Consider the following 47,220-nt stretch of genomic DNA (forward strand, 5'->3'; position numbering starts at 1 on the left):
AGTGGTGCTCCGGGGATACCCGTAGCCGGGTGCACCACAGCGGGACACCAAGCGGTAGATCATCTCGGACATTAAGAGGCCCTACGTGCGCTGTCTCAGTCTTTGTCGAGGTTCAACGAGAACACGACTGCACTGATCAACGGAAATACCGCTATTGCGTTGGCGTATTGAAAAAAGCTATGGCTCCGGGCGGCGACGGGATTTAACCTGACACCGGGCAGGACGATGCGGCGGACAAGGGCCCACTCACCCAGCTACCGCTGCGGCGTCCACACGCGTTCGCAACAGTTCTCGAGCCGATCGAGCCAGCCCGTGCAGTACGGCGGCCCTTTTGTCGCCACCGCCGTCGAGATCCCAAACCATTGCGCTGCAGACAAAGCCGGGCGTGCACACGGGAACATAGCTGTGGGGCAACGATTCTCATCAAGTCGAGCGACCCGCGAACCACCAGCCGGAATCACGACAATCAGCGTTCGCCGACAACGACATGCCCTCTAGGAGTAGGGATTTAGCTCATGACCGAACATGACCGAACAGAGCGTGCAACCAGGTCGGCACCACGAAGGGTACCGCCGGCGACACGGCTGACGATGACGCGCTCGACAACCGAGGCAATGGCGTCAGCTGGCCTCGATAATGGGTGCTCGTCCGACGACACGATCGACCCGGTCAGGTAAAGTGGCGGTTCCAAAGCGACCGGCGTGGCCAGGCCCTGAGTCGTAACGTCCAGTTCGCCCCTGGGTAGCAACGTGATTCGCGATCCGGTACGAACCGCGGAAATAATGTCTGAATAGGTCAATGCCTCGGTGTGCGGTCTGAAAGTCAAGCCTCTTGCGACCAGAGCACGCTCCAGCCCTTGGCGAAGAACATTTGATGCAGGTGGGCAGACGATCTCGTGTTCCCTCAAGATCACGTCGGCCGGCTTTTGGATCATCTCGCTACGAGCAGCGAATAGGTACAGCCGCTGCCGGTACAACCGCCGCCTGGCTAGACGAGGCAACGGATCAACTTCAAACACGACACCCAGGTCCATATTGCGATCCGCGATCATCGCGGCAATCGCTTCACTGTCGACGCTCTTGAGGACTATCCGCACGTCCGGTAGTTCCTCGGCGCACTCCTTGAGGATCTCCGTGGCGAAAATCGCCGCCATAGCGGTCGACATGCCCAAAACCACAGAGCCGGCAGGTTGGTCGGCGGAGTCACCGAGCAACATCGGAAGCATCTCGACCCGCCTCAGGATGTCCTGGGCCTCGCGGTAAAGAATCTCACCCTGAACAGTCGGGCGCACACCGCGGGGGCTTCGCAGCAGCAGGTTCACGCCGAGTCCGGCTTCCAGCGAAGCGATCTGCTGACTAAGCGACGGCTGTGCTACACAGATTTTCTGGGCAGCGCGTGAAAAACTGCCCGCCTCAACGACGGTCACGAAGTAGGACAAATGGCGCAGATTTAGCATCGATCAGCTGAGCATCCCGTTGAGCGCACGCCAGTCAGGGCGCATAAACGCCGCCGCCTGTAGGTGGCCGAATGACGACGGACGTGCGCGGGCGGCGAAGTCGCACCCCGTAAGATAATTGCATATTGCAATAGTAGCAGACATATATATATTTATGACGACCTTGCATGTCGCGCAAGGGAACCCTTGTCCGACCAGAGCTTTGACTGCTGGAAGCGATTCCTCGATGCGCGCCGGCGTAGTCCAGCCACTGCCACCAGGGTGCGCAACGGGACTGCCGTGGGGCGATAGCAGCGCAGGTAGGCGCACTCACCCGGGCGTCGTTGCGGCGTATGCGAAACCAGGCCCAGGAGTACCGGCGCGGCCCGTGCGCCCGGCGCCGGCGGAGTGTTTCTGCCAGGCATTTCAGACACTTGTCGGGGCACCGCGCGGCGCTATTGTGGCGCTATGCCGCAGCGCGAAGACGTCTGGTTCACCTCTGGAACCGACCGGGTCAGTGCCTGGTTATACCGCCCCGACGTCAACGGCGCGGCACCGCTGCTGGTGATGGCGCACGGCCTGGGCGCGGTACGCACAATGCGGCTCGATGCCTACGCCGAGCGATTTAGCGCGGCCGGTTACGCCTGCCTGGTCTTCGACTACCGCAACTTCGGCGACAGTGAGGGGCAGCCGCGTCAGCTGCTCGACATCGACATGCAGCTTGCCGACTGGGCGGCCGCCGTCGACTTCGCACGCACCCTGCCCGGGATAGACCCGCATCGAATCGCGTTGTGGGGCACGTCTTTCGGCGGCGGTCACGTGATCGAATCGGCGGCGCGGCTGCCCGGCATCGCCGCCGCGGTGGCACAGTGCCCGTTCACCGATGGCCTGGCGTCGATCAGAGCGATCAACCCGGTGACGGCCGCCCGGGTCACCGCGCTGGCGGCACGGGATCTGCTCGGAGCCCGGCGGGGAAGGCCGCCGGTGATGATCCCCACGGCGGGCATGCCCGGCGAGGTCGCGCTGATGACCGCACCCGATGCGTACTCGGGCTTCCTGGAACTGGTGCCCGACGGTGTGGAGTTGCGCAACGAGGTGGCCGCCCGCATCGGCCTGCAGGTTCTGCTCTACCGGCCCGGTCGCCGCACGGCCGAGATCTCCTGTCCGATCCTGTTCTGCGTATGCGAAACCGACTCGGTGGCCCCGGCCAAAGCGACGCTGCGTCATGCTGCCAAGGCGCCCCGCGGTGAAATCAAGACATATCCGGAAGGTCATTTCGCCATCTACGTCGGCGATGCTTTCGAGCGCGTCGTCGCCGACCAGATCGCTTTTCTCGACAAGCATCTGAAGACCGCCGGCAGTTAACTGCCGAAACGCCGGAATTCCCGGCCCTACGGCTTTACTCTCTGGTTCATACCTAATACCCGCGGTTGCGGGTAGTTCGCGCCGGACCGGTCGACGGGAAGGACGGGGAGATGTCAAACCTGCTCACTGCGCCCGAGACGCTGGCGGCGGCGGCGACCGATGTGGACGGGATCGCTGCGGCGATCCATGCCGCCAACGCGGCCGCGGCCAGCCGGACATCCGGGTTGCTGGCCGCGGCCGGTGACGAGGTCTCGGCCGCCGTCGCCGCCCTCTTCAGCACCTACGGTGACGAGTACCAGGCTCTCGTCAAGCAGGCGTCGGTGTTCCACAGCGACTTCGCCCGGGCCCTGGCGAATGCCGCGAACGCCTACACGCAGGCGGAAGCACTGAACGGGACGCTGCTCAACGACTTTCAGTCACTGCTGGCCCAGCCGCCGACGGCCGCCGCGGTCGCCCCCGCAGCGGCGACCCTGACCGACCCCATCACCGCGCTGATCATGGGCGGCACCAACGACCCGATTCCCAACGCCAAGTACGTCACCAACGTCTTCAACCGATACATCAAGCCGCTTTACCCCACGGCCAGTCCCGTTGCGCTGCCGACACCTGAGCAGTTCTGGCCGGTCACCCCGGACCTGGGCAACATGACCTACAACCAGTCGGTCGCCAAGGGCGTGACCGTCCTCAACAACGCGATCAATGCTCAGCTCGCCGGCGGCAAGGACGTCATCAGCTTCGGCTATTCGCAGAGCGCGTCGATCGTCAACAACGAGATCGTCAACCTGATGGCGGCCGGCTCGCCGAACACCGACCGCCTGGCATTCATACTGGCTGCCGCCGGTAACAATCCCAACGGCGGGCTGCTGTCCCGCTTCCCCGGCTTCTATATTCCGGGCCTGGACGTGTCGTTCAACGGCGCACTCCCGGCCACCAACCCCTACGAGACCTACGTCTACACCGCGCAGTACGACGGCATCGCGCACATGCCGCAATACCCGCTCAACGTGCTGGCCGATGTCAACGCGCTGATGGGCTACTTCTATGTGCACGGGAACTATCCGCTGGTCTCGGCCACCGATATGGGCAACGCGGTTCAGCTGCCGACCTCGCCCGGCTACGCGGGCCACACGCAGTACTACATGTTCCTGACCCAGAACCTGCCATTGCTGCAGCCGATCCGCGACATCCCCTACGCCGGTCCGGTGTTCGCCGATCTGTTGCAGCCGCCGCTACGGGTCATGGTCGACCTCGGATACAACTACGGCTATGCAGATCTGCCGACCCCGGCCGGGTTGATCAATATCCCCAACCCGTTCAACGTCGCCTACTACCTCGGTCAGGGGCTCCTGCAGGCACCGTATGGCGCCGCGGTGGAGATCGGTGTGCAGGCCGGGCTCTGGGGACCGGAGTACTTCCCGGACGCCTATCCGTGGGTTCCGTCCACCAACCCCGGGCTGAACTTTTACTTCGGCCCGCAACTCAGCCAACCGCCAGTAACCGCGATATCGCTGCTCAGCGGCCCCTTGGGGAGTGTGCTGCACATCATCCCGCCGATCTTCAACTGACCGGTCAGGGCCCCAGTGGAGCGGTGGTGCGGATCGCCTCATCGCGAATCAACCCACGCAACAGCGCCGTGCTGAACTCGGCGGCGATCTCTTTGGCCGAGCGCCGCCCGCTCGGTCGCAGCCAGCGGTAGCTGCCCAGGGTCATGCCGATGTAGCCCAGCGCCAGTACGTGTGAGTCGCACTCGTAGAACTCGCCGCTGGCGATCCCACGGTCGATCAGGCCGTGCACGTGCTCATAGACCTGAGCTTCCTTCTCACGGACCTCGGCCACCTGCTCGGCCGTGAACCACTCGGTGATATACGGCTGTTCCTGGAAGTAGACGGCCGCGCGCTCGGGATTGCCGGCAATACCCGTCAACAGCCGGACGGTGTACTGGTACAGCGCCTCGCGGGCCGTCCAGGACGGGTCGTCGTGCACCGCCGCCAGGGTCCCCTCGGCGGCCTGCCGGTAGATGTCGAACAGAATGAGCGCCTTGCTGGCGTAGTAGTGGTACACCGTGGCTTTGTTGAGCCCGATCACATCGGCGACGTCGTCCATCCGGGTGCCGTGATAACCGCGAGCGGCGAACAACTTGGTGGCGACGGCCAGCAACTCCTCACGGCGGGTCAGGCCATTTCCGGATGCCATCTGCACTCACCCTCGTCGCTGCCGGTCGGGGTCCGGACGACCCCCTGCCCGACTGTTTATCAATCAACTAGTTGGACAGTTTAGGCAGGACCGTGCCTGTCGTCGTGACGCGGATAGCGCTACAGTGGCGAACGAGGCCGAGTCGCGAGTCGAACAGCAGTCGAGAGGTGGAGTGATGGACCCGAGTCCTGACTACGACGCAAGCGACGAGATCGAGTTCTTCTTCGACTATCTCACCTGGGGTATTCGCGGTGTCGAGTCCGGCAACGGGTATCCCCCTCCGGGTTACCCGCCGGTCTAACCGCGGACTACAAGAGCGGAAGTTCCGCGCCGTACTGGGCTACCGGGCGCGACCCGAAAATCCATCGGTCGGATTCGCCGATCGGCACGTCATTGATGCTGGCTTCGCGACGCGCCATCAACCCGTCGGCGGTGAACTCCCAGAGTTCGTTGCCGTAGCTGCGGAACCACTGGCCGCTTCGGTCGTGGCTTTCGTATTGGAAGCGCACCGCGATGCGGTTGTCGTGAAAGCACCACAGGCCTTTGCGTAACGAGTAGTCGAGTTCGCGTTGCCACTTGCGGGTCAGGAAGGCGATGATCTGTGCCCGGCCGACGAGGTGCTCATCGCGGTTTCGCCATTGCGAGTCGGCCGTGTAGGCGAGGCTGACCCGCTCGGGATCGCAGGTGTTCCACGCGTCTTCGGCGGCCTGGACTTTCTGCAGCGCTGTTTCTCGGGTGAACGGCGGAAACGGAGGACGCACCACACCATTCAACCGCGAGGAGACACAAAATCGCACAAATCGGCGTTGCCGCATGCGATTTTGCGTCTGCTCGCGGGGGCTGAGCGGCATTGTCCTATCGTGGCGGTCATGGACTTCGCAATGTCGGCAAAAGCCAGCGATTACCACAAACGGCTGTCGGACTTCATGACCGAACACGTCTTTCCGGCCGAGGCGGACTACGACAAGTACCGGCAGGAGGCCGGGCCGAACGATTTCACCGTGCCGCCGGTCATCGAGGATTTGAAAGCCAAAGCCAAAGAACGCGGTCTGTGGAATCTGTTCCTGCCGGCAGAGTCAGGACTGACCAACCTGGAGTACGCACCGCTGGCCGAGCTCACCGGCTGGAGCCTGGAGATAGCGCCCGAAGCCCTCAACTGTGCGGCCCCGGACACCGGCAACATGGAGACGCTGCACCTGTTCGCCACCGAACCGCAGCGCAAGCAGTGGCTGGAGCCCCTGCTCAACGGGGAGATCCGCAGTGCCTTCTCGATGACCGAGCCCGCGGTAGCCAGCAGCGACGCGCGCAACATCCAGACCTCGATCGTGCGGGACGGCACCGACTACGTGATCAACGGCCGGAAATGGTGGACATCGGGCGCCGCGGATCCGCGCTGCAAGATTCTCATCGTGATGGGACGCACCAACCCCGACGCTGCCAGCCACCAGCAGCAGTCCATGGTTCTGGTGCCGATGGACACCCCGGGTGTGACGGTCGTCCGGTCCACCCCGGTTTTCGGCTGGCAGGATCAGCACGGCCACTGCGAGATCGTTTACGACAACGTGCGCGTGCCGGCCACCAACCTGCTCGGCGAGGAGGGCGCCGGCTTCGCGATCGCCCAGGCGCGACTGGGGCCCGGCCGCATCCACCACTGCATGCGCGCCCTCGGCGGAGCCGAACGGGCGCTGGCCCTGATGGTCAGCCGGGCCAACAACCGCATCGCGTTCGGTCGACCACTGGCCGAGCAGGGCCTGGTGCAACACGCTGTCGCCAAGTCCCGCAACGAAATTGACCAAGCCAGGCTGCTCTGCGAAAAGGCGGCGTGGACCATCGATCAGCACGGCAACAAGGCCGCTCACCTACTGGTGTCGCAGATCAAGGCGGTGGCCCCGCAGGTGGCGTGTGACGTCATCGACCGTGCCATTCAGGTGCACGGCGCTGCCGGAGTCAGCGACGACACGGTTTTGGCCCGTCTCTACGGGTGGCACCGCGCCATGCGCATCTTCGACGGTCCCGACGAGGTGCACATGCGCACCATCGCGCGCACCGAGCTGGGACGCGAGCAGTCCGCGCTCGCCGCGGCGGTGACCAGTCATGGCTGATACGACTCGGGAACTGCCGGGCGCCTGGAACTTTCGTGACGTCGCCGACCGGACGGCAGCGCTGCGGCCGGGTCGGCTGTTCCGGTCCAGCGAGCTGAGCAGCCTCGACGACGAAGGCCGCGCGGTGCTGCGCCGGCTCGGCGTCACCGACGTCGCGGACCTGCGCTCGGTCCGCGAGGTCAACCGGCGCGGTCCGGGCCGCGTTCCCGACGGTGTCGACATTCACCTGCTGCCCTTCCCGGACCTTGCCGACGACCAATCCGGGGTCAACGCCCCCGAAAACAACGAGGCTCCGCACGAAATTGCCTTCAAGCGGTTGATGACCGAGGGCGCCGCCGACGAATCTGACGAAGCCATCGAAGCGAACGCCGTCCGCTACATGACGGAGGAGTACCGCGAATTCCCTACGCGCAACGGCGCCCAGAGCGCGGTGCGCCGGGTGTTCACGTTGTTGGGCGCCGGACGCCCGGTACTCACCCACTGCTTCGCCGGTAAAGACCGCACCGGTTTCGTGGTGGCGACGGTCTTGGAAGCGGCGGGATTGGACCGCGACGCCATCATCGCCGACTATCTGCGCAGCAATGAGGCCGTGCCGCAACTCCGCCAACAGATCACCGAGATGATCGCACAGCGCTCCGATGTCGAATTGACCCCCGAGGTGGTCACCTTCACCAAGGCCCGGCTTTCCGACGGTGTCCTCGGGGTGCGTGCCGAATACCTCTGGGCGGCATGGCAAACGATCGACGTGTCCTTCGGATCGCTGGACGGCTACCTGCGCGCCGCCGGCATCACCGAGACCGATGTGGCACGGTTGCGAGAGGCCCTGCTCGGCTGAATCAGCCGAGTTCTATGAGTCGGGCCAAAGGCCGGACACCGCGGCGGAATCGCTCTACCCTCAACGGATGCCGGCGGCCTAAAAGAAGGCCGGATTGGCGTGGCCGGTTCTCCAGGAGGAACGAAGGTGTCATTCGTAGTCGCCCAGCCGCAGGTGATGGCAGCGGCCGCGACGGAATTGTCCGGCATCGGCGCAGCGATCGGTGAGGCCGCCGCGACCGCGGCGGCGCCCACCACGGGGCTGTTGACCGCGGCGGCCGACGAGGTCTCGCAGGCGATCGCCAATCTCTTCGGTGCGTACGGGCAGGAGTTCCAGTCGATCAGCGCGCAAGTCGGCGGCCTCTACCAGGGGCTGGTCCAGAACCTGAGCGCCGCAACCAACTACTACGCTAACGCCGACGCGATCAACCGTGCCGCACTACTGGACAGCGTGACCGCGGGCCTCTACCGGCCGACAACACCGCAGGTCGTGCCGCCATCGTTCGTCGAAAACGTCGCAATCGCCATGGGCGGCACCGGGATGCCCATTCCTACCCCGGCGTACCTCGCGGCCGTCAACGAGCTGTTCATCGCACGCAATATCCCCCCACCCCCGCCGCCCGGCTACATCCTGTCAGGGCTCGTCACGCCCGAGCAGCTGTACCCGATCACCGGCGTCCGTTCGCTGATCTTCGCGTCCTCGGTCCAGCAGGGCCTGCAGATCCTGGACACCGCGGTTCGCACCCAGGTCGACGCAGGCAACCACGTCACCGTCTTCGGCTACTCGCAGAGCGCGGTCCTGTCGTCGCTGCTGATGGAGCACTACATCGCGCTGGGCCCGAACGCCCCGCAACCCGCTCAGCTCAATTTCGTGCTGACCGGCAACGAGATGAATCCCAACGGCGGCATCCTGGCCCGCATACCCGGACTGAACATAACGACCATCGGGCTGCCGTTCTACGGCGCAATGCCGGACGGCCCCTACCAGACCAACACCTACACGATTCAGTACGACGGCTTCGCCGATTTTCCGCGCTACCCGCTGAACATCGTGTCCGACATCAACGCCGTCTTCGGCATTCTCACGGTGCACACCACCTACGCGGAGCTGACGCCGCACCAGGTCGACACGGCCACGCTGCTGCCGGTTCAAGGAACGACGAACAACAACTGGTACATGATCGATCATCCGGATCTGCCGCTGCTCGACCCGGTGCGGGCCATCCCGGTCATCGGCAAACCGATTGCGGCACTGATACAGCCGGACCTGAAGGTAATCGTCAACCTCGGCTACGGCGACCCGAACTTCGGGTATTCCACCAGCCCCGCCAATGTGCCCACACCATTCGGTCTCTTCCCGGACATCCCGCCCGGGGTGATCGTCGACGCCCTGGCGGCCGGCACCCAGCAGGGCGTGAACGACTTCCTGGCCGAGACGCAGCACGCGCTCACCACGGCTCCCGTGATCAACCCGCCCGCGTTGCCGCCACTGATTCAGGCGTACCTGCCGCCACCGCCGCCGCCCATCCCCGCGACGCCGGTCAACATCGCCAACACGCTGGCCTCGGTGGTCTCCACCGGTTACTCGGTGCTGCTGCCCACGGCCGATCTGGTCACTGCCTTCGGCACCACCCTGCCCGCCTACAACCTGACGCTGTTCCTGAACCAGCTCGCCCAGGGCAATATCAGAGCCGCGATAGAGCTTCCGCTCGCCGCGACCGCCGGTTTGGCGGCACTGGGCGGCATGATCGAGTTCATCGCGGTCGTCGAAGCGACCGGAGAGATTATCCAGGACCTGCAAGCCCTTCGTTTCTAGCGCAACCGGGATAGTGCCAGTGACATATGTGAGCGCCGAGCCGCAGATCATCGCAACGGCAGCGGCTGACCTCGAGGAAATCGAGGTGGCACTCAGCGCGGCAGCGGCGGCTCCGACCTCCAACCTGGTGGCGGCCGCCGCTGACGAGGTCTCCGCGGCCGTCGCGCAGCTGTTCGGCGCATATGGCGCGCAGTGCCAGGTCGCGGTCGCCCACCTTGCGGCCTTACAGGACGAGTTCCGGCGGGTGCTGGCCGCGGCCGGGTTCGCCTACGCGGAAACCGAAGTCGCGAACACGGCCACTATCGCTGCGACGCCCCTGAACGGCCCGACCGTCAGTCTGGTCATGGGAGGCAGCGGAAACGCGCTGCCGGATGGCGAATACATGACCAACGTGCTCAATTTCGCCACCCCGCAGTTCGGCAGCACCGTGGGGCGGGCCCTGTTCACGCCCGAGCAGCTGTACCCGCTGACCGGTGAGAAGAGTCTGGTGCTCAACACCTCGGTCAGCCAGGGCGTCACCATGTTGCACCGGGCGATCCTGGATCAGATCGCACAGGGCAACAGCGTTGTGGTCAACGGCTATTCGCAGAGCGCGATTATTTCGTCGCTGGAGATGCGGCAGCTGGCCGGCATGCCCGGTGCACCGATGGCCGATCGGCTCGGCTTCGTACTGCTGGCCGACCCGATGAACCCCAACGGCGGGCTGCTGTCGCGCTTTGCCGGCCTGGCCGCGCCGAGCCTGGGTCTGGACTTCTTCGGGGCCACCCCCTCCGACACCATCTACCCCACCTCGATCTACACCCACGAGTACGACGGCTTCGCCGACTTCCCGCGCTACCCGCTGAATTTCGTGTCCGACCTGAACGCCGTCGCCGGCATCGCTCTGGTGCACACCGACACACCCCTGATCAACCCGCAGACGCTGCCACCCGGGGATCTGGTGCAACTGCCCACTTCGCCCGGCTACAGCGGGAATACGTCTTATTACATGATCATCAGCCACCATCTACCGCTGCTGGCTCCGGTGCGTGCCATTCCGGTGGTAGGTCCAGCGCTGGCGGATCTGGTCGAGCCGAATCTGACGACGATCGTCAACCTGGGCTACGGCGACTCGCACTACGGCTACTCCACCTCGCCGGCAGACGTGCCGACGCCGTTCGGCTTGTTCCCGGCGGTCGACCCGGTTCAGCTCACCGGCGACCTGGTCCTGGGGACGCAGCAGGGATTCAACACCGCCACAACGACTTTCATGAGTCAACCGCCGGCAACCCCGCTGGACCTGTCCGGGCTGGGCACCTTCCGAACGCGCGCACCGTTGCCGGCGCCGCCCCCCGAACTGCTCACGACGTCGCCCACCGAGTTCATCAGCGACCTGCAGGCGGCGAACAGCTACCTCGCCAACAGCTTCACCGAGGTGACCTCTCGCACCTACGCGACCCTATTGCCGACCGTCGACATCGCCAATGCCGCACTCACCACTCTTCCGTCCTACAACCTGAACTTGTTCGTGGACGGAATCGAGCAAGCCGTCAATGGTGACCCGATGGGCTTGGTCAACGCGATCGGCTATCCGATCGCCGCGGACGTGGGATTGCTGGGTGTCGGCGCCGGGCTTGAGGGACTGGTCTTGTTGGGAACCGTGGTCACCGATTTCTAAGTCGCCAGCGCCTGCGGGCCGCAGCGCTCGCTGTGCCGCTTATCCTCCAAAGCGCTTGCCGCTGGCCTTATTAGGCGATTGTCAAAGAGCTGAAAGACCGTGACAAGCGCATCTGCATCATCATAGGCTGACTTCGGCATCTGACCGCGTCGTCGGCCGAAGGGGTAGGGGGTGGGCAATGACGTCTTTGCTGCCGTCTGCTTGATTCCCCTGACCGCGATGCCGGCCGGGCGGGCGGGCAACACGTCGTACTACCCCGGGCCGTCGGCAACGCACTTACCGCCGGAACAGACGCCGGCCGCGCACCCGCCCACCGCGCCACCGTTCGCGGCGCCGACGGCGCCGGACTTCACGACGGCACCGGCCAGGATTCCCGCGCCGGATCGACGCGATCGGCCACCCGCTTGCCGCCGATGCGGGACTGGCCACGATCGCGGCGGTGTCGAATTCCTGACCATTCAGTCGGCGACTTTCAACAACGTCCGCGACATTCAGCGTCTCTTCGCCCGAGCATCACCCAAAATACATCGTGCGGAAATTTTGGTAGGGCCACGTTCACCATTCCGCCCACCCGGAGACCAGAGCGATCTACTCTCACAAGTGCCGGGCTTCCCGATGACCGATAGCGGACTTGGAATGCCGAGCCACTGGAGTCGCCGCAGTGACGGTATGCAACGAAATATCTGGCCGTGAAGGGGTTACCTGATGTCGTACTTGACGACGCAACCGCAGCTGATGAGCGCAGCCGCCGAGAACCTGGCCGGCATCCGGGCCTCCCTCGCGGAGGCCAGCGCGGCCGCTGCCGGTCCGACCACCGGCCTGGCCGCCGCAGCGGCCGACGAGATCTCCGCGGCCGCAGCCCAGTTGTTCGGTGCGTTCGGTCAGGAATACCAGCAGGTCATCGGCCAGGCGACAGTGTTCCACGAGGAGTTCAACCGGGCGCTGGGGGCGGCCAGTCTCGCCTACGTCGAAGCTGAGGTCGCCAACGCGGCTCAGGTCCTCGGCGGCGCCGGCGGCGGATTCGGTGCGGCGGCCTCGCCGATCGAGGCGCTGCTTGCCCCGGTGCTTGCGCCGCTACAGCCGCTGCTGAGCCCCGTGCAGTCGCTGCTCGCGCCGCTGCAGTCGCTGTTCGGTGCGCCCGCGACTCCGACCGGCGGCGGCACCCCCGTCAGTGGGCTGCCCACTCCCACACGTACTTACGAACTAGGGCTGTTCATGACGGGCAGCGGGACGCCGATACCCTCCCTTGCCTACATGGACAGTGTTCGGCCGTGGGTCACCGCCGGATTCAACCTGAACAACCCATTGTCTTTCCCGCTGAACACGCCCGAAGGCCTGTACCCACTCACCCAAATCAAGGATCTACCGCTCAACCAGTCGATAACCACGGGTGTCCAAGCTCTACACAACGCACTGTTCTCACCCACCGGATACATCACCAACGATCAGAGCGTCTCTGTACTGGGCTATTCACAAAGCGCCATTCTCTCCTCGATCGAGCTGCGCAACCTGATCGCCTCGGGCATCACCCCTCAGCCTGATCTCCTGAGCTTCACGCTGCTCGGCAACCCGATGGCGCCCAACGGCGGCCTGCTGGCCCGCTTCCCGGGGCTGTCGCTGCCGGCCCTTGGCTTGGACTTCTACGGAGCTACGCCGGCAAATTCGGGTTACCCGGTCAACATGTTCTCGCTGCAGTACGACGGATACACCGACTTCCCGAAGTACCCGATCAACCTTCTGTCAGACCTCAACGCGTTCCTGGGCATCCAGACCGTGCACGGCGACTACCCGCAGATCGACCCGAACAACCTGCCGCCCGGCTACCACATGGTCGAGCTTCCCGTATCCCCCACGACGGCCGCGAACAACCTCGACCACTACTACATGATCACCAGTCCGGATGTGCCGTTGGTGTCGACGATCAAGTCGATCCCGTTCATCGGGACGCCGCTGGCAGACCTGTTGGGGCCGAACCTGACCTATCTGATCAACTGGGGCTACGGCGATCCGAACTTCGGATACAACACCGGCTACGCGGACGTGCCGACCCCGTTCGAAGTGCTGCCGCCCATCCCTGCCAACTTCGTCGGCGATCAGGTCGCGCTGGCCGGAGTGGGACTCAACGCATTCGCGCACGACCTCGGCGCACCGGCGCTGCCGTCGCCGGCCAGCCTGGCCAGCCTGGTGCCTGCCGGCGGCAGCGGCGGCCTGTCGCTGCCGTTCACGTTACCCGGCGCGACCAGCTCCCCGGTCAACAGCTTCTTCGACGCCATCAAGGCGGCCAACACCAACATCACCACCGCCATCACCAGTGCGACCGCCGACGCCTACGCGCTCGCACTGCCGACTACCGACATCCTGAACACCCTGGTGACCACGGTTCCGTCGTACAACCTGAACCTGTTCCTGGACGGAATCCAGCAAACCTTCAACGGTGACCCGATGGGGCTGTTCAACGCGATCGGCAAGCCGATCGCCGCCGATGTCGCCATCGGGACACTCGCCGCCGGGTTCGAGTACGTGGTCTTCAGTGACACGGTCAGCTCGGTGATCGGGGACCTCACCGGTACCGGATAGAGCCGACATCCACCGCTCGACTGGATATGGCCGAGCTCGGCGACGTCCCGCGCTACCAGATCCGCCGCTTGTGCGCGCTCGCCGACGTCGGCATGAGATGCCGCCGCCTGATAGCCCTCGGCGGTCAGCCCGTGCACTAGCGCATCAGCAGAAGCCGCATCAGCGACGTAATTCACCGCCACTGCCGTTCCTTCCGCGGCCAGCCGGCGCGCGACCGCAGCTCCGATGCCGCGACCGCTACCGGTGACCAGTGCCCGCTTGCCGGCCAGCCGTGCTGCTTCAGCGATGACGACTCCCTTATCCCGGTCAATCCGACCAAACAAACCGCCTAGCGTTAGCGGCTGGTCACCAGAGCGACAATTCGGACGAAATATTCCGCTTAGTGCTACGGTGAGTGATGACCGGCCTGTCGCAGGTCCGGGCCGGGCCGTCGGGAAGGTGCAGCCGACGCGATGACGGGCGAACGCACACGGGCAAGGCGAGCACGCCGCGCGGTGCGACGTGACGCGCTGATGAACAGAGAAAGGATCTTGACGGTGGCCGCCCAACTGTTAGCCAGAAGGGGGCCAAGTGTTCCACTCGCGGAGATCGCTGAGGCGGCAGGTGTCGGCGTCGGCACGCTGTATCGCGGATATCCCGACCGAGATGCGCTGCTGCGCGCCTTACAGCTGCGCGGGTACGAAATGCTCGTTGCGGTGCTCGACCACATCGCGGAGTCCGGACTGACCGGAGCCGACGCGGTGGAAACCTTCCTGGGCGAATGTCTGAATCTGGGCGACCAGCTGGTGCTCCCGCTGCGCGGAGCCGCTCCACTCCTCGACGACGCCGCGATCGAAGCCCGCGGTCGCATCAACGCAGCCCTGGAGCGACTGCTGGCCGAAGGCCGGGCACAGGGCAGCGTGCGTGCCGGCGTTAATGGCACCGACATCATCATGTGCGGCGCGATGATCAGCCAACCGTTGCCGCACGGCCCCGGCTGGTCGGCCATCGCACGCCGGCATATCCGTATTTTCGTCGACGGCATCCGGGCGCCCGGTGGCCAACCGCTGCCCGCCCCGGCGGTTACCCAAGACGACATCGAGGCGATGTTTCGTGCCGACGCCACAGCGCGAGCGCCAGGGACTCGCGGGAACAGCGGTCAGTCGTCCCAAACCGGTTAAGGAGTCAGATATGGCAAAGAAGATCATCGCGGTCACCGGAGCAACCGGTTCGCAGGGTGGTGGACTGGCCCGTGCGATCCTCGATGCGCAGCAAAGCGGTGCAGAGTCCGGGGCGCAGGCGGCTGGAAAATTTGAGGTGCGCGCCATCACCCGCAATCCCGACGGCGCAAAGGCGCGAGCATTGGGCGCGGCCGGTGCGGAAGTGGTGGCAGCGGACATGAATGATGTCGCTTCGTTGACTTCTGCCTTCACCGGAGCCTACGGCGCCTACTGCGTGACCGACTACTGGCAACATATGGATCCGGCCATTGAGGACGCTCAAATCCGCGCCGTGGCCCATGCGGCCAAAGAAGCCAGGTTGTCGCACGTAATTTGGTCGACGTTGGAGGACACCCGTCTGCAGATTCCGCTCGACGACGACCGGATGCCGACGTTGATGGGCAAGTACAAAGTCCCGCACTTCGATGTCAAGGCGGAGGCCAACAAGTACTTCCGCGACCTTGGTGTTCCCACGACATTCCAGCACCCACCGGCTTATTGGGACAACTTCCTCACGATGCTGGCGCCCACGAGAGGATCGGACGGCAGGTTGGCGCTTACTCTGCCGATGGGCGACAAGAAGCTCGCCGGAATCGCCGCCGAAGACATCGGCAAGTGTGCCTACGCCGTATTCCAACGCGGCGAAGAGTTCATCGGCAAGTCGATCGGCATCGCCGGGGAGCAACTGACCGGTGCGCAGATGGCAGCCGCGATGAGCCGCGCGCTGCGCGAAGACGTCGTCTATAACGCCGTCACCCCCGACGTTTTCCGGTCCTTCGATTTTCCGGGCGCCGACGACATCGGCAACATGTTCCAGTACTACGCCGACTGCGAAGAGGAGTACTGCGCTTTCCACGATCCGGAGTTCACCCGGTCACTTAGTCCCGAGGTCCAGACCTTTGAGCAGTGGCTGCAAGAAAATGCCGCTCACATCGGGCGCGTCTGACGACATCGGATCGTCTGAATCTGCAAATGCTCCCAATCAGAAATTTCGGGCCAGCACTCACGCGAAGCGACCAAGCCAAGTGGTCAGCGCGTACAAGCCGGCGTAGGTACCGACGGCGATGGCAAGCACGCCCAACAACCGCCAGCGCGCCCGCCGCACTCCGGCGATGCTGCACTGGTCGCGGCGGCGAAGCGTCCACCACACCAGCAGCACCAGCACGGCCAGACCACCAAGCCGGAACCACCACGCGTAATTGTCATACAGATTGTTCGCCCACACGAACGCCGTTGCGGCGCTAATGACTCCGATCATCGCGAGGGCAGCCGGGCCGACACAGCACAGGATGCCGACCGTCCCGCCGACGACGCCGATCCGCCACATCGGCACGTCGGTGGACCGGCGTACCTCGGAAAGCTTTATTCCCGCTCGCCTTCTATCTGCACCCCGCGCCAGAACGCGACATGATCCTTGATCTTGCGCGCCAGCAGGCTTGGTTTCGGGTAGTACCAGCCGGCGTCGGCATTGACATGCCCGTCCACTGTCACGTCGTAATAGTGCGCCATGCCCTTCCACGGGCACAGCGACTCGGTCTTGCTCTCGGTGAGGTACTCGCGTCGCAACGACTCCGGCGGGAAGTAATGGTTGCCCTCCACCCGAACGGTGCGCGGCGCTTCGGCGAGCACCGCGCCATTCCATACGGCTCGAATCATGTTGACAGCAACCGGATCACACGTTGCGCGCTTGCAGCTTCGGAGTCGCGGGATCCAGCCCCCACGCCAGGACTCGCCGCGGATGGATACGGATCATGGCACCATTGTCGGTGGACAGCGCCTCACCTTCCCCACGGATCTCCAGCCCGCGCGGATGCCAGGGATCGATGCTGGCGAGGTCATCGAGCACCAACGACACTTTGTGATTGTCTTCCACGTTTCGCAGTTTGCGACTTCCCGCCATCGCTTTCCCGCCGATGTCGATGGTGTCCAGTTCGGCGTTGTACGTGAATCGGACCGGCCGGACTTGCGGGGATCCCTTGGGGGTCACCGTCCCGAGCCGACCGAGCCGTTGGGTGGACATGTACTCGAGTTCGGTGTCGGTGAATACCGCCATCGGCGTTGCTCCTTAGCTCGGGTGGGCGGGGGGTCCGGGACAGAAAACGAAGCGGAGTGGCGCCAGTGTAGGAGCGAACAGCCTTGCCGGTCAATGATGCTCAGCCAAGGTATTCCTCGTCGCTGACCTGTTCCAGCCAATCGACGAAACGACCGTCGACCTCGTCCTGAATGGCGATGTGGGTCATCGCTGAGCTGGAGGTGGCTCCGTGCCAGTGTTTGATCCCGGCGGGGGTCCAGATCACGTCTCCCGGCTTGATCCGGTGCCTGGCGCCACCCCACTGCTGCACCCACCCGGTCCCCTCGGTGACGATCAGCCGTTGTCCCGCTGGGTGCGTGTGCCAGACGCTGCGAGCACCTGCGGCGAAAGTGAGTTGTCCGCCATGGGCTTTCGAGGAACCAGCCGGCCCGAAGAGTTGCTTCAAGGTGACGTCGCCGGTGAAGAACTGCACCGGCCCGTGCATGGTCGGGCGATCGCCCTCATGAGTGATCTGCATTTCCGGCTCGTGTTCGTGCATGACCTGCCCTCCTCCGGTGAAAGTTACCGGTATAGAGGATAGGGACGCGCGGCCTAGGGTTCTAGCACAACTTTCCCGAGCACGCCGCCGTCGTCCAGGCACTGCAGCGCGGCGCGGGCTTCCGACAGCGGATAACGCTGCGGCGGAGGCGGTTTCAGCCCGAGTGACACCAGCTGGTTGAGGCCCGAGGAGAACAGCACCGCGGACCCGGGGACCTTGTTCAGGTATTCGCCCCATGCCACGCCCAGCACGCCGATGTTACGCAGCATCAACCGGTTGACCGTCAGTGTCGGGACGCTGCCCGTAGCGAATCCGATCACCAGCAATTTACCGTCGATCGCCAGCGCCTGAATGGCGTCGTCGAAGGTGCGTCCGCCGATCGGATCCACCACGATGTCGACACCTTGCCCGTTGGTGAACCCGCGAACCCGCTCCACCCAGCCGTCCGCCAGATGCAGCACCTGATCGGCGCCCAGCGCGGTGACGTAATCGAGAGCCGTTTCACGGTGCACCACACCTATCACCTGGCTGGCGCCCATCGCCTTGGCGATCTGCACAGCGGCGGTGCCCACCCCGCCGGCCGCACCCAGAACCAGCACGGTTTGGCCCGGGCGCATGACAGCCCGGCGCGACAGCGCGAAATACATGGTGTTGTAGTTCACCAGCAGCGACACCGCTTCGGCGTCGTCGAGTTCATCGGGACTGCGAATCACGTTGGACACCGGGACGGCTACTTGCTCGGCATAGCAGCCCAGCACACCGAACCCCGAAACGCGTTCCCCGACACGGAAACCCGAGTCGGACGGCGCCGACCGCACCACACCGGCGCATTCCATGCCCGGCACGAAGGGCGGCGGCAACTTCAGCTGATACTTGCCTTTGGTCAGAAGCAGATCCGGAAAACACACGCCGGCCGCGCGTACCTCGATGACGATGTTGCCACTGTTATCGGGTACGTCGTCGATATCGCCGTAGATAATGCCGGACGGGCCTGAAAGCTCCTGTACGACCGCGGCTTTCATGAAAGTTAGAGCTTGAATCCAGCTTTTTGCGTCGCTGACAGGTCGGTGATCTCGCCCCAGTGATCGGCCACATCCTGAACGGTCGGCGGCTTGTCGAAATTGACCCCCTCATTCTGGAACAGCGCCACGCGTTGTACCTTGCCGCCGCCGACCACGAACACCGAGGCGTTGTCCGGGCACTCCTCGGTGCACAGGTAAGCCACCACCGGCGCGACGAACTCCGGCGTCAGCTTCTCCAGCACCTCCTTTGGCATGATGTCCTCGGTCATCCGGGTAGCCGCGATCGGAGCGACGGCGTTGGAGTGGATGTTGTATTTTGCGCCTTCGAGTGCCAGCGTGTTGATCAGCCCGACCAGTCCGAGTTTCGCCGCGCCGTAGTTGGTTTGGCCGAAGTTGCCGAACAACCCACTGGTGGAGGTCGCGACCACGACACGGCCGTAGCTCTGCTCCCGGAAGTGCGGCCACGCGGCGCGGATCACGTTGTATCCACCGTAGAGGTGCACCTTGAGGACGGCGTCCCAGTTCTCCGACGTCATCTTGTGGAAGGTGCCGTCGCGCAGGATCCCGGCGTTGCTCACCACGCCGTGCACGGTCCCGAATTCGTCGAGCGCGGTCTTGATGATGTTGGCGGCACCGTCGGCCTCGGCGACGCTGTCGTAGTTCGCGACCGCACGTCCCCCGCCGTCCCGGATCTCCGCGACCACCTGGTCGGCCATCGCCGATCCGCCGCCCGTACCGTCGCGGGCACCACCGAGGTCGTTGACGACGACGCTGGCGCCCTCGCGGGCCAGGGTGAGGGCGTATTCGCGGCCAAGTCCTCCACCGGCACCGGTGACGACGACGACGCGATCCTGCACTCCGGGCATCAGGTTCCTCTCTACTGGTCTGCTGGCTATCAGGGTGAAGCGCCAGCACCAGGGACCCGGTGCCGGCGCAGACGAAATTCGGGCTAGAAGAGCTTGCGCGCCAGCTTGAAAGCCCGCTCGGTGTAGGGCGGATAGATCATGCTGGAGAAGTCGGGGCGGGTCGGCTTGGTCAACACCGACTTGCGGTGACTGAACTCGTCGAAGCCCCACTTTCCGTGATAGGCACCCATACCCGAGGAGCCGACACCGCCGAACGGCAGTTTGGCCGTCGACACCTGGAAGGCGAGGTGATTGATCAGCATGCCGCCGGCCGGCACCTCTTTGATGAAGCGTTCGCGGGTCGCCTTCGACTTGGTGAACAGGTACGCCGACAGCGGCTTGGGCCGGGCGTTGATGAAGGCGATCGCCTCGTCCAGGTTCTTGACGGTGAGCACCGGCAGGATCGGCCCGAAGATCTCGTTCTGCATCAACGGCCCGTCCTGAGCCGGGTCGACGACCACGGTGGGCTGGATGCGCAGACTGGACGGGTCGCACTTGCCGCCGACGGCGACCTTCGAGGTGCCGTCGGATTCCGCCTCCGAGAGGTAGCCACTGAGCCGGTTGAACTGCCGCTCGTTGACGATGCGCATCCCGGTCGGGTTGTCCTTGGAGCGAAACTTGGTGATCGCGGCGCCGATCTTCTCCACCAATTCGTCGCGGATCGACGCGTCTGCCAGCACGTAGTCGGGTGCGACGCAGGTCTGGCCCGCGTTGAGGATCTTTAGCCAGGCGATCCGCTTGGCTGCGACCTCTACGTCACCATCGGCGGCCACCACCACCGGACTCTTGCCACCCAGTTCCAGCGTGACCGGGGTCAGATGGGGTGCGGCGCCCTGGTAGACCTTGCGGCCGATCTCGGTGCCGCCGGTGAACATCACCCGGTCAAGTCCCTGCGCGATCAGCTCCTGACTCACCATGCCGTCGCCCTCGACCACCGCAACCGCGTCGTTGTCCAGGTACTTGGGCACCAGCTCTGCCATCAGATGCGACGAGGCGGGTGCCAGTTCGGAGGGCTTGAGGATGACCGCGTTACCGGCGGCCAGCGCTCCGACGGCGGGGCCCAGTGTCAGATAGAACGGGTAGTTCCATGCGCCGATGATCAGCACGGTGCCGTACGGCTCGTACTCCACCCAGCCCCGGCCCGGCAGCTGGGGCGCCTCCAGCAGCAGGTACTTGCGGCGCATCCACTTCTTGAGCTTCTTGGCCGCGTACTTGGCCTCACCCGCGGTGGTGGCGATGTCGGCGATGAATGCCTCGACCTGATTGCGGTCCAGGTCCTCAGCCAGGGCAGCGGCGATAGCGGGTTCGTTCTCCTCGGTCAGCTTCTGCAACTGCTGCAGCTGCTGTTTGCGCCACTCATAACTGCGGGTGCGGCCGGTGGCGAAGGTCTTACGGAGTCGGGCCACGGTATCGGCGACGCTCGGTTGAGTGGCCGCATGCCCATTGGCGGGCGTGGTTGCGGACTTCGGCAGGGAATCGGTGGTCATCGTTGTCCTTCCTTCCCCGAGGTGCCCGCAGCCGGACGCGCGCGGTCGCTCATCGGTGATAACCGCGATCCTAGTCATCCGGCCCTGACTGCAATAGGACGGCAACCGGAAAGATCCGGTCAGGACTTGTTTGCGACCACGAAGCCGTTCTGGAACGGCCCCTCGTCAGCCTGAGGCGGCCGGCCCAACCGGATCGCCTCCGCGCGGGCGCTGACCGATTCGGTGGCCCAACCGTGTGCGGCGAACCAGTCGGCCGGATCCGGTCGGCCCTGGTCGTCGAACCACAGATCGAACGGATCGAAAGAGACGTCTTCACCGCGCGCTGCACGCCTGGCCCGCAACTGCGCCCACCGCTCCTGGGCCTCCTGACGCCGCCGCGCGTCGACGCCGAAGATCTCCACGGCGACCCGGCTGCCCGGCCCGCTCAGCGCGTCGACCGAGGCGAACATGGACTCCTGCGCCTCGGCAGGCAGGAACGGCAATAGCCCCTCGGCCAGCCAAGCCGTCGGGCCGTCGGCGTCGAACCCGGCATCGCGCAGCGCTTGCGGCCAGTCGTGGCGCAGGTCGACGGCCACCGCCCGACGCTCGGCGCGGGGGGTTGCGCCGTGGCCGGCCAGCGTCTGCGCCTTGTAGTCCAGCACCTTCGGCAGGTCGATCTCGTAGACCGCGGCACCTGCCGGCCAATCCAGCCGGTAGGCCCGGGAATCCAGCCCGGCCGCCAGAATCACCACCTGGCGGATACCGGATGCGGCGGCATCGGCGAAGTACGCGTCAAAGAAATGCGTGCGGACGGCCTGGTAATCGATCATCTGCTGGGAGTCCACGGTGTAGGCGCCGTCCCCCTCCGGTCCGTTGTCCGGCTCCGGTGTCCACCATGCGGCGACCTGCTCGCGAACGCCTGCCAGCTCCGGCGTCGAGACCAGAAGCTCTGCGAACTCGTCCCTGATCAGCGGGGCGTCGCTCGCGGTCTCGGCGGCTCGGGCCAGCGCAACCATCACCGCGGTGGCACCGACGCTTGTCGCAATGTCCCAGGAATCGTCCGCGGTGCGCGGCACTACAGTCGCTCCGCCGTCACGAACTCGGAGAAGGCGTCTTTGTCATCGGCCATCGGGACCTCGGCGACCCAGCGCCCCCGTCGCTGCATCTCGGCTGCCGAACCGACGGCGGTTGCCCGCCAGCCGTGGTCGTTGAGCCAGTCGGCGACCGGCGCGCGATGTTCGTCGCGGTACATCAGCTCGCCGACGTCAATCGTCTCCTCGAGACCGATCTCCTCGGCGATCTTCTTGAACCGCGCCCGCATCTGCTCGCGCCGCTCATCCGCGTGCGAGGCCGCGGTTTCGGCGGCGACCCGGCTACCCGCGGGACTCAGTTCACCGATCAAGGCGAACAACCTGTCCTGAGCCTCGGCGGGCAGATACATCAGCAGGCCCTCGGCCAGCCACGCCGTCCGGGCACCGGTGTCGAACCCGGCCTCGCGCAACGCGGCCGGCCAGTCCTGCCGAAGATCGACGGCCACCGCGCGGCGGTCGGCCGACGGCGTCACACCGTTGTCGGCCAGGGTCGTGGACTTGTACTCCAGCACCTGCGGCTGGTCGATTTCGAAAACAGTGGTGCCGGCCGGCCAGTCCAGCCGGTAGGCACGCGAGTCCAGACCCGACGCCAGTATGACCACCTGCCGGATGCCCGCTGCGACGGCATCGGCGAAGAAGTTGTCGAAGAAGTTCGTGCGGACGGCCTGGTAACCGCGCATGTGCCGGACCATCGCGGCGGCTTCGGCGTCCAGCGTCTCGACCTTCGCCGCGACGGCCGGGTCGAGCATCGCCTCCCACAACACGCCCGCATTGGCGTTGGTCACGAGCAACTTGGCGTACGGGTCGCGAATCATCGCGTCAGGCTGTTCGGTTTCCACGGCCCGGGCCGCGGCGACCATCACCGCCGTGGCACCGACGCTGGTTCTGATGTCCCAACTGTCGTCGTGGCTTCGCAGTGTGCTCATTCGCGTACTCCTCGGATAAGTCTGCTGGTAACAGCTTTCTCAATCAGGTCGTGCGGTACCGGTCGGCCCGTGATAGGGCCCGGCGGTCTCCACGGCACACACATATGCCAGCCGGCGCCGGCCGTCCGTAGCGAGGGCGAATCGAGATCAGCCATGTCCCGGCCATGCTACCTAATAAGTTAGGCAACCTATACGCTTTGTGCATCAGGTCACCGCCGCTCAGACCTGTGTCCTCCACAGGCTGCCCGCGATCAACTGCCGCAGGGTTCCGAGGATGTTTTCCACTTCCGGGTAACTTCCCACAAAACCGGAATAGAACCCCACGCCGCAAAGAATCATCAGCAACGCCTCAGCCAGGGCGCCCGCGTTGGTATCCGGAGCCAGTTCGCCGCTTGCGATGGCTTCGTTGACCGACGACACCAGGAATTCCCGGGTGGTCGGCACCGCGTCGTTGTCTTCCCGCTGCAATTCGGGATGACGCTGGGACTCCAGCACGGCGGTGGCCAAGAAGGCCGCTGTACCCGGATTGTGGGCGTCCGCTTCCATTGCCACTGCGATGAAGGCGGCGAGCCGTCCGGCGAGGGTCGCCTCGCAGCGAGCGCGTTCGATCCCGGCAGTGACGACGAGATCGTTGGTCCGGTCTGCCACTTCGGTGTAGAGCACCCGCTTGCTGGCGAAGTAATGATTGATCGCCGGCCGGGTCAGATCGGCACGGACCGCGATCGCCTGGAACGTCGCCCCGTCATATCCACGCTCGCTGAAGACCTGACGCGCGGCGCGCACAATCCGCTTTCGTGTGTCATCGGCTTTAGCCGCAGGAGGGCGCCCGGGCCCCCGACTAGCCAGTTGAGGCATCCCTAGAGTGTGCCACCGCCATGGTGCGGCATCAGAGCGTTCGGCGGGATGCTACGGAACTTGCCAGCTTGGTAGTCCTCCAACGCCTCGATGACCTCGGCACGGGTGTTCATCACGAACGGTCCGTAGTGGAACACCGGCTCCCGGATCGGTCGCCCACCCAAGAGCAACACGTCCAGCGCCGGCGTCCTATCCGGGTCTGCAGCCACCGTGATCCGGTCTCCCGGTCCCAGGACCGCGAGCTGGCCCTGCCTGACGGGGTGGCCGACCGGGCCGACCGTGCCCTGCCCGGACAGTGCGTATACCAGGGCATTGAAGTCGGGGCTCCACGGGATGTTGAGGCGCGCACCAGGTTCGATAGTCGCGTGGGCCATTGTGATCGGCGTGTGAGTGGCTCCGGGTCCGCGGTGCCCGCCGATGTCGCCCGCGATCAGGCGGATCAGCGCTCCGCCGTCGCCGGATGACAGCAGCGTCACGTCGGTGCCGTCGATGGCCTGGTACCGAGGTGCGGCGAACTTGTCACGTTTTGGCAGGTTCACCCACAACTGGACACCGTGGAAGAGGCCGCCGCTGGTGACCATCTCAGCGGGTGGGGTCTCGATGTGCAGGATTCCCGATCCGGCCGTCATCCACTGTGTCGCCCCGTCGCCGATCAGGCCTCCGCCACCGTGCGAGTCCTGATGAGCGAATTTTCCGTCGATCATGTACGTGACGGTTTCGAAGCCGCGGTGCGGATGCCAGTCGGTACCGCGCGGCTCACCCGGTGCGTATTCGACCTCGCCCATCTGATCCATGTGAATGAACGGGTCCAGAGCGGCGGTGCTGACCCCCGCGAAGGCACGGACCACCGGGAAACCCAGCCCTTCGTAGCCCCGGGGGCCGGTGGTGACCGATCGGACGGGTCGTTCGGTGTCTGCGGGCAAAGCGGAACCGACTCTCGGCAACCTAAGGGTGTCTGCGGTGATAGCGGGCATCTGCGCCTCCTCAAATCGAGTTAACGGTATAACCGGACTACAGTCCGCTTATTCCCGCGCGAGAAGCTGTTACCCTCCCGAACATGCCGGAGGAGGAGCCGCAGGAGGCGCCGCCCGAGTCCGCCGGTGGCCGGTTCGGTGCCTCCATCAGGAACGCTGGCTACCTGCGCAAGTGGTTCCTGCTGGGTACGACCATCGGTGTCATCTCCGGGTTCGGCGCCGTCGTTTTCTACCTGGCCCTGAAGTACACCGGCGAGTTTCTGCTCGGTTACCTGGCGGGTTATCACGTCCCCACTCCGCAGGGCGAGGGAGGCAGCCGCGGCTCTGCGGGATTCGTCCGGGCGTGGGCCATTCCGCTGGTGACAACGGGCGGGGCGTTGCTCTCGGCGTTCGTCGTGGCCAGGTTCGCGCCGGAGGCGACCGGCCACGGCACCGACGAGGCCATCGAGGCGGTGCACACCGATCCCCGCGCCATCCGGGCGCGGGCTGTCTTCGTGAAGCTGGTGGCCAGTGCGTTGACCATCGGTTCCGGCGGCTCGGCGGGGCGAGAAGGTCCGACGGCTCAGATCTCGGCCGGCTTCTCCTCATTGCTGACCCGGCGACTGGGCCTGTCCGATGAAGACGGCCGGATCGCGGTAGCGCTCGGAATCGGGGCGGGCATCGGGGCCATCTTCGCCGCTCCGTTGGGCGGGGCGGTGCTGGCGGCCTCCATCCCCTACCGCGACGACTTCGACTACCGCTGCCTGCTGCCCGGCTTCATCACGTCGGGTACCGCATACGCGGTGCTCGGATCCTTTCTCGGTTTCGACCCGCTGTTCGGGTTCATCGACGCCGAGTACCGGTTCGAGCGCGCCTGGCCGCTGCTGTGGTTCGTGGTGATCGGACTGGCCGCGGCCGGCACCGGGTACCTGTATGCGCGCGCCTTTCACAGCACGGTGGTGCTCGTGCACCGGTTGCCCGGCGGGCCCATTCTCAAGCCCGCGGCGGGCGGGTTGCTGGTCGGATTGCTCGGGCTAGTGATCCCGCAAATTCTGAGCAGCGGCTATGGGTGGGCACAACTGGCCGCAGCTCGCGACTCGCTGCTGGCCATCCCGCTGTGGATCATCGTTGTGCTCCCCGTCGCGAAGATCATCGCCACCTGCTTGTCCATCGGCTCCGGCGGATCGGGCGGCCTGTTCGGACCGGGGATCGTGATCGGCGCCTTCGTCGGCGCGGCCGTGTGGCGGCTCGGCGACTTGGCCGGGCTGCCCGGGGTGCCCGAGCAACCGGGGATCTTCGTGGTGGTCGGGATGATGGCGTGCTTCGGCAGCGTCGCCCGTGCCCCACTGGCGATCATGATCATGGTCGCCGAGATGACAGGCTCGTTCTCCGTAGTACCAGGAGCGATTCTGGCCGTCGGCATCGCGTCACTGCTGATGTCGCGCACCAACGTGACCATCTACGAGGCGCAGCGCCTGGACCGAGCGTCGGCCGAAGCCGAGCGCGCCGATCGGGCGCCTGGCGGGTTGGCCGAAAACTGACTTTTGCCGAACGTCAGGGCGAAGATTTCGCGATTTTTCGCCGTCAGATCAGGTTCGGCGCGTCTGCACCTGCTGCCGCTATCGCGCGGCGTCCGCGGCACCCTTCTCGGACGTAGCACCCTCGTGGTCCAGCTTCCCGCCGGCGCTCTCCAAATGCGCCCGGACGAACCACTGGAATTTCTCCAGTTGTCCGGCCTGACCGATCAACATGTCCTGAGTGACCTGGTCGAGTTCGTCGGTCTCGTCAATCGCCTTGCGAATGTCCTCGATCACACCGGTGTAGACGAGGTCCAGCGCGGCCAGGTGAGCCTGGACCGTGTCGCGGCCAACCGAGTAATCATCCCAATCCCGGTCATTGATGATCGCGTTGGGCGTGCCCTTGGGCGAGGCACCCAGCGCCGCGATGCGCTCGGCCACATCATCGGCAAAGCCCCGGACGGCCTCGACCTGGGGGTCGATCATCTCGTGCACGCCGATGAAGTTGGGGCCCACGACATTCCAGTGAATGTGCTTGAGCGTCAAGTGCAAATCGTTGTAAGTGCTGAGCTGCCGTTGCAGTATTTCAGCGAGCCGCGCCCCGTGCTTGTCGGTGAGCCCCGGAATTGTGAACTGCGTCATCGGTTTCCCCTTGGAGTTCGTTTGGTGTCCATTCTGCGGGTACCCGTACGGGCATTCGCTAATCCTCAGAGCGAATGGATCTGCTGCACCGGCAGGCGGGGACCTCGGCGCGGTTCATAGGCCAGGCCGCTGGCTTCCAGGACCCGGACTACCCGGTGCCGGTGCGGCCGCATCGGCTCGAGCAACTCGAGCATCCCGGCGTCGTCGACCGGCCGGCCGATCAACGTCCAGCCGATCATTTTGGGGACGTGGTAGTCGCCAACCGAAAGGGCATCGGCATCACCGAGTGCGCGTTGCGCGGTCTCAGCCGCGGTCCACACACCGACACCGGGCAGTGACATCAACGCCTCTCGCGCCTGAGCCGGCGGCAGCGACGCCAGTCGCTCCAGCGACGAAGCACGTCGCGCGCAAACCACCACCGTCTGCGCCCGCCCGGGATCGACGTTGGCGCGGTGGAACTCCCACGAGGGGATGTGCCGCCACGCCTGTGCCGACGGCAGCACCCGCATGCCGTCGGGCGCCGGCCCCGGCGCCGGCGTGCCGTACTTGGTGACCAGCACCCGCCAGGACCGGAACGCGTCGGCGCCCGGCACCCGCTGCTCGATCACCGCCGGGATCAACGCTTCCAGCAGCTGGCCGGTGCGGCCCAGACGCAGGTTGGGCACCTTGCGGTGGGCGGCCGCCACCGTCGGCTCCTGCGGCTGGAAACCCGACGCGTCGTCATCGGCGCCCAGCATCGCCGGAAACAGCTCGACGAACTCCGCCGCACCGGCTCCCCAAGCCTGGCAGCGGGCGGTGTCGCGACCCACGCGGCTGATCCGTGCCGTGACCGGACCGCTGGGCAGCAGGCTGGTCCGCCAGATGGTGCCGTCGCCGGGTGCCCGGAAACACGGGTCACCGCGGCCCCTCCGCAACGGCGCCAACGTATGTCCGAAGCCGCCGGCTCCGGGAAATGTGACGTCTCGTGCGATCTCCACCTCGATGATTCTTCCTACCGCAGCCCACCGACCGACGGCCGCGTCAATTGACCGTCAACTGTCCCGCGGGACAGGATGGGCCTGTGATGACGCCATGATGACGCCTTTTGATGACCCGCAGGCCGAATTGGCGTGGATGTTCCTGCAGAGCATGTGCGAGGGCGGAGACCTTGACGAGGGCTTTCAACTGCTCAGCGATGACTTCACCTACTGGACCATCATCACGCGCGAAGAGTGGAACAAGGAGACCATGCGACGCGTCATCGAGCGGCGCAAACAGGTCTTCGAGATCAACATCGATCTGCGCCGCTGCGTCAACGAGGGCGAAACGGTGGTGGTCGAGGGGCAGGTTTACGGCGCCACCGCCGACGGCACCGAGTACGACAGCCCCTTCGTCTGCATATTCGACACCCGCGACGGGATGATCGTGTCGCTTCGCGAGTACACCGACACCCAAGCGCTGGCGCGGGTATTTCCCTAACTGACCGTGATCTCTGCTTTGTTCGGGTAGAACGCGACGTGCCCGGCGATCGCCGCGACCGCGGGGTAGGGCTGTTCGTAGGTCCAGATCGCGTCCTTGACCGTGTCACCGGACGAGGTCGTCACGCTGTAGTAGCTGGCTTCGCCCTTGAACGGGCAATAGCTGCTGGTGTTGGTCCGCGTGAGCCGTTCTTGCGCCACGTCGGCCAACGGAATGTATTGCACCAGAGGCAAAGTGGCCTCCTGCAGCCCCAAGGCGGCGGTGGTGTCCGCGACCAGTTCTCCGTTGACGCGGACCTGGACCCGGCCGGCCGTCGGCTCGATTGTGATTGGGTGACCCGCGTTGGGTTCCTTGATTTCGGGATGGCTCATGTCAAGTGCAACGCCACCGGCGCGGCGGCATTCCCGTCAGTAGGCATAACGGTGATACTGCGCCATCGTCCGCAACACCGGCACCCGCGCCATCAACCGGCCAATCCACCGGACGATTGGCGGGACTAAATCAAAGGTGTCGCTGCCGAACACCGATTCCCATGCCACCAGCCGCACGCCCGGAACCGCGTCCAGGATGTCGGCCGGTCCGTCAATTCCCCAGTACAGCGTCGAACCGGAGCGGCGGACCACCGAGTTGATCACCTGGGTGCGGATCCCGAAGGTGTTGAAGGCGTCGAATTGCAGTTCACCGCAAGGGAATCGGTCGACCACCCGGCGCAGCAGGGCCAGCCCGTCGTCCTTGGTGAGGTACATCGTCAAACCCTCACCCAGAAACAGCGTGGGACGGTCGGCCGGTATCTCGGCCAGCCACTGCGGGTCGGTCACCGACGCCGCGACCGTCCGGCAGTGCTCGCGTGGGGGGTAGAGCCGCTCGTACAGCTCGATCACCGCCGGATAGTCGATGTCGTACCATCGCACGCCCGGGCCGGGATCGAGTCGATGGACCCTGGCATCCAGGCCACACCCGACGTGCAGCACCGTCGCTTCGGGGTTGGCCGCCAGGAACTGACGCGCCCAGTTGTCGAAATGAGCGCTGCGCACCGCTATCGACGGGGCCCGCCGTGCCGTGATAGTCGTTGCGGCCCAGTCGTAGTCGATGCGCGCCACGGCCGCCTTCGCGTACTCGTCGCGCAGGATCGACTTCGGCGAGTCGGCGTCGAGCGCCTTCGCGTACAGCGTCGCCAGCATCGTCTGGGGCGGCCCGTTGAGGTCAACGCGGATACGTTCCATTGCCGCGAGCTTATTCCGGTGCGGCGGTCTCGCTACTCTTCTTGCCGGCCTTGCGCATGCCGGCCCAGAATCGGGCCGCCTCGCGGATAGATTCCTCCACCGGTCGGGGTTTCCAGCCCAACTCGCGAACCGCCTTGGTGTGGTCGACCGGGGCTTCGGCCCGCATCATCCGCACCGAGTCGAGGCTGAGTTCGGCGTCCTTGCCGGTGAGCCGGGCCCGGAAGCTGCCCAGCGCGCCCAGGGCATAGAGCACCGGCACCGGGATCGACCGCTGCGGTGGCCGGACCCCGGCCTCGTCGGCCGCGATGCGCACGACGTCGGTCAGGGCGATCATGCGCTCGGAGATCAGATACTTCGCGCCGTTGCGGCCCCGCTCGGCGGCCAGAATCATGGCCCGGGCGGCGTCGTCAACCCCCACCACCTCCAGCTGGATGCCGCTCATCAGGAACGGCAGCTTGCCGAAGACAACACCCGCGATGAACGCGCCGTGCGGCGTGCGCCCCCAATCCCCGCTGCCGTATGTGGTGGACACGCACATCGCTACAGCCGGTAGTCCGTAGTCGGCGACGTAGCGCATCACCAGGTCCTCGGCCTGAACGCGCGACCGGACGTAGGGAGTGACCTTGCGGGAGCCGATCCGGTCGGCTTCGGTGGCGACGTGCCCGTGCCTGCGATTCACCGATGCGTAGGTGCTGGTGAAGACGAAGCGGTGCAGCTCAAGGTCTTTGGCCACCTCGAGCACATTGCGCAGGCCCTCGACGTTGGTGCGGAACAGCGGCGCCGGGTCGCGCAGCCAGGCGCGGGTGTCCACTACGCAGTAGTAGACGTCGTCGCAACCGTCCATGGCTTCGCGCACCGTGGCGGCGTCGAAGATGTCGCCGTGAAACCTCGTGACCTCGAGATCGTCGATCGCGCGGGTGTTGGCGGTTGGCCGCACCATCACGCGGACGTCATGGCCGTCCTCGACCAGCAACCGGGTCACGTGCGAACCCAGAAAACCGTTGGCGCCCATGACCAGCTTGGGCTTACCGCTCACTGCGCGACCCCGTACTGCTTCATGAAGGCGGCGGCGTCGTCATCCAGGGTGCCGAGTTCCTGCGCCCTACGACACCATTTCAGCGCAGCCTGCACGAAGCGCAGCGGGTTGTAGATGTCTTCCTGGCGGCGCCACAGGCCGTCGCCGGCGTAGGTGATGATCGAGATGTTCGTCGCGCTGATCACGCTGCCGTCGCCCGGGTCGCGCATCGGGTTGTCGAGTTCCATGATGATCCGCCCGGTGGGCTCGTCGATGACCGACCACAACGACGGAAACTCCACCATGTGGCTGCCCGGGAAGGTGGTCATCGTCCGTTCGATCCAGGTGCGAACCTCGTCGCGCCCGTGCATGGCGCCCGCCGCGTGCTCGACGTACTCGACGTCGGGTGTGTAGTGCTGCACCCAGGCGTCCCAGTCGTGCGTTTCGGCTGCCCAGGCGACGGTCCGTTCGAACTGCGCGAAGGCCGCCGCCAGTTCACTTTTGGGGAATTCCGGGCCGCTCACGAGCCGTTAGACCTCACCGGCGGAGTGTAGCCTGGGGGCGTCACCGGCCCCGGGCCGGTTAGGAGGACAGCAATGACGAACACACAGAAGGCGATCCTCGCCGGCGGTTGCTTCTGGGGCATGCAGGACCTGATCCGCAAGCAACCCGGCGTGATCTCCACGCGGGTCGGCTACAGCGGTGGCGACGTACCCAACGCCACGTACCGCAATCACGGCACGCATGCCGAGGCGGTGGAGATCGTGTTCGACCCCTCGGTTACCGACTACCGCACCCTGCTGGAGTTCTTCTTCCAGATCCACGACCCGACCACCAAGAACCGGCAGGGCAACGACCGCGGCATGAGTTACCGCTCAGCCATCTTCTACCTCGACGACGAGCAGAAGCGGGTCGCGCTGGACACCATCGCCGACGTCGAGGCGTCCGGCCTGTGGCCGGGCAGGGTGGTTACGGAGGTCAGCCCGGCGGGGGACTTCTGGGAGGCCGAACCCGAGCACCAGGACTACCTGCTGCGCTACCCCAACGGATACACCTGCCACTACGTGCGGCCGGGTTGGAGGCTGCCCCGACGGGCCGGCGCTACCCAGTGAGCCTGAGTGTATGGCAGCACGACGTGCATCTTCAGGTTAACGAAGGCGGCTCCTACGCAATACCCTGACATGCGCAGCGCCTTGAATCAGGCCGAAACGTAAGCAGCGTTGCGCCCAGACCCTCAGGTCAGCGAACCCAAGGGCTCACACGAATATCGCGTTGGCGCCACCGGTGGTCCGGACGTTGCGGCGGTATACAGCTACGCGCCCGCCGCTCCATGGTGCGCTAGTCACGCCGCGCGAACGGGTCAACTCCCCCGCAGCATTGGTGGTGGTGAACTCGAAGTGGCGCAACAACGTTCGCAGTACTGTAACCATCTGCATGTTGGCGAACGCCGCGCCCACGCAACGGTGTATGCCCGAGCCGAACGGCACCCATAGCGAGGTGTCGGGCGGATCGCCCACGAACCGGTCCGGGTCGAAGACATCGGCGTGGGCAAAGTTATCCTCGGCGCTGTGGGTCAGCACCATACTCACCGCCACCAAACACCCCTCCGGAATCACCCACTCCCCCAGGCGTATCCGGGACCGAGTGACCCGCAGGAGCCCCTGGATCACTGGCCGGGTTCGTTGCACCTCCCACACTGTGGCCTGCAGCAGCGGCGATGCGTCACTGTCGGCCTCGACGGTCAGTCGGCGTAGCAGCTGCGGATGACGGCGTATCCGCTCAACGGCCCATGCCAGGGTGGCGCTGATGGTCTCGTGGCCGGCGACCAGCAGGGTCAACAGCTCGTCAGCGATGTGCAAGTCACTGATCGGCTGGCCGTCTTCGTAACGGGCCGCCAGAAGTAGCGACAACACATCGCTGCGTTGAGCGAAATCAGGGTCGCGACGCGCATGGGCGATCAACCGAGTGATGATGTCGTCGTAATGGCGGCGCTGACGGGCGAACCGCGCCCCGGGACTCAGCCGCCCAAAATCCCGGCGCGCCCACTGCGGCAGTACCGCCAGCCACGAGCCCAAGGCCACCATCGCAGGTAGAGTGCGGCGCAGTTCCTCGACATCGGCGCCCTCAGCGCCGAAGAGCGCACGCAGAATCGTGTTGAGCGTGATACTCAACATCGACGGCAACGTGGCGAACTCACGCCCCTGGACCCAGCTCGCCGTCTCGCGCAGCACCTCCTGCTCGACGACGGCCTCGTAGCCGCCCATCCGGCTGCCATGAAAGAGCGGCAACAACAGCCGGCGGCGCTGGCGGAGCTCAGCGCCGTGCAGGCTGACCGTCGAGCCCGGACCGAACACCGAGCCGAGGTGGGACGCCGGCCTCATCAGGTCGTCCTTCGCACTCAACACGTCTTTGATCAATGCCGGGTCACCGAACACGACTACATGACCGACGATCGGCAACCGCACAGTAAAGGCGCTGCCGTAGCGGCGACCGAGAGCCTTGACCGCGGCCTTGCGAGCGGTCAGAAACGCGGTCGCCACAATCGGTCCAGGAATCGGCACGAGCGGCGGCAGCCGTACGGGATCGATGGTCGCTTCAGCTGCCATTGGTCGCCTTTCGTGTGCGAAACATCAGGCTTGGGAGAGAGGCGCTCGCGCCGGCAACCTCGGACCGGGTCATCGTTTCTTCCGGGTTTGGCTGAGCAGGATGTAGGCGTAGACGAAGCTGCCCGCGGCCCCGACGATGACGGATGGTGCGATGGCGAGCGCGATGTGCGGGGTTCCTGCCAGGGCATTCCCCACCACCAGCCACATCGTCGCTAATGCCGTCGTTGACACGGGAGCAAACCAGAAGCCGCGCAGCGGGTTTGACGCCCAGCGGAACAGACGCTCAAGCACCAGTGTCAGCACCAGAGTGGTGGCCACGCTCAGCACTGCTTGAGTGAGGCCCGCATGCAGCATCACCCGGGCACCGAGTGAATGGTGGACGAATCCGGCCCAGCCGCCGTACACCCCGCCGGCGGCCAGCGAGGTAAGCACCGGCCGGCGCGCGCGTCGCGCCAACGATGCGCGGGTAGCAACCGCATTCATCGGGCTATCCGTGAGCGCAGTAGCGATCCCGACTGCGGATGCTGGCTTCCGACGATGCGGCCTTCCGTGGGGGTGTGCTGAGACGTCCTCGACGGCGTCGCCGACACCACGGTGTCGCCGTCCTGCACGCGAGGTCCACGGCGCGTACGACTCCTTTCCGGGCGCATCAAAGCCAAGTGCACGTAACCTCCAAGCAAGCCGTAGCCGTAGCGCCGAAATGGCTGACGGTGGGGGGCAACACCAGAAAGTGCTCCATTCACACGCCACAAATTCTGGGGACGCTATCCCAGAATCGACCCGCACCGCGCATTTCCATTTCAGCTCTAGTGCAGGTTGCCATCGCGGGTTTGGACAAATCGAAATTATAGGCGCGCACAACGAGTCCTGGGCGGCTCCGCGGGTTCAGCGGCAGCCGGCTGCAGAATGATGCCGGTTGCCAGTTCTGTCGCTCCGTTGAACTGAAAGACTAACTGCAAGAGTGTTTTTCGGCACTTACAGCGAGACTGTTGGGACCTGATGATCGGACCAACGGTTGCGTTGCACTCCCCCAATAGTGGGAAGAAATTTCATCCCGTAAATCAGCCATCTGTCCGAGGGTGGTGTAGCTCCAAGCAGGCGAAGGTGTCGTGAAGTACCGGGTGGGTACTGATATGTGCTTGAACATAGATAGTGGGTAGGCATGTCTCTGCTGTTAGAGCGAATTCGCGGGCTCGGGGTGCAAAAACCTGAGCGACTTGCTATCGCCTTTGTCAATGAACGCGGCCGGGTGACCGAATCGATGAGCCGCGCGGATGCGGTGGCCGGGATGGGCGAGGTGGCCGACTTTCTGCGGCAGCGGAGCGTTTCGGCACCCGGTGACCGTGTGCTCCTGGTGTATCCGCCCGGCCTGGACTTTGTCCGCGCGCTGATGGGATGCATGGCCGCCGGGGCAATTCCCGTGCCTGTTTATCCGCCCGATCCGATCAGCCCGCATAAGTCCATCGAAGGCTTCCTACGCGTGGTTGATGACTGCGGCGCCAAGGCCGTCCTCACCAGTCGCAGCTATGCGCGGGCGCGGTGGCTGGGCGCCGCGAAGTCGCTGGTCGGCACATACACGGTCGACTGGCCGAAAGACCTTCGCTGGGAAGTTGTCCCGCGCGGACTCAGTGGCCGCCGTAAACGTTCGCTGGGATCCTGGTCTGCAGCGGCTGGCGACTGGGCGCCAAACGCCGATACGCCAGCCCTGTTGCAATACACATCGGGCTCCACCTCGGACCCCAAAGGCGTCATCATCACCCACGGCAACCTGGCGCACCAACTCGATTTCAACCGGCGGCATCTGAATCTGAATCTGGGCAGTAGGGCGGTCTGCTGGGTGCCGCCCTATCACGACTTCGGTCTCATCAGCGCCATCCTGAGCGCGTTAGCCGGCAACGGCGAGCTAACCATGATGTCGCCTCTTTCCTTCATTCAGCAGCCGTCGCTGTGGTTTGACGTGATCGACCGAGTGCGCGCCACCCATACCGCCGCCCCAAACTTCGCTTACGAACTGGCGGTCCGCAGAACTACCGCGGCGCAGCGAGCACGCTGGGATTTGAGTTCGCTGCAGGTGGTGATGAGCGCTGCAGAGCCGGTGCGCGAGGACACCACCCGACGCTTCGTGCAGGCGTTCGCTGGGTGCGGGTTGCGCCCCGAAGCGTTCTGTCCTGCCTACGGGCTTGCCGAACACACCGTAGGGGTGACGGTCTCTGGGCGTTCAAGCCTGCGGGTCAACCGTTCCAAGCTGGAGACGCTGCGGCTGGCCGTTGCGGCCGAAGGCCCTGACACCCAGATACTGATGGGCTGCGGGCAGCCGACCGATGACGTCGATGTGCGCATCGTGGACCCCGAGTTGTGTGCGCAGCTGCCTGACGGTCACATCGGGGAAATCTGGGTGGACTCGCCAAGCAAGGCGGCCGGCTACTGGGGCGACCCCGATAACACCCGAGCCACCTTCCACGCTTTGCTCGCCGGGGCTGACAACGGGCACGACTACCTTCGTACCGGCGATTTGGGCTTTATCCGTGACGGTGAGCTGTACGTGTGCGGTCGTATCAAGGACCTGCTCATCGTGGCCGGGCGCAACATCTATCCGCAAGATATCGAAGCCAGTGTACGAGATTGTCATCCCGCGATCAGGCCCGGAGGGATCGCGGCCTTCGTCATCGACAAAGAAACCACCGAAGCGCTCGCAGTGCTCATAGAGGTACCCGCCGACACCTCGAGCACAGTGTTGTCCGACGTGGCGGAGAAGGTGCACTCGGCGGTCTTGCAGGCCCACCAGTTGGGCTGCTCGCTGGTGATAGTGGGGCCGCCTGGCAGTGTGAGCAAGACGACCAGCGGCAAGGTGCAGCGCGCCCGATGCCGGGCCCGCCTACTCGACGGCACCCTGCAAGGCCAAGCACTGCTGGTAGAACGCTTCGACAACGAACCACCCATCGGCGTCGTGCCGGCAGAATCCGCCCAGGAGGATGGCGGAACAACTTTCACCCCACCCGGCGCATTGACTTTGGCGAGCGATGCGCTTTCTCAGGACGAACTCATCAGGATCGTGCGCGAGCAGACAGCTGCACTCCTGAGGATCCCCGTTGCGCGTGTCGACATTGACCAACCGCTGGGCGATCAGGGCGTCGGCTCGCTCGGAATCGTCGACCTCGCCTCACGATTAAGCCGAGTGGTAGGTCGAGATGTCGATCCTGTCGACGTCTTCAACCACCCCACCGTTCGCGACCTGGCAACGAAACTGAGCGGCGGTGTGCGGCGCGCGGCCGAAGTCGTAGCGCCGGCCACCGACTCGTACGAGCCGATCGCCGTCATCGCAATGGCCTGCCGCGCGCCCGGCGGCGTGGTCGACCCGGAAGGCTTTTGGTCTCTGCTAGATGACGGACGTGACGCGATCGGTCCGTTCCCCGACCGCTGGCGCGCCGAGAACCTCTATGACCCGGATCCCGACGCTGTCGGCAAAAGCTACGCCCGCGAAGGCGGCTTCCTCACCGGGGCGGAGTCATTTGACGCTGACTTCTTCGCCATCACGCCCCGCGAAGCACAGTCCATGGATCCCCAGCAGCGGCTCGTGCTTGAGGTGGTGTGGGAAGCCTTAGAGCGTGCGAGTGTCGATCCGCTGACCCTGGACAAGTCGATCACCGGCGTGTACTTGGGCTCGATGTTCTCCGATTACGGGATGGGAACCGATTCGCTGGAGACATTAGATGGCTACCGCTTTACCGGACTTGCCGGCAGCGTGCTGTCGGGGCGGGTGTCGTATGTGTTGGGGTTACAGGGTCCGGCAATGACTGTCGATACTGCCTGTTCATCCTCATTGGTCGCCCTGCATCTGGGGGCGTCGGCGTTGCGCCAGCGCGAGTGCGACCTGGCCTTGACCGGTGGTGTGCAGGTCTTGAGTACCCCGGCCGCCTTTGTTGAGTTCAGCCGCCTTCGGGTGCTGGCACCCGACGGACGCTGCAAGCCGTTTTCGGCCGGTGCCGACGGCGCGGGTTGGGCCGAGGGCTGCGGGATCGTCGTCCTCAAACGGCTAGCCGATGCTCAGCGTGACGGTGATCGGGTGCTGGCGGTGATTCGGGGCACGGCGGTCAACCAGGACGGCAGAAGTCAAGGAATGACCGCACCAAACGGACTCAGCCAGCAGCGAGTCATTCGAACAGCGCTGCGGCAAAGCGGATTGATGCCCGACGACCTGGACGCGGTGGAGGCCCACGGCACCGGAACCCCCCTCGGGGACCCCATCGAGGTCGGCGCGTTAGCAGAGGTTTTCGGGCCCTCCCGCAGCCCGCAGCGCCCGTTGTGGCTGGGCTCGGTTAAGTCAAACATTGGCCACGCACAAGCAGCTGCCGGCATTCTTGGGGTGATCAAGATGGTGCTGGCCCTCCAGCATGAGCGTCTGCCCAAAACCCTGCACGCCCAGCGCCCCAGCGAACACATCGACTGGGAAGGAAACAGACTTGCGCTCTTGCAGGAGCCGCAACCGTGGCCCCGCGATCCCGAACGCGTGCGCCGCGCGGGGGTATCCAGCTTCGGCATTTCCGGCACCAACGCCCATGTGGTTCTCGAGGAACCACCGTGTCACGCCTTCGTTTCCGGTGAAAAACCCATCCCACAGCCGCCGCTGCTGCGGGTGTGGCCGATCTCGGCGCGCACAGCCAAGGCCTTATCGGCCCAGGCCGGCCAACTGCATCAGTACCTGCTGGCTCATCCTGACCTGGATCTCACCGATGTGGCCCGTAGTCTGGCCACCACCCGCACCCATCACCCCTACCGAGCCGCGATCACCGCACCTGCTCACAACGACAATCCCCGCCAAGACCTGCTGCAGGCCTTGGCCGCGCTGGGCGCTGATCGCCCCCACCCCAACGTGTTCACACACCACCTAGCCGGCTCGGCCGGCTCGACGGTGTTCGTCTTTCCCGGCCAAGGCCCCCAATACCCCACCATGGGCGCCCAACTCTATGAACACCACCGCGGCTTCGCGCGGGCCCTCGATGAGGTATGTGTGGCTTTTGATCCCTATCTCGACGTCGCGTTGCAGGAGGTGATGTTCGCCGCGGCGGGTACTGATTCGGCCGAGCTGGTCTATCAGACCGTCTATGCTCAGCCGGCGTTGTTTGCCTGGGGCATAGCGATGTATGCGGTGCTCACCGAGGCCGGGATCGTCCCGGAGTATCTCATGGGACACTCCGTCGGGGAACTGACTGCCGCCCATATCGCTGGGGTGTTCTCTCTAGCCGATGCGGCACTGTTAGTCAGTGCTCGGGGCCGGTTAATGCAAGCCTGCGAGCCCGGAGGGATGCTTGCCATCGCGGCCGACGAGCACGATGTGCTCACCATGGTGGCGCGGTTTCCCGGCGTGGAAATCGCCGCGGTAAACGGGCCCACCGCGGTGGTGGTGTCCGGGCCTGGCCAACAGCTCGACCTGCTCAGCCAGCACTGCCAAGCGCATCATCGTCACGTCACCGCGTTGCGGGTAAGTCACGCCTTTCACTCGGCTGCGATGGATCCCGCCCTGCCCGAATTCGGGGCTATCGCTGCGGGTTTGAGCTTCCACAGGCCCGCGATGGCCATCGTGTCCAACCTCACCGGCCAGGTGGCTACCCCTGAGCAACTAACTCGTGCGGACTATTGGACCCAGCACCTGCGTGAGCCGGTGCGTTTCGGTGATGGTGTGGCTGCATTGTTGGGTGCCGGTGAGCGCACGTTTGTGGAGTTGTCTCCGCACCCGGTGCTGGCTGCAGCGATTGGCGAACGGTTGGCGCAGATGCCGGACCGGGCCGGTTCGGCGGTGATCACGACGTCGCATCGTGACCGGCCCGACCTGGATGCGCTTGCTGCTGCGCTGGCTCAGCTGCACACCCGCGGTCACAGCCCGTCTTGGCCGGCTCTGTATCCCGGCGCCGCGACGGTCGAGCTGCCCACATACCCGTTTGAACGCCGTCGCTACTGGCTGTCCCCCACCGCAGCGACCAATGTCAGGGCCGCGGGGCTTGATCGGGCTGATCATCCATTGTTGGGTGCGCTAACTCAGGTGGCCGGACATGACCAGATCGTGGTCAGCGGCAGGTTGTCGCTGGCTATGCACGACTGGTTGACCGGCCACCAAGTCGATGGCGCGGTGGTGTTCCCGGCGGCGGGGTTTATCGAGGCGTTGCTGCGCACCGGTGAGCTGACGAACTGTCCGGTGATCGATGAGCTGGTTTTCCATACCCCGCTGGTGTTGTCGGATCAGGCGCCCAGTGATGTGCAGATCGTGGTCGAGCCCACCCAACACGGTGGGCGGCGGGCGTTCAGTGTGCACGCCCGCACCGGCGGTAGTGGCCAAAGCTTGGAATGGGTGCTACACGCCAGCGGCGCGCTCAGCAATCAGCTATCCCCGGTGTCGTCCGGGCCGCCGCCAGCGATCGGGGAGGTAGAAACCGTTGACCAGGACAATTTTTATGCGCGGCTGGCTGGTCACGGCCTGGGATACACCGGTGCATTTCGCGCGGTCCGCGGTATCGGGTATGACCCTGATCAGTCCGAGGTGGTCTACGCCGAAGTGGCGTTGCCCGCCGGCACTGAAATCAGCGGCTACAACCTCCATCCCGCTCTACTCGATGCTGCTCTACACCCCTTGGCCGCGGTGTTTTCCCGCACCGCGGCAGGCGACACCGATACTGGCCGGCCGCGGCTGCCGTTCGCGTTTTCCGGGATCAGGTTGTTCGCGAGCGCGCCCACCCAGTTGTATGTTCAGCTGACCCAGACCGGAACCAACACGTTTGGTCTGCACGCCAGTGATCCCGCCGGCGCACCGGTCATCACTATCGACAGCCTGACTGTGCGGCAACTGCCCGACCACCTCGCCCAGTCCTTCTCGGTGAGTGGGCCAGCTCAGGGCATGTGGCAGCTGGATTGGTTACCTTTGCCCCAGCCCGCGTCCGCGGCGGAGATATCGCTGGTCGTGGTCAGCGATGATCCCGAACACCTGCCGGCAAGCCTGCGCGGCCACCCGATCTACCCCGATCTGGCCGCGCTGGCGGCTGTCCCCGGGTTAGTGCTTTGGGTGCTGCCCCAAGCCCACCACCACCGCGATGCGCTAGCCGGCGTTCACACCCTGACCCGCCATGCCCTATCCCGGCTGCAGTCGTGGCTGGCCCGCACCGACAACACCGACACCCGCCTAGTGGTAATGACCCGTCACGCCGTGACTATCTCCGCTCATGATCACGCCCCCGATCTCGCCCATGCCGCGGTATGGGCACTGCTGCATACCGCCCAGAACGAGCACCCGCACCGCCTTACCCTGATCGACACCGACAACAGCGACCTGAGCCAGGACAATCTTCTGGCGCTGGTCTGCGCACGTTCAGCCGTTGAACCACAACTAGCACTACGCACCGGGGTCGTCCATGTCCCCCGCCTAGCCCGCTCCCAAGCCCTCACCCCACCAGCGAGTTCTTCGTGGCAATTGGCCACCACGGGTAAAGGGGATCTCGCCAACCTGACCCTGGCGGAAACCAGCCCCACTTCGGCGTTGGGCCCGGGGCAGATCCGGGTTGCCGTGCGGGCAGCGGGGCTGAATTTTCGCGATGTGGTGGTGGCCTTGGGCGCTGTCGGTGATGAGGGTCTGGGCGGCGAAGCCGCCGGGGTCATCGTTGAGACCGCCGCCGGGGTGACAGCGTGGAGACCTGGTGATGCGGTGATGGGGTTGTTCACCAACAACGCGTTTGGCCCTACCGCGATCACCGATGCGCGCATGGTAATCGCGATCCCGCCGAATTGGTCATTCACGCAGGCCGCCTCAGTACCCGTCGCGTTCTTGACCGCCTACATCGCCTTAGTCGAGATCGGGAGGCTCGTAGCCGGCCAGCGCGTGTTGATCCACGCCGGTGCTGGTGGAGTGGGCCAAGCCGCGATCCAGATCGCCACCCACCTGGGTGCGCAGGTGTTTGCCACCGCTCACCCCACAAAACATCGAATCCTGCAGGGGCTGGGAGTCCCCGACTCCCATATCGCGTCGTCACGCACGCTGGATTTCGCCCAGGCCTTCCACCACGCTAGCGGTGGGCAGGGTGTCGATGTCGTTCTCAACTCGCTGGCCGGGGAGTTCGTCGATGCTTCGCTGGATCTGCTGGGCTCGGGTGGACAGTTCGTTGAGATCGGCAAGACCGATATCCGCTCAGTCACCCAGCTCGCGCTCTCCCACCCAGGCGTCGCCTATCAGGCCTTCGACCTGACCACCGCCACCCCCGAAGAACAACAACGCGCCTGGACAGCGTTGCTCGAGTTGTTCAATTCCAGGGCTTTAGCTCCACTACCGACCACCAGTTACGGTCTGCTGTACGCTCGGCAAGCTTTCCGGGACATGAGCCAAGCCCGCCACACCGGAAAAATCGTGCTGATTCCCCCGTCAGCGTTCGATCCGCAGGGGACGGTCTTGATCACCGGTGGTACCGGGATGCTGGGCGGGATGTTCGCTGAGCATCTCATCAGCGCGCATGGGGTACGCCATGTGTTGTTGGTCTCTCGACGCGGTTTGGCCGCGCCCGGCGCGGAAGAACTCCATCAGCGGTTGAGCGGCTTAGGCGCCCATGTACAAATCGCTGCTTGTGACACCAGTGATCCCGCCGAACTTGCCGAGCTGTTGAAATCCATCCCGGCAGAGCATCGGTTGAGCGGGATCATCCACACCGCTGGGGTGTCATGCGACGCTGCAGTGAGCACGATGACTAGCGAACAACTGGAAACCGTGTTGGCTGCTAAAGCTGACAGTGCGTGGTATCTACATGAACTCACCGCCGATACCGACCTGGACGCGTTCGTGCTGTTCTCCTCGGCTGCGGGAATCCTGGGATCTGCAGGGCAAGCCAATTACGCCGCGGCGAACGCCTTCCTCGATGCTTTGGCTCACCAGCGTCACCGCGCCCAACTACCCGTGACCAGCCTGGCCTGGGGATTATGGGAGACCCCCAGCGGGATCACTGCGCACCTGAGCTCGACCGATCACGCGCGGATGATGCGCGGCGGGATCGTCCCGATCAGCACCGAATACGGTCTAACCCTGTTCGATACGGCCCTTACCCACCAGCAGCCCTGCGTGATCCCAGCGCCGTTGGACGCTTCGGCAGTGGCCCGTCAGGCGCGCAGCAACACCTTGCCCGCGATCCTGTCAGGACTGGCTCACACCCGCCCCCGCGCCGCTACCGCCAACACGAGGAGCCTGACCGCACGGTTGGCCACCCAAACCGCCGAGCAGCGGCTAGCGACCCTGACCACGCTGGTTGCCGAAGCCACCGCGGCGGTGCTCGCTCACCCCGACCCTGCGGCTCTGGATACTGGCCGGCCCTTCGTCGACTTGGGTATCGACTCGCTGACCGCCCTGGAACTTCGCAACACGTTGACCCGCCAAACAGGTATTCCCCTGCCTCCCACCCTGGTATTCGACCACCCGACCCCCACCGCACTCGCCGGCCACATCAGTCAGCAACTTGGCGACAGCGGCCATTCGAAATCTAAGGATGCAGCGCCGTCAAAGTTGATCGAGGATGAAGAAGCGCGGCACATACTCGGGACTATCGCCATCGAAGATTTGCGAAATGCGGGCCTATTGGACAGCCTTCTCCGTCTGGGCGCTCAGAATAAGAGTCGAGTCGACCGACGCGAGCTTGCGGATCAGCATCGCCCAACCGCGAACGGCGCAGTAGCAAATGTCAGTCCGGTCGACATTGTCGATCGGGAACGCTATGCGCCGATGAGCGCATCAGGATTACCGTCCGCCGAATTGGCCAAACTACCGGGTATCCTCGCCGGTATTGACCGGCCTACGGCATCCGAGGCCAGGCACGCTGTCGACATCGAGGACGTGCTGGCGCTGAGTCCACTCCAACAGGGACTGTTGGCGCTCGCAACACTCAGTGAGGCACCGTCGGATGATCCCTACACGATCACCACCGTCCTCGATGTGTCAGGACCATTGGATACCGAACTGCTGCGGGCCTGCGCTAGAGCGCTCCTGTATCGCTATCCGAATCTGCGGGCCCGTTTCATAAGCCGTGGCGTGCCGCATCCTGTACAGGTAGTGCCCGGTCAGGTCGACCTCGAATGGCGGCATGTGATCACCACACCACCCGAGGCGGTCGCATTAGAGGCCGAGGAACAACGGCGTCGATTCAACCTCGAAATCGGTCCGCCGATGCGATTCCTGCTTATCGAATTGTCCGACGCGAGTTGGCATTTCCTCATAACCGCACACCACATCGTGATCGATGGCTGGTCTCTCGCAGTGTTCCTTCGAGAACTCTTCAGCCTGTACCAGGCCAATGGCGCTATCGGTGTGCTTTCAGCGCCGCCGCGGTCGTTTCGTGACTACATCGGCTGGTTCACCCGGTGGGACACGGGACCAGGAGAACGATTCTGGCGTAACTATCTCGCCGACATGTCAGAGCCGACCATCCTCTCGGCGGCACTGGCAACTGGTCGAGGTACCTCGGGAGCTGGTGAGTCCCAGTGCATGGAGCAGCGACTAGACGAGGCTGCTACCAGTCACCTCATCGCAAGTGCCCGTCGCTGCGGGGTCACCGTGAATGCATTGCTACAGGTCGCGTGGGCGCTTGTCCTATCCACCTTGACTGGTCGTGACGATGTAGTTTTTGGGATCGCGGTGGCCGGCCGCCCCGCCGAGCTAGTTGGTGTCAATTCGATGGTCGGCCTGTTCGTCAATACTGTGCCACTGAGAATGCGGCTCGACCCGAATGCGACTGTCGTTGAACAATGCACCATTGCTCAGCGCGACACCGCCTTATTGCAGGAATACGCTTACGTCAACCATGGGTGGCTGCGCAAGCTCAGCAATATCGGCGAGATGTACGACAGCGTACTAGCCTTTGAGAATTTCCCCAGAGGCGACATCGCGATCGGCAAGGAGTTGGCGGCCGGGGCGATTACCGTCCGGCTCAGCCATTGGGAAAGCCGGACGCATTTCCCTGTCTCTATCGCAGCGGAATTGACCGAAGATCAGCTCACGCTCGATGTTGCGTTGAACCGCAGCACATTCGGCAGCGTTAGTCCACAGATAGGCATTGATACCGCCGACGTGACGGGGCGGTTTATGCGAGCATTATCTGCGATGGCCGATGACCCCACGCGGACATTGTCATCGGTCCATTTACTAGACGAGCACGAGCTGGCTCGCGTGGCCCGTTGGGGAAACCACGCCGCCCTAACCCGGCCGGCGGTCGCGATGTCGATTCCGGAACTGTTTGCCGCACAAGTACGTCGCGATCCGAAGGCTGTGGCACTGGTCTGCGGTGGGCGCTCTTGGACCTATCACGAACTCGATCAGGCGTCCAACCGGTTAGCGCGTATGCTGGCAAACCACGGGGTGGGGCCTGGTCAGCGGGTGGCGCTGCTCATTCCGCGTTCGGCCGAGGCCATTATCGCCATAATGGCAGTGCTAAAAACTGGAGCGACCTATGTACCGATTGACCCTGCATTGCCGACGGCGCGACTGGAATTCATAATCGACGATGCTGCGCCGCTGGCCGCCATCACCACGGCTGACCTACGCAACCGGTTACACGGGCACGACCTACTGCTAATCGATGTCAATGATGCGGCGATCGGCAAGCTTCTCGCGGCTGAGTTTTCACCGCCGGCTCCGGACAACATCGCGTACATCATTTACACATCGGGCACTACCGGTATCCCAAAGGGCGTCGCCGTTAGCCACCACAATGTCACCCAGCTCATGGAAAGCCTAAACCCCGTCCTACCAGCGGGCGCATGGGCACAGTGCCACTCTTATGCATTTGATGCCTCAGTGTGGGAGATTTGGCGAGCGCTTTTATACGGCGGGCGGCTGGTCGTGGTGCCTGAAACCGTGCTGCATTCGCCAGCTGAGCTGCACGCTTTGCTCGATGCTGAAAATGTCAGTCTCTTGACACAGACGCCTTCTGGCGTGGCGGCGTTGTCACCCGAAAAGATGGACTCTGTCGGGTTGGTTCTGGCAGGAGAGGCCTGCCCGGCAGAGCTGGTAGACCGGTGGGCGCCAGGGCGACTATTGATCAACGCCTACGGGCCGACCGAGGCTACCGTGTGTGCCGCCATGAGCGCACCACTGACTCCGGGTTCGGGGCCCCCGCCGATTGGGTCCCCTGTGGCGGGTGCAGCGTTACTCGTTCTCGACGCGTGGCTGCGACAGGTGCCAGCCGGTGTCGTCGGTGAGTTGTACATAGCGGGCGCGGGAGTGGGTATCGGGTATCCGCGTCGGACGGGCTTGACGGCGTCGCGGTTCGTGGCCTGTCCACATGGTGATTCCGGGGCACGAATGTATCGCACCGGAGACTTGGTGTATTGGCGTAACGACGGGCAGCTGCAATATGTAGGGCGCGCCGATGAACAGGTCAAAATCTGCGGGCATCGTATCGAACTCGGCGAGATCCGTGCAGCAATGGCCCAAATCGACGGGGTCAATCAAGCGGCAGTTATCGCCCGAGAGGATAGGCCCGGCGACAAACGCCTGGTGGGCTATCTGACTGGACAAGCGGACCCAGCCAACGTGCGCGCGAAGCTTGCTCAACAGCTACCGCCTTACATGATCCCCTCCGCGGTAGTAGTGGTCGACACGCTGCCACTGACCGCAAATGGCAAACTAGACACCCGCGCGCTGCCCAGCCCGCAGTATGCCCGACCCAACTGCTACCAAGCCCCGAGCACTCCCACCGAGGAGGCCCTGGCAGCTATCTTCGCCCAGGTATTGGGGCTTGATGGTGTCGGAGTCGAAGAATCGTTTTTCGAGGTCGGCGGGGATTCGCTGCTGGCCGCCCGCCTAATCGACGCTGTGCACAACGCTATGGGTATTCGTGTGACCTGGCGCCTCTTGATGAACGCACCATCAGTGAAACTCCTCAGCCGGCAGCTGGAATCAGCCGACAATTCGATCGACGTTGTCCCCTTTGAGATCCTCAAACACGGCTCGGGTGCGCCGCTGTTTTGTGTCCACCCTTCCGGAGGATTCTCTTGGCCGTACCGAGGCCTTGGTCGATATTTGAACTGCCCGATCTTTGGGATTCAACAAGTCTCAACGAATGGGCAACGGTCGCCGGGATCCATCCGAGAGATGGCCGAAACCTATGCGGACACAATCCAACAGCGCTATCCTTCCGAGCTGTACCACCTTCTGGGCTGGTCTTTTGGCGGCGTGGTAGCACACCAGCTCGCTATTGAACTCCAACGACGGGGTTGCGTTGTCCGACGACTGGTACTTTTGGACGCCCCGATCGACGCCGATGATATCGCGAGAATTCATGGTGCCGCGGTCCAAACCTATGCCACCGAAAGCACCTTGCGAGCCTGCGTTCCCGATGGCCGCGGACAGTCCAGAACTTGTACAGACCCGCAGCCAGAGATATTGATTCACCAAGAAGACGAGATGGGTCCTGAACACCTTTCCGAAGAGCTGTTGAACGCCCTGCTCGCGAACCACAGGACTAATGAAATACTGCTTCAGCAACATACGCCAGAAGTATTTGATGGCAACATGGTTCTCTTCGCGGCAACACGAGGACCTGTCGAGTTGCCACTCCTCAACAGCTGGAAACCATTCATCGGTGGTGATATTGCCGAGTACCATGTGGACTGCACCCATCACCAAATGCTAGATGCGGAGTCGCTGCAATTATTCGGTAAGCAGCTCAACGCTACGTTGGATATGCAAGAACACACGGGTAATTCTCCGGCCATGCGCCCGTACCGGGGTCCGGCCCCAGGGTCTGGGCAAAGTCCGTTACACCTGTTCAGTAGTAGTTCGACTGGCCTGTGAGGGTTTC

General features: G+C 64.5%; 36 protein-coding genes and 2 pseudogenes. 15 read left to right on the plus strand and 23 right to left on the minus strand.

All coding sequences use genetic code 11. The features are described 5' to 3' along the window. Positions 1-508: 508 nt before the first annotated feature. Positions 509-1,438 (minus strand): LysR family transcriptional regulator, encoded by a 930-nt coding sequence (locus ACX9NE_RS27060; RefSeq protein WP_459364710.1) that lies wholly within the window; start codon positions 1,436-1,438, stop codon positions 509-511. Between the two features lie 465 nt (positions 1,439-1,903). Here ACX9NE_RS27060 and ACX9NE_RS27065 point away from each other — a divergent pair, with 465 nt between their 5' ends. Together ACX9NE_RS27065 and ACX9NE_RS27070 are read left to right on the plus strand one after the other, a co-directional pair. After that, on the plus strand, positions 1,904-2,800 hold the full coding sequence (locus ACX9NE_RS27065) for an alpha/beta hydrolase (RefSeq protein ID WP_459364711.1): 897 nt from the start codon (positions 1,904-1,906) through the stop codon (positions 2,798-2,800). Positions 2,801-2,910: 110 nt separating this feature from the next. Beyond that, positions 2,911-4,365, plus strand: coding sequence for a PE family protein (locus ACX9NE_RS27070; RefSeq protein ID WP_459364712.1), 1,455 nt, complete (start codon positions 2,911-2,913; stop codon positions 4,363-4,365). Positions 4,366-4,369: 4 nt separating this feature from the next. Here the strand turns inward: ACX9NE_RS27070 and ACX9NE_RS27075 are convergent, their stop codons facing one another. Beyond that, entirely contained in the window at positions 4,370-4,993 is a 624-nt protein-coding gene (locus ACX9NE_RS27075; protein ID WP_459364713.1) for a TetR/AcrR family transcriptional regulator, read from the minus strand. Positions 4,994-5,165: 172 nt separating this feature from the next. Here ACX9NE_RS27075 and ACX9NE_RS27080 point away from each other — a divergent pair, with 172 nt between their 5' ends. Beyond that, positions 5,166-5,294, plus strand: coding sequence for a hypothetical protein (locus ACX9NE_RS27080; protein ID WP_459364741.1), 129 nt, complete (start codon positions 5,166-5,168; stop codon positions 5,292-5,294). Positions 5,295-5,301: 7 nt separating this feature from the next. On the opposite strand, the gene ACX9NE_RS27085 is transcribed toward ACX9NE_RS27080, so the two are convergent. Next, the gene (locus tag ACX9NE_RS27085; protein ID WP_459364714.1) at positions 5,302-5,754 is read right to left on the minus strand and encodes a nuclear transport factor 2 family protein; all 453 of its coding nucleotides are present in this window, start codon (positions 5,752-5,754) and stop codon (positions 5,302-5,304) included. Between the two features lie 120 nt (positions 5,755-5,874). Here ACX9NE_RS27085 and ACX9NE_RS27090 point away from each other — a divergent pair, with 120 nt between their 5' ends. From ACX9NE_RS27090 to ACX9NE_RS27110, 5 genes are all read left to right on the plus strand, one after another. Next, a complete protein-coding gene (locus ACX9NE_RS27090; protein WP_459364742.1) occupies positions 5,875-7,095 on the plus strand; it encodes an acyl-CoA dehydrogenase family protein in 1,221 nt (406 codons plus the stop codon). Then, entirely contained in the window at positions 7,088-7,930 is an 843-nt protein-coding gene (locus tag ACX9NE_RS27095; RefSeq protein ID WP_459364715.1) for a tyrosine-protein phosphatase, read from the plus strand. The genes ACX9NE_RS27090 and ACX9NE_RS27095 overlap by 8 nt, the downstream gene beginning before the upstream one ends. Positions 7,931-8,056: 126 nt before the next feature. Next, complete coding sequence (locus ACX9NE_RS27100; protein WP_459364716.1) at positions 8,057-9,724, plus strand: PE family protein; 1,668 nt, start codon at positions 8,057-8,059, stop codon at positions 9,722-9,724. Positions 9,725-9,743: 19 nt separating this feature from the next. Then, positions 9,744-11,381 (plus strand): PE family protein, encoded by a 1,638-nt coding sequence (locus tag ACX9NE_RS27105; protein ID WP_459364717.1) that lies wholly within the window; start codon positions 9,744-9,746, stop codon positions 11,379-11,381. A 705-nt stretch (positions 11,382-12,086) separates the two neighbouring features. Beyond that, entirely contained in the window at positions 12,087-13,958 is a 1,872-nt protein-coding gene (locus tag ACX9NE_RS27110) for a PE-PPE domain-containing protein (RefSeq protein ID WP_459364718.1), read from the plus strand. Positions 13,959-13,993: 35 nt separating this feature from the next. On the opposite strand, the pseudogene ACX9NE_RS27115 reads toward ACX9NE_RS27110, so the two are convergent. Beyond that, positions 13,994-14,506, minus strand: a pseudogene (locus ACX9NE_RS27115) (SDR family NAD(P)-dependent oxidoreductase); the annotation flags it as partial. Between ACX9NE_RS27115 and ACX9NE_RS27120 the strand changes: the two are divergent. Both ACX9NE_RS27120 and ACX9NE_RS27125 read left to right on the plus strand, forming a co-directional pair. Continuing rightward, on the plus strand, positions 14,495-15,118 hold the full coding sequence (locus tag ACX9NE_RS27120) for a TetR/AcrR family transcriptional regulator (protein ID WP_459364719.1): 624 nt from the start codon (positions 14,495-14,497) through the stop codon (positions 15,116-15,118). The pseudogene ACX9NE_RS27115 and the gene ACX9NE_RS27120 sit on opposite strands and share 12 nt — an antisense overlap. 10 nt (positions 15,119-15,128) lie before the next feature. Beyond that, entirely contained in the window at positions 15,129-16,103 is a 975-nt protein-coding gene (locus ACX9NE_RS27125; protein ID WP_459377746.1) for an NmrA/HSCARG family protein, read from the plus strand. A gap of 57 nt (positions 16,104-16,160) precedes the next feature. Here ACX9NE_RS27125 and ACX9NE_RS27130 read toward each other — a convergent pair whose 3' ends face one another. From ACX9NE_RS27130 to ACX9NE_RS27180, 11 genes are all read right to left on the minus strand, one after another. Next, positions 16,161-16,484, minus strand: coding sequence for a hypothetical protein (locus ACX9NE_RS27130; RefSeq protein ID WP_459364721.1), 324 nt, complete (start codon positions 16,482-16,484; stop codon positions 16,161-16,163). Between the two features lie 35 nt (positions 16,485-16,519). Then, on the minus strand, positions 16,520-16,813 hold the full coding sequence (locus ACX9NE_RS27135) for a DUF427 domain-containing protein (RefSeq protein ID WP_459364722.1): 294 nt from the start codon (positions 16,811-16,813) through the stop codon (positions 16,520-16,522). 16 nt (positions 16,814-16,829) lie between these two features. Beyond that, entirely contained in the window at positions 16,830-17,210 is a 381-nt protein-coding gene (locus ACX9NE_RS27140) for a PPOX class F420-dependent oxidoreductase (RefSeq protein WP_459364723.1), read from the minus strand. 100 nt (positions 17,211-17,310) lie between these two features. After that, entirely contained in the window at positions 17,311-17,727 is a 417-nt protein-coding gene (locus tag ACX9NE_RS27145; protein WP_459364724.1) for a (R)-mandelonitrile lyase, read from the minus strand. 53 nt (positions 17,728-17,780) lie between these two features. Then, positions 17,781-18,749, minus strand: coding sequence for an NADPH:quinone oxidoreductase family protein (locus tag ACX9NE_RS27150; RefSeq protein WP_459364725.1), 969 nt, complete (start codon positions 18,747-18,749; stop codon positions 17,781-17,783). Positions 18,750-18,754: 5 nt separating this feature from the next. Continuing rightward, entirely contained in the window at positions 18,755-19,615 is an 861-nt protein-coding gene (locus tag ACX9NE_RS27155; protein WP_459364726.1) for an SDR family NAD(P)-dependent oxidoreductase, read from the minus strand. A gap of 83 nt (positions 19,616-19,698) precedes the next feature. Beyond that, entirely contained in the window at positions 19,699-21,141 is a 1,443-nt protein-coding gene (locus tag ACX9NE_RS27160; RefSeq protein WP_459364727.1) for an aldehyde dehydrogenase family protein, read from the minus strand. A gap of 119 nt (positions 21,142-21,260) precedes the next feature. After that, complete coding sequence (locus tag ACX9NE_RS27165; RefSeq protein ID WP_459364743.1) at positions 21,261-22,136, minus strand: SAM-dependent methyltransferase; 876 nt, start codon at positions 22,134-22,136, stop codon at positions 21,261-21,263. Positions 22,137-22,195: 59 nt separating this feature from the next. After that, positions 22,196-23,137, minus strand: a complete 942-nt coding sequence (locus ACX9NE_RS27170) for a class I SAM-dependent methyltransferase (protein WP_459364728.1) — start codon at positions 23,135-23,137, stop codon at positions 22,196-22,198. Positions 23,138-23,356: 219 nt separating this feature from the next. Further along, positions 23,357-23,992, minus strand: a complete 636-nt coding sequence (locus ACX9NE_RS27175) for a TetR/AcrR family transcriptional regulator (RefSeq protein WP_459364729.1) — start codon at positions 23,990-23,992, stop codon at positions 23,357-23,359. 2 nt (positions 23,993-23,994) lie between these two features. Next, complete coding sequence (locus ACX9NE_RS27180) at positions 23,995-24,966, minus strand: pirin family protein (RefSeq protein ID WP_459364730.1); 972 nt, start codon at positions 24,964-24,966, stop codon at positions 23,995-23,997. An 83-nt stretch (positions 24,967-25,049) separates the two neighbouring features. Between ACX9NE_RS27180 and ACX9NE_RS27185 the strand changes: the two genes are divergently transcribed. Continuing rightward, positions 25,050-26,486, plus strand: a complete 1,437-nt coding sequence (locus tag ACX9NE_RS27185) for a chloride channel protein (protein WP_459364731.1) — start codon at positions 25,050-25,052, stop codon at positions 26,484-26,486. A 78-nt stretch (positions 26,487-26,564) separates the two neighbouring features. On the opposite strand, the gene dps is transcribed toward ACX9NE_RS27185, so the two are convergent. Continuing rightward, positions 26,565-27,104: a DNA starvation/stationary phase protection protein Dps gene (dps, locus tag ACX9NE_RS27190; protein ID WP_459364732.1), complete on the minus strand. Its 540-nt coding sequence runs from the start codon at positions 27,102-27,104 to the stop codon at positions 26,565-26,567. A 65-nt stretch (positions 27,105-27,169) separates the two neighbouring features. Next, complete coding sequence (locus tag ACX9NE_RS27195) at positions 27,170-28,081, minus strand: DNA-3-methyladenine glycosylase family protein (RefSeq protein ID WP_459364733.1); 912 nt, start codon at positions 28,079-28,081, stop codon at positions 27,170-27,172. A 97-nt stretch (positions 28,082-28,178) separates the two neighbouring features. Here ACX9NE_RS27195 and ACX9NE_RS27200 point away from each other — a divergent pair, with 97 nt between their 5' ends. Further along, complete coding sequence (locus tag ACX9NE_RS27200) at positions 28,179-28,562, plus strand: nuclear transport factor 2 family protein (protein ID WP_459364734.1); 384 nt, start codon at positions 28,179-28,181, stop codon at positions 28,560-28,562. Here the strand turns inward: ACX9NE_RS27200 and ACX9NE_RS27205 are convergent. The 4 genes from ACX9NE_RS27205 to ACX9NE_RS27220 are packed head-to-tail and all read right to left on the minus strand — an operon-like array spanning position 28,559 to position 31,324. Further along, the gene (locus ACX9NE_RS27205) at positions 28,559-28,933 is read right to left on the minus strand and encodes a DUF427 domain-containing protein (protein WP_459364735.1); all 375 of its coding nucleotides are present in this window, start codon (positions 28,931-28,933) and stop codon (positions 28,559-28,561) included. The genes ACX9NE_RS27200 and ACX9NE_RS27205 overlap by 4 nt on opposite strands. Positions 28,934-28,969: 36 nt before the next feature. Further along, complete coding sequence (locus ACX9NE_RS27210) at positions 28,970-29,785, minus strand: class I SAM-dependent methyltransferase (protein ID WP_459364736.1); 816 nt, start codon at positions 29,783-29,785, stop codon at positions 28,970-28,972. 10 nt (positions 29,786-29,795) lie between these two features. Beyond that, positions 29,796-30,797 (minus strand): NAD-dependent epimerase/dehydratase family protein, encoded by a 1,002-nt coding sequence (locus ACX9NE_RS27215; protein WP_459364744.1) that lies wholly within the window; start codon positions 30,795-30,797, stop codon positions 29,796-29,798. Positions 30,798-30,817: 20 nt separating this feature from the next. Next, the gene (locus ACX9NE_RS27220; protein ID WP_459364737.1) at positions 30,818-31,324 is read right to left on the minus strand and encodes a nuclear transport factor 2 family protein; all 507 of its coding nucleotides are present in this window, start codon (positions 31,322-31,324) and stop codon (positions 30,818-30,820) included. A gap of 72 nt (positions 31,325-31,396) precedes the next feature. On the opposite strand from ACX9NE_RS27220, the gene msrA reads away from it, so the two are divergent. Then, positions 31,397-31,912: a peptide-methionine (S)-S-oxide reductase MsrA gene (gene msrA, locus ACX9NE_RS27225; RefSeq protein ID WP_459364738.1), complete on the plus strand. Its 516-nt coding sequence runs from the start codon at positions 31,397-31,399 to the stop codon at positions 31,910-31,912. Between the two features lie 144 nt (positions 31,913-32,056). On the opposite strand, the gene ACX9NE_RS27230 is transcribed toward msrA, so the two are convergent. Further along, a complete protein-coding gene (locus ACX9NE_RS27230; RefSeq protein ID WP_459364739.1) occupies positions 32,057-33,406 on the minus strand; it encodes a cytochrome P450 in 1,350 nt (449 codons plus the stop codon). A gap of 69 nt (positions 33,407-33,475) precedes the next feature. Beyond that, complete coding sequence (locus ACX9NE_RS27235) at positions 33,476-33,889, minus strand: hypothetical protein (RefSeq protein WP_459364740.1); 414 nt, start codon at positions 33,887-33,889, stop codon at positions 33,476-33,478. Between the two features lie 778 nt (positions 33,890-34,667). On the opposite strand from ACX9NE_RS27235, the pseudogene ACX9NE_RS27240 reads away from it, so the two are divergent. Beyond that, a pseudogene (locus ACX9NE_RS27240) lies at positions 34,668-35,774 on the plus strand (AMP-binding protein); the annotation flags it as partial. A 204-nt stretch (positions 35,775-35,978) separates the two neighbouring features. Continuing rightward, entirely contained in the window at positions 35,979-47,213 is an 11,235-nt protein-coding gene (locus tag ACX9NE_RS27245; RefSeq protein ID WP_459377747.1) for an amino acid adenylation domain-containing protein, read from the plus strand. Positions 47,214-47,220 lie beyond the last annotated feature (7 nt).

This window comes from Mycobacterium sp. ML4 (assembly GCF_054515735.1).

Excerpts from the sequence above, each read along its gene's own strand:
- ACX9NE_RS27210 (WP_459364736.1), bottom strand. The coding sequence starts at position 29,785 with ATGGAACGTATCCGCGTTGACCTCAACGGGCCGCCCCAGACGATGCTG.
- ACX9NE_RS27110 (WP_459364718.1), top strand. The coding sequence starts at position 12,087 with ATGTCGTACTTGACGACGCAACCGCAGCTGATGAGCGCAGCCGCCGAG.
- msrA (WP_459364738.1), top strand. The coding sequence starts at position 31,397 with ATGACGAACACACAGAAGGCGATCCTCGCCGGCGGTTGCTTCTGGGGC.
- ACX9NE_RS27200 (WP_459364734.1), top strand. The coding sequence starts at position 28,179 with ATGACGCCTTTTGATGACCCGCAGGCCGAATTGGCGTGGATGTTCCTG.
- ACX9NE_RS27175 (WP_459364729.1), bottom strand. The coding sequence starts at position 23,992 with ATGCCTCAACTGGCTAGTCGGGGGCCCGGGCGCCCTCCTGCGGCTAAA.
- ACX9NE_RS27185 (WP_459364731.1), top strand. The coding sequence starts at position 25,050 with ATGCCGGAGGAGGAGCCGCAGGAGGCGCCGCCCGAGTCCGCCGGTGGC.
- ACX9NE_RS27145 (WP_459364724.1), bottom strand. The coding sequence starts at position 17,727 with ATGCACGAACACGAGCCGGAAATGCAGATCACTCATGAGGGCGATCGC.
- ACX9NE_RS27070 (WP_459364712.1), top strand. The coding sequence starts at position 2,911 with ATGTCAAACCTGCTCACTGCGCCCGAGACGCTGGCGGCGGCGGCGACC.
- dps (WP_459364732.1), bottom strand. The coding sequence starts at position 27,104 with ATGACGCAGTTCACAATTCCGGGGCTCACCGACAAGCACGGGGCGCGG.
- ACX9NE_RS27090 (WP_459364742.1), top strand. The coding sequence starts at position 5,875 with ATGTCGGCAAAAGCCAGCGATTACCACAAACGGCTGTCGGACTTCATG.
- ACX9NE_RS27155 (WP_459364726.1), bottom strand. The coding sequence starts at position 19,615 with ATGCCCGGAGTGCAGGATCGCGTCGTCGTCGTCACCGGTGCCGGTGGA.
- ACX9NE_RS27215 (WP_459364744.1), bottom strand. The coding sequence starts at position 30,797 with ATGGGCGCCAACGGTTTTCTGGGTTCGCACGTGACCCGGTTGCTGGTC.
- ACX9NE_RS27140 (WP_459364723.1), bottom strand. The coding sequence starts at position 17,210 with ATGGCGGTATTCACCGACACCGAACTCGAGTACATGTCCACCCAACGG.
- ACX9NE_RS27130 (WP_459364721.1), bottom strand. The coding sequence starts at position 16,484 with ATGTGGCGGATCGGCGTCGTCGGCGGGACGGTCGGCATCCTGTGCTGT.
- ACX9NE_RS27150 (WP_459364725.1), bottom strand. The coding sequence starts at position 18,749 with ATGAAAGCCGCGGTCGTACAGGAGCTTTCAGGCCCGTCCGGCATTATC.
- ACX9NE_RS27135 (WP_459364722.1), bottom strand. The coding sequence starts at position 16,813 with ATGATTCGAGCCGTATGGAATGGCGCGGTGCTCGCCGAAGCGCCGCGC.
- ACX9NE_RS27170 (WP_459364728.1), bottom strand. The coding sequence starts at position 23,137 with ATGAGCACACTGCGAAGCCACGACGACAGTTGGGACATCAGAACCAGC.
- ACX9NE_RS27095 (WP_459364715.1), top strand. The coding sequence starts at position 7,088 with ATGGCTGATACGACTCGGGAACTGCCGGGCGCCTGGAACTTTCGTGAC.
- ACX9NE_RS27205 (WP_459364735.1), bottom strand. The coding sequence starts at position 28,933 with ATGAGCCATCCCGAAATCAAGGAACCCAACGCGGGTCACCCAATCACA.
- ACX9NE_RS27160 (WP_459364727.1), bottom strand. The coding sequence starts at position 21,141 with ATGACCACCGATTCCCTGCCGAAGTCCGCAACCACGCCCGCCAATGGG.
- ACX9NE_RS27065 (WP_459364711.1), top strand. The coding sequence starts at position 1,904 with ATGCCGCAGCGCGAAGACGTCTGGTTCACCTCTGGAACCGACCGGGTC.
- ACX9NE_RS27230 (WP_459364739.1), bottom strand. The coding sequence starts at position 33,406 with ATGGCAGCTGAAGCGACCATCGATCCCGTACGGCTGCCGCCGCTCGTG.
- ACX9NE_RS27235 (WP_459364740.1), bottom strand. The coding sequence starts at position 33,889 with ATGAATGCGGTTGCTACCCGCGCATCGTTGGCGCGACGCGCGCGCCGG.
- ACX9NE_RS27180 (WP_459364730.1), bottom strand. The coding sequence starts at position 24,966 with ATGCCCGCTATCACCGCAGACACCCTTAGGTTGCCGAGAGTCGGTTCC.
- ACX9NE_RS27125 (WP_459377746.1), top strand. The coding sequence starts at position 15,129 with ATGGCAAAGAAGATCATCGCGGTCACCGGAGCAACCGGTTCGCAGGGT.
- ACX9NE_RS27165 (WP_459364743.1), bottom strand. The coding sequence starts at position 22,136 with ATGGTTGCGCTGGCCCGAGCCGCCGAGACCGCGAGCGACGCCCCGCTG.
- ACX9NE_RS27075 (WP_459364713.1), bottom strand. The coding sequence starts at position 4,993 with ATGGCATCCGGAAATGGCCTGACCCGCCGTGAGGAGTTGCTGGCCGTC.